This window comes from Shinella daejeonensis (assembly GCF_024281235.1).
Taxonomy (GTDB): Bacteria; Pseudomonadota; Alphaproteobacteria; order Rhizobiales; family Rhizobiaceae; genus Shinella; species Shinella daejeonensis.
This window is the reverse complement of the sequence record NZ_JAHWXY010000002.1, coordinates 56,509-112,811: the sequence shown is the minus strand read 5'-3', so window position 1 is coordinate 112,811 and position 56,303 is coordinate 56,509. Positions and strand designations below refer to the sequence as shown.

The following is a 56,303-nucleotide window of genomic DNA, read 5'->3' as shown; positions in this document are numbered from 1 at the left end:
CCGGCAAGTTGCCCGGCGCCGTTTTCAACCAGACGACCTTGGCACTGGACGCCGCCCTGGCGGGTCAAGGTGTCGCTCTGGCTTGCCGCGCGTTCGTCGCGGCCGATCTCGAAGCTGGGCGTCTGGTGCAAGTGACGGAGGCGACAATCTTCCGGGAGCCCGACTATTTTCTGGTCCGCAAGCGATCGCCGCCGCCGAGGAAGGCGGTTGAGGCCGTATGGACGTGGTGCGCAACGCGGCTGCCGCTTCCTGCAGATCATGCCGCCGCTACTCCTGCGGACGACGCCTGATACTCTCCATCTGCTGAATCACCTGGCGCTGCCCGTTGACGATCGCCTCGCAAAGCGTCTTCAGCTCGCTCCATGCCGGCTTCCGGCAGTCCTTTCACAAAGCCTTACATCGAAGCCAATAACCGCATGCATGCCGACATGGCGGTCGAATTCACGGGTGATGCCGACGTGGACTTCATGCGCGGCATGATCCCGCACCACCAGGGCGCCATCGATATGGCGAAGGTCGTGCTTGAATACGGCAAGGACGCGGAAGTCCGCAAACTCGCCGAAGAGGTGATCAAGGCCCAGGAAGGTGAGATCGCCATGATGAAGAAGTGGCTCGCCGAAGGGAGGCAGTAGACGATTCTATCATTTCATCGCCTCGGCGATCAGTGCAATCGAGCGCAGTCGGGCCTGATGGTCATAGACGTCGGAGACGATCATCACCTCGTCTATGCCGGTCTCGGCAATGAAGCCTTGCAATCCTGGTTTTCGCCAGCAGGCGCGAGAAACGCCTGAAGCTCCAACCGGCCTGCGGAAACTGGGTGCCGAACGTGTATCAGCGCCTGCGCCGGCTCCTGCCGCTCGTGATTGCACATTGGCTGATGGATGGCGCGTCAGTTTTCGTTGGCAGCATCCTGCCGCTGCTCACATAGCAGCTGCACCCGGAGGGCCTTTAACTATGCCGGTGAGCAACGATGCGACCTTGCCGCGGACGTCTTCGTTCCTCCCCGGGGGACCAGGTTTCACTCAAGGATGACCGGCAGGCCATTAATCGGCTCTTCCGGGAACACCCCCGTCAATCCGGCAGAACGGTATCCCTTGCTAGAAGCACATCACACGACGAAGCCGCAAGGACCCTGCGAGCGACGCTGCCCAGAACCATTTTGGAAACGGCGTTTCTGCCCTGGACACCGAGCGCCACGAGGTCCGTTTTCCTGGACCTCGCCAATCGAACGAGTGCCGTCGCGGCATTGCCGCGTACAACCCGGATATTTCCTTGCATCGAAAGTTTGGTGACTATTGAATTAAGGCCATCCTTGGCCGCCCGGGCTTTGGCCTGTCGATATCGATCGATCTCCAACTGAGGGGTTCCCGCTTTCAGCATGGCCTGCTCGAAGGTGAGCGGGATCTCGAGAGCGTGGACCAACTCGAGCACTGCCTGAGGGGCTAGTCCTGCGGCAGCCTGCGCAGCGGCAATTGAAATCGGCGAGAAATCGATTGCGGCAACCACGCTGCGATATGGTTCATTCGTCTCTCGCTTTACGACCAGGATCGGGCATGGGCTGGAACGCACTACGCGGTCTGCTGTCGAACCAAACAGTCGCTCGCGCAGGTTTTGCGGCTTTCCTGGGCCAATGATCAGCAGATCAGCGTTGGCGTCGCGTGCCAGCTGATCGATGATGTGATCGGGCTTGCCGCATTCCACCCGGACTTCTGCTTGAAGGTCTGCGGACGCGGCCAAGCGTTCAAGAGATGCCGCCGCATCCGCTGTAAGCACTTGGGCAATCGCTTCTACCGTCGCCGGAGTTGGTAGATCGGGATCGGATGCGGAGAGGCTTTCGATCGCATGAACCAGAATGAGCCTGGACTCATGCTCGGCGGCAAGCTGGATCGCACGCCGGACAACGGGCTCATCGCCGCTTTCAAGCGCGATCGCCGCAATGATTGTTTTGATCGTCATACCGCCTCTCCTGACATCCAAAGAGAAGCCGAAACTCGATCGGCTTCTCCCGCTGTTCCTAGATCGGATAGCGAAGGATTGCCGCCAGTTCCTTGCCGCCCGGGATATCCTCGCGCCGCACGCCCATGACGCGGGCGCCGCTCGCCAGCGCGCGCGCCGCGATCTCGTCGACGATGCCATAGGCCTTGGCGTCGTCCTTCTCGACGAAAGTGACGGCGCCGCTCTCGTCATCGACGAAGCCGGGAACGGTGGTGTCGATATCGATCAGCAAGGTATCGATACCGCCGAAGGTGGCCGCCCGCGCCGCATCCGCCATGTCGGTCGTCGTGCGACTGTCCCCCGCACGCTTGTCGAACAGCGCATGGATATCGGCGATCTTGGCAGCATAGGCCTTGTCGAGGATGGGTCTTGCCTTGCCGGCAAGCTCGGCCTCGCTGAACTGGTCGGGGCTATCGGCGATCGTCTCCTTCAGAAGATGCGGATAGGAGCAGGTCTGGGCGAAGAGCGACGCCAGCCTGCCGGTGGCGGCCAGCACCAGCGGGGTCTCGCGGCCGGACAGGATCTGGCGAAGCGCGGCGTCGACCTTGCGGACATATTGCTGCAAGCGAACGTTCTGCCCCTCGGAGCCATGGATGCGGCCGCTGAAGGAGCGATCGTTCAGGGTCGACTTGCCGGCCGCCGAGGCTGCATCCTTGGGCATGTCGGGCACCTTCACCACCTCCGGCGTAAGATCGGCGTGCATTTCGACCAGACGGACGGCGTTTTCCGAAAGGGCGAGGATGAAGGCCGAGTGCGGGAAGGTGACGGCGCGCAGAAGCGGCTTCAGATGGAAACGGTCGGAAACCTGCACCATCGAGGTCAGATCGTTGGCCAGCCGGTATGTGCGGATCGAATCCGCCGTTGCAAACACGGCCAGGCTGTTTGCCTGAAAGCGCCAGAACTCATCGTCGTCCAGCAGGTCGCTGAGACTGTCGATCAAAACCGCAAGCCTGCGCTTGTCGAAGCCGGCATCCTGAAGCTGCGACTGGGCTTCGCGCATGAGATTGCCGAACTCGATCCGGGACGCTCCTACCTCCTGCGTAACTGGCGTGGTCTTCACGTAGATCGAAACGCAGGCATCCGCGCGCGCAGCGGATAGTGTTGCGAATTCACTTCGCGTGGGAATGTCTACATAAAGCATGAAGTCTCCTTATTGATGTTGCCGGATAAGCTGATCTGCAATTATCCGCCTGGATACGCTTTCATTAAAGCATATGGCCCGGCCATGCCATGATCTCGTCGGTTGTCCTCCCCCAACATAGGTGCTACGCGCGTGGAAATCATCTTGTTGCGACGAATAGCCTCCAACTCTTTGCTCAGGGAAGCGACAGGATTACTTTCGCGATCGAAAAATAGATCAGGATGCCGGTGGCGTCGGCGATCGAGGTCACCAGCGGCGTGCTGGCGGTCGCCGGGCTCGTGTCTGTCCGGCTCCGCAAAAAGGGGCGACTTCATGATTGCTTTTGCGTGCGGGGGGAGGGGGCCGACTGGGCGGAAATTCCTCGCCTGTCGCGTCAGCGGCGTATCGCTTTCACGCAATCCACTGCATGGACGATTTGCATGCGTGGATGCGTCCCAAAAAATGTGCGGCTGTCCCGGGGAGAAGCACCAGCAACGAAGCTATTCCAGCCCGAGCTTCTTCTTCAACTCGGCGTTCTCCTTGCGAAGCCAGTCGGCGAGCATTTTCTTCAGACGCTCATTTTCAGCTTCCAGCGCCAGCAGGTCCTTCAGTCCGTCGCCGGTCGGCGCGGGCTTTTCGGCGGCGATGGCCGGCGTCTCGCCGCCAATCGCAGAGGCAAAATTTTCCACGGCACTATCGGGTGAATGAAGGAATATCCAATCATGCGTTCAATCGCCCATGACGAGCCCTTCACGCCGCTTGTCGGCGGCGCCGACGAGCCCGTTATCGGTGATCGCGATGACGTGAAGGCCGGAATTGAGATCCTCGATCACGACCTCGTGCCCCAGCGCTTCGAGCGCCGTCGCCAGTTCCTCGGCTCCCTCGCCTTGCTCGATATTGGTACGGCCATTCAGGTTCGTGACATGGGGAAGGTCGATCGCCTGCTGCGGATCCATCTCCCAGTCGAGGATCGAGATCAGCGACAGGGCGGTGTAATGGATGATCGCCGCGCCGCCGGGGCTTCCCGTCAGCAGGACCGGTTTGCCGTCCTTGAAGACGATGGTCGGCGACATCGACGATCGCGGCCGCTTTCCCGGTTCGACGCGATTGGCGACCGGCGCGCCGTCCGCTTCCGGCACGAAGGAGAAATCGGTCAGTTCGTTGTTGAGCAGGACCCCTCCCGTCATGATGCGGTTTCCGAATCCGCTTTCGATCGTGGTTGTCGCGGAGATCATGTCGCCAGCCCTGTCGACAATCACGAAATGCGACGTTCCCTTCCGCGGACGCTCGCCCTCCGGGGCCAGATCCCCGCCGTCGAGGCCGGGCGGCGTGCCCGCCGCCGCCACGCCCATCGAGGTCTCGGGGTCGACCAGCCGCGCCCTTTCGGCAAGATAGGAGGGGTCGAGCAGACCGCGCGGCACGTCGACGAAATCGCTGTCGGCCATGTAGAGCGCGCGATCGGCGAACGCCAGCCGCGAGGCTTCCGCGAACAGATGCCGGAAAGCGGGGCCGTCCTCCATCGAGCCGATATCGAACCGCTCCAGAACGCCCAGTATCTGGCCGATCGTCAACGCGCCGGAACTTGGCGGCCCCATGCCGCAGATTTCATAGTCTCGATAGTCCGAGCATACTGGCGCGCGCCTGACAACCTTGTAGGCTGCGAAATCCTTCATCGAGAGAATGCCGGGATTGATGTTGGTCCTCAGTGCAGTGACGATCCGCTCGGCGATCTCGCCGGTGTAGAAGGGCGTCGCGCCCTCCTCGGCGAAGAGCCGCAATGTCTGCGCATAGGCCGGGTTCTTCAGGTTTGAGCCTTCGGTGACCGGCTTGCCGCCGGGCAGGAAATATTCCGCCGTGGTGACGAAACTATCCAGCCCATCGGCGGCGGCCACCGCCTCGGCCATACGGTGCGTCACGGCAAAACCGCGTTCGGCGGTCTCGATGGCGGGCTGTATCAGGCTCGGCCAGGGAAGGACGCCATGGTCGCGATGCAGCGTCTCCAGCAGCAGGGGCGTGCCGGGGACGCCGGCCGAGCGCCCGCCGATGACGGCGTCGCGAAAGGCGCGCGGCTCGCCATTTTCGTCGAGCCAGTAGGTTTCGTCGGCCGCCAGCGGCGCGGTCTCGCGCGCGTCGTAAGCCGTGAGTTGCCCTGCATCCGCATCCCAGTAGAGCAGGAATGCGCCGCCGCCGAGGCCGGAACTTTGCGGCTCGACGAGGCCCAGCATCGTCTGGACCACCACCGCGGCGTCGGCGGCCGTTCCCCCGGCCGCCAGCACCGCATGTCCGGCCCGGGTGGCCAGCGGGTGGGCGGTCGCGATCATGAAGTTCTGCGCCTTGACCGATTGCCGCTCGGCGACAGCGACCGTCGCCTCCGGCTGCGATCTCTCCTGCGCCAGCGCGCAAGCCGCAAAGACAAGGCATCCGGCCATCGCGAGGCTGCAAAGATATCCAGCATGCACAAACCGCATTGCCAATGTCCCGTTTCTTCTGGCGGCGCGATGACCGCCCTGCGATCTTTCGCGGAGTCGGAAGGGAAGTAAAGACATGGAACCCCATGGCGGGAAATCGGTAGCGTTGCGGATGTCGTTCACAACAGCGCCGTCATTCGTCATCGCGTCGACGCCCAGACGAAAGATGTCTCGGATATTTGATCCTGCTGCGCGCATCTGGCGCTAATCGACGCTTCGTGCACGGCGGCTTGCGGTGCTTTCCCGGCGGCCGCGCCTAAGCTAGCCGCGCTCCTCGCCTTCTCGCCTGGCCTTTTCGAGATCTTCGTCGGAGAGGAGGCGAATGTCCGGGTCGGCGGCGCTCCGCTCGTCGGTTATCTCGTCTGGATCGCCGTACTGGTCGATGACCAATTGCGCGGCTTCCCGAGATTCCTCCGGCCAGTTTTCAGTATGTCGGGATTTCTGCTCAACAGGCATGATACAACTCCATCAGTATACCTTGGCGGAAAATCGATGGGCGGGCACGTGGCCAGCATGGCTGCCGATCAGCTCTTTGAAGCGGGCAGAATCGCGGGGCTGCTGTGTCTTGGCTATCCCTTCCACCCGCCCGAAAACCTGAACAGTTGCGCACGGCGCACCTCGCCGACCTGCGCTGCCCGACCCTGATCTGCCAAGGAACAAGGGATGAATTTGGCACGCGCGACGACGTGGAGGGGCATTCGCTTTCCGACGCCATCGAGATGTTCTGGCTTGAAGACGGCGACCATGACCTCAAAGTGCGCAAATCGGTTTCCGACTTTACGGCGGCCGACCATCAAAAGGCACTGTCCGCTTCGGTTGTCGAATGGACCGGACGCCTGCGTGGCTGAGGTGAAAGGCTCAGTCCGGGTCGCGATATCACCGCTGCGGAAAACCTGCTCCGCGAGCGTCCCGCTTGCGGATTATGGATGATGACTTACGTTGAGGCTGCGTTCGCGCCGCCTGCCTGCGCCACGCGCGTCCATGAGAAGAGAATATTCCTTGCTTGCAGGAGATCTGATGTCCAATCACTGCCCAATCGTGCTGACCGACGATCATGTCGCCCGCGTGAATTCGGCCGAGGGGCCGCTGCATGATCCGCGCTGGCGGATGCTCGACGACGCCGATCTCGACCTGCTGGCGGACAAACTCACACAAGGACGTTCGCAACCGATATCGGTCTTCGCCTATGGATCGCTGATCTGGAACCCCGGCTTCGCCGTCCAGTCGCGCCGCCGCGCCATCGCCGTTGGATGGCATCGCAGCTTTTCGATTTCGCTCGACCATTTTCGCGGTACGCCCGAACGGCCGGGCCTGATGCTCGCGCTCGCCTCGGGTGGGAGTTGCGAGGGGCTGGTGCTTGAAATCGCTGCGGGAACCGAGGCGGAATCGCTGCGCGCCATCCTGCGCCGCGAGCTTGTCGCCCATGAACTGGCCGCCAACGCCTGCTGGATCGAGGTCGACACCGAACGCGGCCGCGAGGAGGCGCTGACCTTCTACGCCGATCCGGTGGGAACCCCCGTCGCCGCGCTGACGATCGAGGAACAGGCGCGAAGGCTCGCCCGCGCCGCGGGCGCTGCCGGCTCGGGCGCGGAATATCTGCTGCGCACGGTCCGGGGGCTGGCGGAACACGATATTCATGACGACTATATCTGGCTGCTCCAGCAGCTCGTGGCACGGGAAATCGAGGACGGGGCGGCGGAGCCCCACGGCGCGGGCGCGCCGAAAATTTGACGAGAAGGAGCTACTGATGACGCTGAAGGTATACCTGTCCGGAGAAATCCATACCGATTGGCGCGATCGCATCATCGAAGGCGCAAGCGGGCTGGATGTCAGCTTCAGCGGCCCGGTGACCGATCATGATGCCAGCGACGATTGCGGCGCGGCGATCCTGGGTCGGGAGGAGAATAAATTCTGGCACGATCACAAGGGGGCAAGGCTGAATGCGATCCGCACCCGCCGGGGGATCGGCGAGGCTGATGTCGTGGTCGTCCGCTTCGGCGACAAATATAGGCAATGGAATGCGGCCTTCGACGCAGGTGTTGCATCGGCATTGGGAAAATCGCTGATCGTTCTGCATGGACCCGAGCATCAGCATGCGCTGAAGGAGATCGACGCCGCCGCCCTTGTCGTGGCGGAGCGGCCCGAACAGGTGGTCCAGATCCTGCGCTATGTCCTGACCGGCGCGCTGCCATGAAGTAGCGCGACGGATCGCTTTTCCACACGCGTCCGTCGATCGTCGCACATGCGACCGTCACGCCCGGCATGCCGAACGCGACCAGCAGCATTGCGCTCAGCCGCGGCCCATGTCGTAGAACTCCGGGTTCGGCCGCATGCTGGTGACGTTCGCCAGCCGGTTCGAGAGGCCGAAGAACGCCGCGATATCCGCGTCACCGACCAGATGCGCGGACTGGCTCACCTTCATGGCGAAGTCGAGCATCGCCTTCTGCCGGTCGGTGATGTCGGCCTTGAGGTAGTTGACCGCAACCTGGTCGCCACGACGATCATCTCGCGCTCGGCCTTGCTGAGATTACCTTGCTTGTCCATTAGCGCGTCGTGATAGGCGAAGAAGGCGCGGAACTCGTCCGGCCTGTGGGCCAGAACCAGAAACATGTTGGGGAGCCAGACTTTTCCTGCACGGCCTCAATGCGCTCGCGGATGTTGGCCGGCATGTCGGCGAGAATGGGAACGGGGAAGCGGCTGACGGGACGGTGGTCTGACTTGCGTACTCCTTGAAGCACGCGACCGGAGCTGCCCGGCGGCGCGACACGGGACTAAAAGACACTGTTATGCCGGCGTAGTCCGCTCATCCGCCGCCGTCCAGAGGAGCGATCACGCGGCCCGTGACTGTGCAAGCATGCGTCTGACGGTCGCAACATGGATCCGCACGCCATGGATCAAGGCGTCGTCGTTGAAGTCGTAGCCAGGATTGTGAAGGGGCGGGCAGTCTTCGCCATTTCCGATGAAGGCGAAGCAGCCGGGAACATGAAGCTGGAAGCGCGCGAAATCCTCCGAGGCCGTCATCGGCTCGGCGCGCAGCGCGACCGTACTGGATACCGGCTTCGCCGCGGCGATCATTTCCTCGGCAAGCATGGCGTCGTTGATCGTCGGCACGAACTCGCGCGTGTAGTTTACGTCAGCCTCGACGCCGTGCCCTTCGGCGATACCCCGCGCGATCCGGCGCATTTCTTCCTCGATCCGGGCCGAGACCTCGGGACGGAAACTGCGGCAGTCGCCCGATATCCGTGCATGGCCCGGCAAGGCGTTGCGTGTGCCATCGGTGATGAATTCCGTCACCGAGACCACAGCGATCTCGGCAGGATCGAGGCGGCGGGCGACGATGGTCTGCAATTCCAGAACCAGCGCGCAGGCCGGCACCATGACCTCGCGGCCCCAGTCCGGCCGTGAGGCGTGGCCGCCCTGACCGTTGATGGTGATCTCGAAGATGTCTTCAGCCGACATGATCGGGCCGGGCCGCGTCTCGAAATGCCCGACCGGCAGGCCGGGCATATTGTGAAGCCCGTAGACTTCATCGAAGGGAAACCGCTCCATCAGCCCGTCATCCAGCATGGCGAGCGCGCCCTTGCCCCATTCCTCAGCAGGCTGGAACAGGAAGCGCACGGTGCCGTCGAAGCCGCCTTCCTCCGCAAGAAGCTTCGCTGCGCCAAGCAGCATTGCGGTGTGGCCGTCATGGCCGCAGGCGTGCATCAGGCCCGGTCTGGTCGAAGCCCATTCGGCCCCGGTCGCTTCGGTGATGCGCAGCGCGTCCATGTCGGCACGCAGCGCAATCGCCCGGTTGGAGGTGCCGCGCTTCAGCGTACCGACGACGCCGGTGCCACCGACCCCTTCGACCACGTCGATACCGAAGCTGCGCAGGGTTTCGGCAACAAAAGCGGCGGTGCGGCTTTCTTCAAAGCCGAATTCCGGATGGCGATGCAGATCGCGGCGCCATTCGATCATCCGGGCCTGAAGGTTTTCGAGAGCGGTCATCGGCTGAGCTTCCTTGCAACATCAAGCAGCACATTCGCCCCGGCGATCAGATCGCTTTCGGCGGTGAACTCCGCCGGATTGTGGCTGATGCCGCCTTTCGAGGGCACGAAGATCATCGCCGCCGGCGCGATGCGTGCGATCATCTGCGCATCATGACCGGCGCCCGAGGTCATGCGGCGGCAGGAAAGCTGCCGCTCCGTTGCCGATGCCTCGATGGCGGCGACGATTTCGGGCGCGAAAGTCACCGGCTGGAAACGAGCCATAGGTTCAGCCGTCACCGCGAAGCCCTCGCCACGCAGCCGTTCAAGAAAGGCGTCGAGTGCGGCTTCCTGGCCTTGCAGCCGCTCCTCGTCGGGGTTGCGCAGATCGACGGTGAAGATGGCGGTCGAGGGGATGACGTTGATCGCGTTCGGCTCGAAGCGCATCGTGCCGACAGTGGCGACAGCGCCCGGTGTTTCGCGGGCAAGCTGGTCGAGGAAGGCAATGACCCGGCCCGCGGCGACGCCGGCGTCGTGGCGCATCGCCATCGGGGTGGTGCCGGCATGGTTTGCCGCGCCGCCGATCGTGATCTTCTGCCATGAAATGCCCTGAAGATTTTCGACCGCGCCGATCGCCTGCCCGTCGGCTTCGAGGATCGGCCCCTGCTCGACATGCAGTTCGACATAGACATGCGGTTTGAGAAAGCCCGGCTCGTGCGGGCCGGCATAGCCTATGCGTTCAAGCTCGGCCCCGAGCGTCGTGCCATCGGTCCCGATTGTCGCCAGCGCTGCGTCGGTGGCGAGGCCGCCAGCCGCCACCAGACTGCCCATCATGTCGGGCGCATAGCGCACGCCTTCCTCATTGGTATAGGCAACGACCGCCAACGGCCGCGACGGCTTTTCGCCCGCAAGCTGCATCGCCTCGATGACCGCAAGGCCGGCGAGCACGCCATAGCAGCCATCATAGACGCCGGCATCGATGACGGTGTCGATATGCGAGCCGATGATGACGGGATCGCCCGCGGCACCCGCCGGCTCCCAGACGCCGTGGATGTTGCCGATGCGGTCGATGGCGATCCGCAACCCGGCCTCGCTCAGCCAGTTGCACAGGAGATCGCGGCCGAGCCGGTCGGCGTCGGTCGCCGCAACGCGACACAGACGGCCGGCCTCGTCGCGCCCCGTCGCGCCCAGCTCCTTCAGCCGCGCCACAAGACGCGCGGAGTCGATGGCAAGGGTCATGCGGCCTCTCCCTTCAGGACGGCTTCGGGGCTGCGGCCGACGAGTTTTTCATAAAGGGCGGGGTCGGTCGCCCCTTCGGTGTTGATGACCAGCACGCGCGCGTCGGCGTCCAGCCCGATCTTAGCGGCAAGGTCAGGATCGCGCAGCACGGCCAGAACGCCGGCCAGACCGGCACAGCCGCTTTCGCCGGCGACGACCGCCGGATCGTCGGCAACGGGCGACGCCAGCCGGCGCATCGCCTCTGGGGCAGCTTCTTCCTCGACAGTCATGAAACCGTCGGCGACCCGTTCAAGGATGCGGAAGGCGACCAGCGACGGTTCGTAACATTCCAGCATCGCCATGACGGTCGGCCGGGTTTCGTCCACCTTGACCAGATGGCCGAGGCGCGCGCTCTCAAACAGGCAGGCGGCGTTCGCCGGATCGACGACCGTGACATGCGGGCGCTCGTCGCCCAGCGCAAGCGCCATATGCCCTGCAACCGCCGCTGCAAAGCCGCCGACGCCAGCCTGAAGGAAGACATGGGTCGGCGTCTGCGGCAATGCGTCGAGGATTTCGCGCACCATGATCGTGTAGCCCTGCGCCACCAGACCGGGAATATATTCGTAGCCGGGCCAGGACGTGTCGGACAGGATCGTCCAGCCCTTTTCGGTGGCGACGCGCGTCGCTTCCGCGACCGAGAAATCATAGCTGCCATCGACGCGCACCATTTCGGCGCCGAAACGGGCGATGGCGTCGATCCGCGTTTCGCTGACGCCGGAATGGACGAAGATCACCGCGCGCGCGCCCATCAGCTGCGCGCCCTGCGCGACGGATCTGCCATGGTTGCCATCGGTGGCGCAGGCGAAGGTCATGGTTGCGGCGATGGCGCGGATCTCGGCCGACATCAGTTCATCGATGGCGACGTCGCGGCCGAGGCGGCGGGACGCTTCCTCCTGCACCAGTATCATCAGCGCATAGGCCCCGCCCAGCGCCTTGAAGGAGCCAAGGCCGAGCCGGAAGCCCTCATCCTTTACATGCAGCGAGGCAAGTCCCAGTTCCTTCGCCAGGCCCGGAAGAGCGTGAAGGGGCGTTGCGGCGTTGTTCTCGCGCAGCGCCAGCACCCGCGCCACCCGGTCGACCATCGCAAGCCCGAGCATTTCGGCATCGCCTGTGTCGAGCGCCTCACCATAAGTCGGAAGGGTGTTCATCAGATAGGATTTGGCGGGCATTGCGGCCTCCGTGCATGCGCGATGGTTTAATGAAACACTATTTCAACGGAGGCGATAAAGGCGCTGCATTTCGAGGGGTGTGCTGCAATTTTGCTGCGCTGGATGCCTTGTTTTATCAATTTTGCTTCGCCGGCCGCGGGGCGGTCACTCCAGCGGCACCGTCATTCCCACCTTGACCCTCTCCATCGAAACGAAAGTGCGGAAGCGCTTGACGTTGTTGTTGGCGAAGAAGAGCTTGCGCGTCAGTGCTTCGTAGTCCGCCATTTCGCGCACGACGATAACCAGGATGAAGTCGGCCTCGCCGGTGACGTAGTAGCATTGCTGCACCTCGGGCGTGGCGGCGAAGGAACGCTTGGCGGCGTCGAACATCTCCGCCCGTTCGCTTTCCATCTCGACCTCGACGAAAAGCGTGATCGAGTGGTCGATCATGACCGGGTCGATCACCGCCACATTGGCCTGGATCACGCCGGTCTCTTCCATGCGCTTGATGCGCCGCTGCACGGCGGGCGCAGACAGGTTCACCATTTCGGCGATGGTTCGCTGCGGCGTCTTGTTGTCGCGCTGCAACACTTTGAGGATGGCGAGGTCGAGCCGGTCGAGATTGACTCCCGCGCGTTTTGGTTTCTCGCTCATTTTTCTCCTCGATAACGAAACAAACTTGCACGGTCGGCTTCTGAATAGAGCGCCTTTTTCGAGTAACAGTGAATATTATTGCATGGCCTGCATCAAGTCACTCGGGCAAACATGATTCAGAACGGGAGAGAGAATTCATGGCGATATCAATCAGAAAAATGCTCGGCGCGGCCTGTCTGGCGGCCGGGCTGCTTTCGGGCAGCGCCTATGCCGAAGACATCATCGTTGCGACAGGTTCCGGCTTCGTGCCCTTCCACTTCAAGGAAGGTGACGTGATGGCCGGGTTCGATATCGACGTCTGGGATGCGATCGCCAAGGATGCCGGCTTGACCTACACGCTGCAGGCGATGGATTTCAACGGCATCATTCCGGCCTTGCAGACCGGGCAGGTGCAGGCATCCATCGCGGCGATGACCATCAACGAGACGCGCGCCAAGGTCGTCGACTTCTCCGACGGCTATTATGAAAGCGACTTCCTGTTCATGGTGCCGGCCGACAGCGAGCTGACCGGCGGCGACGACATGGATGGCAAGGTGATCGCGGTCAAGACCGGCACCACCGGGCAGGCCTATGCGAAGGAGCATTTCCCGAACGCGGAACTGCGTCTTTTCCCGAATGGCGAAAACGCCTATCTCGAAGTGATGAGCGGCCGGGCCGACGCCTCGCTTCAGGACAAGCCGAACGTCCTCTACTTCATCAAGATGAACGGCGAAGGCCGCGTCAAGGGCGTCGGCGATGCGATGCAGGCCGAAGATTACGGCATCGCCTTCCCCAAGGGGAGCGACCTTCGCGAGCGCGTCAACGCTTCGCTGGCGAAAATCAAGGCCGATGGCAGCTACGCCGCGATCTACCGCAAATGGTTCGACGCCGACCCTCCCGCTAACTGACGGGTCGCTCGCGGGCTCCCGTGGAGCCCGCGAGCTGTGAACAAACAACAAACACAGCAGAAGACGGAGGAGGAACATGGAGTTCGACTGGTCCGTCATCGCCGATGCGATGCCGACTTTGCTTTCCGGCGCGCGCGTGACGATCCTTATCACGCTGGTGGGGCTTGCGGGCGGTATGATCCTCGGCGTCGTCGCGGGGACCATGCGCGCCTATGGCGGCGTGATTCTCAACGCGATCGCGCTTGCCTATATCGAGCTCATCCGCGGCACGCCGATGCTGGTCCAGGTGATGTTCATCTACTTCGCCCTGCCCATGCTGGCGAACATCCGGGTTGATCCGCTGTCGGCGGCAATCACTGCGATCATGATCAATGCCGGCGCCTATATCGCCGAGATCGTGCGTGGCGCACTGCTTTCGGTGAACAAGGGTCTGCGGGAAGCCGGCCTTGCGCTCGGTCTGCCCACATGGAAGGTCCTGTTCTATATCATCGGCCCGCTGGCTTTTCGGCGGATGATTCCGCCGCTCGGCAATCAGTTCATCATCAGTCTCAAGGATACGTCCCTCTTCATCGTCATCGGCGTCGCCGAACTGACGCGCCAGGGGCAGGACATCATGTCGACGACGTTCCGGGCAGTCGAAGTCTGGTCTGCGGTCGCGATCCTCTACCTGGTCATGACCGGCGTGATGACGTTGGTTTTGCGCGTTACCGAGAAAAGGATGCGGATCCTATGAGCATGGTCGAATTCAAATCCGTCACCAAGGCTTTCGGTTCGATCACCGTCCTCAAGGACGTGGACCTCAAGGTCGAGGCGGGCGAGGTGGTCGTCCTGATTGGCCCGTCCGGCTCCGGCAAATCCACGCTTCTTCGCTGCATCAACGCGCTGGAGACGATCGACGGAGGCGACCTGGTCGTCGATGGCATCAGCGTGAAGGAAGGCCGCTCCAGGGTGCGCATGATCCGGCAGGAAGCCGGCATGGTCTTCCAGCAGTTCAATCTGTTTCCGCAGATGACCGCGCTCGGCAACGTTTCGTTCGGCTCCCGGAAGGTGAGGGGCCTCGGCAGGAGGGAAGCGGAGGAACAGGCGCGCGAGCTGCTCGCCAAGGTGGGCCTCGCCGAACGCGGCCATCACTATCCGTCGGAACTTTCAGGCGGCCAGCAGCAGCGTGTCGCCATTGCTCGCGCCCTGGCGGTCAAGCCGAAGCTGATGCTGTTCGATGAACCGACGTCAGCGCTCGATCCGGAACTGCGCCATGAAGTCCTTCGCGTCATGCAGCAACTGGCGGAAGAGGGAATGACCATGATCGTGGTCACCCATGAAATGAGTTTCGCCCGCAAGGTCGGCACAAGGCTGATCTTCATGGAAGGCGGCAAGATCTCAGTGGACGGCGATCCGGCACAACTGCTTGATCATTCGGAAAATCCGCGGCTGCGCGACTTCCTCCAGCACGTGCATTAGCGCATTTCAAGCTGCGGCCACATTTGCTCGTCGCCGGGGCTTGGCCCAAGCGTTGGCTGGAGGTGTCAGAACTTCCATATGAAGAACGCGACCTGACCGACGCGAGGATCATGGGAGAAGCCAAAGCGAGAACGGGTGCCCGATCATCGAGGGGTTGGCCGAGTGATCGCGATGTATGCCTGCGGCATGAGTACGCGCGAGATCGTCGGTCATTTGCGCGAGCTTTTTGGCATCGAGGCTTCGCCGGACCTGATCTCGACGATGACGGATGCTGTTCTTGAAGAGGTCGCGGCCTGGCCGGGGCGACCGCTGGATGCCGTCTACCCCTCGGTGTTCTTCGATGCGCTGCGGGTCAAGGTCCGCGACGAGGGACTGGTGCGCAACAAGGCCGTGCACATCGCCCTGGGCGTTCGCGCTGGTGGCACCAAGGAAATCCTCGGCCTGTGGATCGAGCAGAACGAGGGCGCCAGGTTCTGGCTGCGGGTGATGAACGAACTGAAGAACCGCGGCGTCGAGGACGTTCTGCTGGCTGTCGTCGGCGGGTTGAAGGCCTTCCCTGAGGCCATCACGGCCGTCTTTCCCAAAGCCACGGTCCAGTCGTGCATCGTTCATCTGCTGCGCCACAGCCTCGACTTTGTCTCCTGGAAAGACCGAAAGGCGGTCGCCTCCGCGCTCAAAGGCATCTACCGGGCCGTCGATGCCGTTACTGCCGAAGAGGCTCTGGCCGCCTTCGAGGGCGAAGAAATATCCGGCGATCGGCTTTGCGGCTACAAGCAAAGATCGCGTAATATGCATTATGGAACTTTTTGGCTTGTTGAAAATTTCTCCGTTATGGCGGCGCCGACGACGGTTTCGGGGTTCCCGTCGTTCTTAAAAACCGGACTTGGTTTCAGGCGATGTAAGGATAACGCCCGGCCGCGTCATTCCGGGCGGAACCCTTGGCCGATCGATGGCTCTCTCAAGTGATCCTGAGGCCGCTGCCGGCGTCGAACAGATGCGCGGCAGCGGCAACCGGCGAAAACCGGACCCGATCGCCCGGCTTGATCTGTGTGCGCTCACGCGCCAGAGCGAGAATCTCGTGGCCTCCGACATTGGCGAAAATCTGCGTCTCCGCTCCCGTGGGTTCAACGATCGAGACTTCCGCCATCGTTTCACCCGCTGGGTCGAGAGCCAGGTGCTCGGGTCGGATGCCATAGACGACCGGGCGGCCGTCGCCGATGTCCTGCAACGCGCCGGCTGGCAGCGGAAGCTCCACTCCTTGCTTGCCGACAAACGTGGGCCTCGCGCCGATTTTGATGCGCCCTTCGAGAAAATTCATGCCCGGCGAGCCGATAAAGCCTGCCACGAAGCGGTTCGCCGGACGGTCGTATAACTCCAGCGGCGTTCCCACCTGTTCGATATTGCCACCGTTCATAACCACGATCCGATCAGCCATGGTCATGGCCTCGATCTGGTCATGCGTGACATAGATCATCGTGGTGCCGAGGCGTTGATGAAGCCGGCGGATCTCGGTGCGCATCGTCACACGAAGCTGCGCGTCAAGGTTGGACAGAGGCTCGTCGAAGAGGAACACAGCCGGATCGCGAACGATCGCGCGCCCCATCGCCACGCGCTGCCTCTGCCCCCCGGAAAGTTGCCTCGGATAGCGGTCGAGCAACGGGGTAATCCCCAAAATCCCCGCTGCATTGTCGACGCGCTCGGTGATTTCAGACTGGGGTGCTTTTTTCAGCGTGAGCGCGAAGCTCATGTTTTCCCGTACCGTCATATGCGGATAGAGGGCGTAATTCTGGAACACCATCGCGATATCGCGATCTTTCGCCGAAACGTCGACCATCGAACGGCCACGGATACGAATATCCCCGCCGGACAGTTCCTCCAGACCGGCGATGATGCGCAACAATGTCGACTTGCCGCAGCCCGAAGGACCAATTAGCACGACGAATTCTCCGTCTTCGATATTGAGGCAGATGTCGCGCAAGATGGTCATTTGACCAAACATCTTCTTGACGTTCTGGATCTCGACCAGATGCATTGTCCTGTTCCTTTTCACGATGATCCGCTCGACAGCCAGGGGCGGTCAGGCATGACGATGGCCGGGATTCCGGCTGTTGGGTCCGATGTTCCAGGATTCCATTTCCTGCATCTTGCGGATGCGGCGGAGATGGCGTTCCTCATTGCCGAAAGTGGCGCCGAGGAATGCGCGGATCACGTCGCGCGCGGCTTCCACGCCGATGATGCGCGCACCGAGGCAGACGACGTTCATATTGTCGTGCTGCACGCCCTGCCGCGCGCTGTAGGTGTCATGACAAAGACCCGCATAAAGGCCCGCCTGCTTGTTGCAGGCCATGACGGCGCCCACGCCGCTGCCGCAAATGATGATGGCGCGGTCTGCGGTTCCCGCCCGCAGGCCTTTCGCGACATCAATGGCAATGTCGGGATAATCGACTGTGTCCTCGGAGCTGGTGGCGCCGATGGTCGCGACGACCTCCGCCATATCAGCCACCATCGGGCGCAAAACATCCAAAAGCTGGTAACCGGCATGGTCGGCACCGAGAATAAGTCTCACTGTAAAGCTCCGTCTGAAATCGCGGGTTCGGAAGCACCTGAAAGCCGTGGCTTTCTCATGTGCCAAGGGGTCAGCCGCTCGTAAGCGCGGGCAGCGCGCAAAAGGGTCGCTTCCTGCCAGGGGCGGGCAATAAGCTGCGCGCCAATCGGCAGCCCTTCCGTCGAAAAGCCGCAGGGCAGCGAGAGCGCGGGAAAGCCCGTCACATTGCACAGCTGCAAGTAGAGAGAAATCGGTGCCCCGAGAGTAGTTTCCGACGCGCCCGCACGCGGCGCGACGACCGGGGTCGAAGGCGCGAGCAAGATCCGGCAATCGCCGAGGTGCCGGCCGAGCCGATGAATTATATCCGGCCGTCGCTCCAGCGCCGCCTGATAATCGGCGAAATCGATCGTTTCCGCCTCGGCCAGCCGCTGGCGAATGTCCGGGCCGAAACGATTCGTCCCGACCGCCATTCTCGGCCGCAGGATTTGCAGGGTCTCATAGGCGGCGATCGTCCGGTTCAGCGATCGCCCTTCCTCGAACAGGTCCATGTCGGTTTCGACCAACCGTGCGCCCGCTTGCTCAAAGACCCGGCCGGCGGCGGCAATCGCCGCACGCACCTCCGGCTCACAGCCCTCAAGCGCCGTGTCCGGCAGCACGCCGATCGTCCAGCCGGCAATATCCCGATTAATCCCGCCGACATAGTCATCCACCGGCTGGTCGGCCGAATGCGGATCGGCCGGATCGTGACCGGCGATAGCCGCGAGCATCAGCGCGACATCTGAAACGGTGCGCGCCATCGGTCCGAGCGTGTCGAGTGTCGGGCTGAGCGGGATCGCGCCCCGCAGGCTGATCCTGCCGGCCGTAGGTTTCAGCCCGACAATACCGCAGAATGATGCCGGAATGCGGATCGAGCCGCCCGTGTCGGAACCGATCGCCCCCATGCACAGATCCGCGGCCAGCGCTGCGCCCGATCCGCCCGACGATCCACCGGGAACCCGTTCGACGTCCCAGGGATTGCGACAGATGCCGAAAAAGGGATTGGCCGAGGTCGTCCCCCACTGCCATTCGTGCAGGTTCAGCTTTCCAAGAAGCACCGCTTCGCCAAGGCGTTCCACGACGGCGGCATCCTGAACGGGGAAATGGCCGGCCAGTTGTATAGAGCCCGCCGTGGTGCGGATGTTCCGGGTTTCGAGCGAATCCTTTACGGCGACGGGAATACCGGAAAGCCGGCAACCGGTCCCCTCCCCCAGGCGGTTGTCGGCGTCCCGCGCCTCTTTCAGGGCACGTTCCGCGGTCACCGTCACGAAGGCGTTGACCTGCGGGTCGACCGCATCGATCCGCGCCAAAAAGGCTGTGGCAAGATCGACCGCCGACAGGCTTCCGGACGCCAGGCGCGCGCTGGCTTCGACGATGCTCAGCGTCGTGAGGTCGCGTCCGGTCGTCGCCGGCTCCAGGGTCTCCGTCAATGCCCGTTCTCCCGGGCGGCAGCGAGAAACGCCAGCACCCGCTCAGGCGCGAGATGATCACCGGTCAGGCCCGGCTGGCTGACGGCAAGCGCACCGGTGGCGTTGGCATAGCGGGTCGCGGAAATCATGTCGTCACCGCGTGAAAGACGTGCCGCCAGTCCGCCGATGAAGGAATCTCCAGCACCCAGCGCATCGACAACCGCAACTGCGTGCCCCGGAATGTGTACGGGCGCAGCACGTTGTTGCAGCACGACGACACCGTTGCCGCCGAGCGTGACCAGCACGGTTGGAACCGAGTGTGAAAGCCTTTCGGCGGCAGCAACGGCCGTTGCGACATCCGTCACGTCCGCCAGACCGCTCATCATCGCCGCCTCGATTTCGTTAACGACGATAATATCGATATTGCCGTTCAGCGCCGGATCCAGCGGGCTGGCCGGCGCGGCATTGAGAATGACGCGGACGCCGTGGCGGCGCGCCATATGCGCAGCTGCGATATTGGCCTGCGGAGCGATCTCCTGTTGCAGCAAGAGACAGTGCGCGCCGGCAAAGATACTTTCCGCCCCGTCGATATCCGCAGAGCCGATCATGCCATTGACGCCGCCAACGGTAATGCCTTCGGGCACGCCGTCGGCGCCGATCATCGCGATGCCCATACCGCTGGAGTTTCCCGCATCGACGGTCAGATGGCCGGTATCGACACCGGCGGCCGCCAACCCGTCGGCAATGATCGTCCCGAACTGGTCGGCGCCGATCCTGCCGACCATCGCGACGCGTGCGCCTTGCGTGGAGGCCTGAAGCGCCTGATTGGCGCCCTTCCCGCCCACCTGCAACAGCCAGGAGCGCGCCGCGACCGTTTCACCGGACACGGGCCGCCGCGACATATGGACGATGACATCCATATGCGCGCTGCCAACGACCACGACATCGAATGGAGAGGTGTATTTCATCTGGGACTCGGCTGGTTGAGGCGGAACAGGTCGATGGACGACATGGTGCGGCTGAGAGAGGACATCGAGCGGGCATAGTCGCCCTGCACGACGCGCACGAACAGCGCGTCGATCAGGCAAAGCTGGGCGATACGTGCCGCGACGCTCTCATTGTTCAGCGCCGAACCCCGCGCCGTGGTGTGCAGCACGATGTCCGACGTGCGGGTAATGGCGGAGTTCGCGAAATTCGTCAGTGCGATGACGGTCGCACCGCTGTCACGGGCGCGCGACAGCGCATCGACCACGATGCGGGTTTCGCCGCTATAGGACACGCCGAGCGCGACATCGCCCTTCTTCAAAAGCCCGCTGGACATCGCCATCAGATGCGCGTCGATATAGGGTACGGCCACCAGGCCGATACGAAGGAATTTGTGGCTGGCGTCCTCGGCGACGATGCCGGAGCCGCCGGTGCCGTAAAAAGCACGCTGGCTGGCGTTCGCTATCGCCTTGGCTGCGGCTTCGAGTTGCTCGTAATCAAGCACGGAAAAGGTCTCCTGCAACGACTGGATCGCCGTGTTGAAGACTTTCGAGACGCTGAGTTTCGCGTCATCTGCCGGATTGATCTCGCGGTGAAGTCCGGCAACCGAAGAGCGCCCGTAATTGACGAGCGTCTGCTTCAATTCGCGATAGCCGCTGAAGCCGAGCTTTTGAGCCAGTTTCACGATCATCGCATCGGACGCACCCATCGTATCTGCGATGCGACGGATGGGAACGCCATTGATCGCCGCGCCGAGGTCGAGCATGTGATTGGCGATGGCCCGTTCCTTGTCGGTCAGGGACGGCAGCGCCATGCGGATGCGCAAGACGGCTGCAAGCTGGCTGTTGTCTGCGGTGGAAGTGCTCATTTGACCGATCCTACCAGAAGGCCGCGACGCATGAATTTCTCGAGAAGTATCATGACGGCGGCGGCCGGGATGATGTTCATGAGCGCCAGCGCCGAGAGAATCCAGAAGCGAATGCTGTCTCCGGTAACCTGCGACGCCAGCATGATCGGGAAGGTTCCGGCCTTCTGCGTCGTCAGGATAAGGGCGAACAGATATTCATTGAAGCTGAAGACCAGCGACAGCAAGAAGGCGGCGGCCAGACCGGGCATCGCCAGCGGTAGCGCGATCTTCCAGTAGATCAACCAGGGTGAGGCCCCGTCGAGCGCCGCGCTTTCCTCGATGTCCTTGGGGATCTGCGAAAAGAAATCGCGCATGATCCACACCACCAGAGGCAGGTTGAATCCGACATAGGCAAGCCCCAGCCCGAAGCGGGTGTCGAGCAGTCCGAGGTTCTGATAGAGAAGGAAATAGGCCAGCACCACCGCAACCGGCGGCAGCATGCGCTGCGATACGAACCAGAAGGCGATGTCGTCATTGTGCATCGGCCCGATCTTGTAGGTGAACCGGTTGAGTCCATAGCCGGCCATCGCACCGATAAAGGTCGTGATCAGCGCGCTGCCCACGCTCACCAGGATACTGTTGAGATAGGCACGAATGAGCGCAGTACTTTGAATGCCGGTGAACAGCGCCTTCCATGCTGCAAGCGTGGGCTGGAAATCGATCCATGGCAGCATCGTCCCCTGAGCGACCGCCACCGGCGCCTTGAACGAGGTGATGAGGACCCAGTAGAGCGGCAGGTAGACCACGGCCGTCCAGAATGCCAGGGCGCCATACAGCGCCACCCGCCCGGATCGACGCTTCAGGCCTCGCATCACCGAAGAACGTCGCGACAAAGTGGAAATGTTCACGGCGACACCTCCTTCGGCGTGTTATCCGAATATTTCCAGTTGCTGACGCGTCGCGCCAGCTTGAGAAACAGGACTGCATAGATTGTCATGGCAATGAGCAGCACATAGGCCATGGTCGTGGCGTAACCGATCTCGCCGTTCTTGATACCCATCGTATAGGCGTAGGTGGTGATCGATTCCGTCGAGGACCCCGGCCCGCCACCCGTTACGACGCGGATGATGTCGATGATCTTGAACGCCTCCAGACTGCGGATCAATATGATGACCGTACAGAGCGGCATGAGCAGCGGCAGGGTGACATAGCGGAAGGTCTGCCAGCGCGAAGCGCCGTCGACGCGGGCCGCTTCCTGGACCTCGCCGTCGATGCTTTGCAAACCCGCCAGCAGGATCACGATAAACAGCGGAACCCATTGCCATGTGTCGATGGCGATCAGCAGCATCGTGCTGCCGAGCGCGCTACGCGACCAGAGAAGCGGCCCCATGCCGAGCGCCTGCATCAGATGCGTGACGGGACCGACCCCTTCGGAAAACAGAAGCTTGCCGATGACGAAGCTGATCGCCACGGGGCTCATCATCATAGGCAGCAGGAAGCTGATGCGGAAGAACCGGCGGCCGCGGAATTCCTGATGCAGCAGCACGGCGAGAGCGAGCCCCAGCAGAAACTGCGCGGTAACGCCGACGACGACGAAAACGAAGGTGTTGATCAGGGTCGCGCCGAAACGGGCGTCACTGAACAGTCGTTTCCAGTTGTCCAGCCCGACGAAATGGACCTCCTGGGCGGCAATGCGCATATCCGAAAACGTAAGCGCCAGAGAGTAGAAAAGCGGGAAGATGCTGAGCACCAGCATCAGGCTGGCCGCAGGCGCCAGGAAAAGCGTTCCCGATTGCTTTTTACGAGCGTTCATGACGATCCTCGTCTACAGACGGCGATCCTTGCCGCCGTCTGTAGAAACATTGATGACGCGGGCTACTGGACGTCGGCCGAAAGACCGAGATCCGAACGATAGTAACGGAGCTGCTTTTCCCGACCCAGACGGTCGGTGATGGCGTTCCAGCTGGCGGCCGCGTCCTGAAGAGCCTGCTCCGGCGTCTTCTGGTCGGTCAATGCTTCGGAGATGGCCAGTTCGAGGGCTTCCTCATACTGGCTGTAGCCCGGAATGCGCAGCTGATAGACGAGGTTCTCGCTCAACAGGCTGTTGCGCATCGAATCGAGATAGTTGACCGCATGGGCTTCATCCGTGAACCCCGCGCCGTTCACCCAGCCCGCCGTATCGTCGAGGGTCGAGATACGCGCCGGGTTGACGCCGGAGTTTGGTGTCTGCGAAGCCCTGGTCATGATCGCTGCGCTGCCGAGATGGTCGGCAAGGCTGATCGCCGCCTCGGGGTTGCGGGAATTCTTCGGAATGAACACGATCCACCCGCCGAAGGCCGCGTAACCGGGCTGGTTCGGCGTCTCGAGCGTTTCCCACGAATTGGCTTTCGCGTCCCAGAGCGTGTCGCTGCCGGGCAGGATGGCGGCAGCGTTGGCGCCCGTGCCGGCGATTGTCGACAGCGTCGGGTCATTGCCCATCACGCCCGTGTCCGTCCAGTCGACGGCCATTGCGACCTGGCCTGTAATGAAGGCCATATGAGTCTCGAAAGCGCCGAGCGTGGTGACGGAGGGAATGGCCGCCGGCAGCGCCGCCTTCCAGTCTTCCAGCGCCTTGACGAAACCGGGATTGCCGATGCGGGCATCCATCGTTTCCGGATCGAAATAGAATGCCGGATCGGCCGCCGCCTTGGCATAGCCAACGGCGCGTGCGGAAAATGCATGGAAGCTTCCGGAGCCGCGGCCACCGACTTCCGCCCAGCCGAACTGGACGCCGCGATTGGTGCCCGAGAAGAAAGCGGCAATATCGGCATATTGCTTCCAGGTCGCCGGAACGTCGAGATCATAACCGTATTCCTTGGCGAAGGCGGCCTTGTACTCTTCGTTTTCAAACAGGTCCGACCTGTAGTTCAGCGTGAAGACGTCACCGTCCCACGGCCAGGCATAGGCGACGCCGTCCCAGCTGAGGTTCTTGCGATAGCCGGGGAACAGGTCATCATAATCCAGCTTCTCGATCGAAGCCTCGGGTACCGGCATGACGTAGCCCCCGGCGATCAGATCCCCGGCCAACCCGGACGGCACCACCAGCAGATCCGCGATGAACGTGTCCGCTCCGAGCGCTGTCAGGATCTTTTCCTTGATGTCCGCAAAGGGGATGGGTTCAACCGAGACGGATCCGCCGGTCGCCTCCTCCCAGCCGGCCACGGCGGTCGGCATGTAATCCGAGTTGCCGCCGGCATTATTGGCAACGATGACATTCACGCCCGCGAACGGCAGATCCTGCGCCCATGACGACGAACACAGCAGCGCCGACGAAAGGGCCATGAGCCCCACACCGTATTTCAACATGATCTTCGCTCCTCCTGCGACGCCGACCTGCCTCAAGATACAGTGTCGACGCGATCGTTAATTTCCAAAAGATAACACATGAGTGAACATGATCCGACTACATCGACCGTTATATGTTGTCAATGCGCATGAAATGCATTCATAAATTCACAAAATCCTATAACGTAGTGAATTATCGGGAAATGGCGTCACCCTTGCGCAACGCAAGTCTCCGACTGCCGGATGCAGCATCGGCGCTCCATCGGAAAGGAGAGTGGCGAAAGCCAAAATCGAGATCGCAACAGGCCAAATGCAAGGAGGCCGCCTAACAGCGCGCTTGCCGGCCGCTTCCGCGCCTCGCGATTTCAACCGCGCCAAAACGCACAAAAGCCCCGGCGAACCGAGGCTTGGAAACCTTTGGAAAGAATGGAGCGGGTGAAGCGATTCGAACGCTCGACCCCAACCTTGGCAAGGTTGTGCTCTACCCCTGAGCTACACCCGCTCATCGTCGACGGCCAGGGGTAGTCAGTGGCCGAAGGTCGCTGCGTTGCGGCGACGGGCGCTATATGGCCCAAGCATTTTACAAATGCAACAGGGAAAATCGGGTTCCGGCGGAAAAAAATCCATGCCGCCTGTCCCCCTCGTCTCGCGACGGTTGCGCATGGTGGGGGGACGTCCTATCAGCGGGAGCCCCATCACGCCGGAAGGAAGACATGAACGAGACGCACCCGAAGACCGACAAGGACCTTTTCCAGTTTCTCGACGGGCTCGCCATAGCCCATGACACCAAGGCGCATGCGCCCGTCTTCACCGTCGCTGAATCGGTGTCGCTGCGCGACGAAATCCCCGGCGGGCATACGAAGAACCTCTTCGTGAAGGACAAGAAGGATAATTATTTCCTGCTCACCGTCGAGGAAAACGCTGCCGTCGATCTCAAGACCGTGCACACGGTGATCGGCGCAGCGAGCCGGGTCTCCTTCGGCAAGCCGGAAAAACTGATGGAGTATCTGGGCGTCATTCCCGGCGCCGTCACTGCCTTCGGCGTCATCAACGACGTGGACGGCCGGGTGAAAATCATCGTCGACGCCGACCTCATGGCCTTCGACACGATCAACTGCCATCCGCTGCGCAACGACGCCACCACCTCGATCGCCACCCGGGATCTCCTGCGCTTCATCGAAGCGACGGGCCATGAACCGCTTGTCTTGAAAGTCACGGCCTGACATACGATCTTGATGGAGACGATCCAGCGCGACCAGCCCGGACAAGGCAGGCCGACGCCGGCGAATGGAAGGCGGGCCAGGCCCGCGGGAGCAGGACATGAATACAGGCGACAATCCCTACGCACCGCCCTACGGCGGCCAGATGAACGCTTCGGCGAGCTACGAGAGCGCTCCAGCCGAAGAACTCGTCGCCGACACCACCACCGCGAACTTTGCCCGCGATGTGCTGGAAGCCTCCCGCAGGCAGCCGGTTCTCGTCGACTTCTGGGCACCCTGGTGCGGCCCCTGCAAGCAATTGCAGCCGATCATCGAGAAAGTGGTGCGGGAAGCCGCCGGCCGCGTGAAGCTCGTCAAGCTCAACATCGACGACCACCCGTCCATTCCAGGCCAGCTCGGCATCCAGTCCATTCCCGCCGTCGTCGCCTTCGCCAACGGCCGCCCGGTCGATGGCTTCATGGGCGCCGTGCCGGAAAGCGAGGTCCGGCAATTCATCGACAAGGTCGCCGGCCCCGCCGATGCCGACGACAAGGCCATGATCGAAACGATGCTCGGCGAGGCGAAGACACGCCTCGACGCCGGGGATGTCGCCGGCGCGGCCGATCTCTACGCATCCCTGCTACAGGCCGATCCGGAAAATCCCGCCGCCTTCGCCGGCATGGCCGACTGCATGATCGCCGCCGGCCGGATGCAGGAGGCGCGGCAGTTGCTCGCCAGCGCATCGGAAGCCGTGGCGGCCGATCCGGCCGTATCGGCCGTCCTGAAGAAGCTCGACCAGATCGAGGAAGCCCGCAAGCTCGGAGATCCGGCGGAACTGGAACGAGCGCTCGCCGCCGACCCGGGCGATCACGCCAGCCGGATGAAACTCGCCAAGATCCGCAATGTCGAAGGCGACCGCCAGGCCGCCGCAGAGCACCTGCTGACGATCATGAAGCAGGATCGCACCTTCGAAGACGACGGTGCGCGGCGTGAACTGGTGCAGTTCTTCGAAGTCTGGGGGGCGGCGGATCCGGCGACGCTCGCCGCCCGGCGCAAGCTTTCGGCCATCCTTTTTTCCTGAGGAGAAGCCGCTCGTCCCTTGAGAAACGGGACGCAAGCACCACATTGGCAGGAGGCGCGCGACGGAAGCGGCTCATGTGCGTCCCCGCACGCACGGGAAGCGGAGAGACGCCCGGCAATTTGGGAAGACAAGACCATGCATGTCGGTAATGCACGTTATCTGAAGCCCGGGGACCTGCCCGAGATCGCCCCGGTCTTTCCGCTGACGGGGGCCTTGCTTTTGCCGGGCGGGCAACTGCCGCTCAATATCTTCGAACCGCGCTATCTGTCGATGGTCGACGATGTGCTCGCCTCGCACCGGCTGATCGGCATGGTCCAGCCCGTTTTCGGCGAGCATCGCGTCGACGCGAAGGAGACCGATCGGGCAGCGCTCTGCCAGGTCGGCTGCATCGGCCGGATTACCTCCTTCGCCGAGACCGGGGACGGACGCTATCTCATTTCGCTCACCGGCGTCTGCCGTTATCGGCTGCTTGAGGAGCGCGCTTCCGGCACGTCCTATCGCACCTTCCGCATCGCTCCCTTCATCACCGATCTCTCGGCTGCCGACGACGAGCAGGCGGTCGATCGCGAGGCGCTGCTTGCCGCCTTCCGCGCCTATCTCGACGCCAACAAGCTGGAGGCCGACTGGGAGAGCGTTGAACGGGCGAGCAATGCCACGCTGGTCAATTCGATGGCGATGATGTCGCCCTATGGGCCGGCGGAAAAGCAGGCGCTGCTGGAAGCGCCCGATCTGCGCACCCGCGCCGAAACGCTGATCGCCATCACCGAAATCGTGCTTGCCCGCAGCTATGGCGACGTCGACACCATGCTGCAATGACGGAATGAACGAAGATGGCCGACGATACGAGCCGGGTCGATCCGAAGATGCTGGAGCTTCTGGTCTGCCCCCTGACCAAGGGGCGGCTCTCCCATGACGCCGCCACCAACGAACTGGTTTCGGAAAAGGCCAAGCTCGCCTATCCGATCCGCGACGGCGTGCCGATCATGCTCGTGTCGGAAGCCCGGGAAATCCCCGATTAGAATCCTGAGCGCCCGGACGGCCGGATTCGCCCAACGCCTCAGATCGGCTGGCCGACCAGAAGGCGCGGATGTCCTTTGCCCGCCGTGCCCTCGGCCTGGCGGATGAAATAGGATTTCATCCCCGGAAGCCGGTCGACGAGGCCGAGCCCGACATCGCGCAGGACGCGCAAGGGCGTGATATCGTTCGAGAAGAGGCGATTGAGGACATCGGTGGTGACACCCATCCGGAAGGTATCGAAGCGCCGCCAGCCCTCGTAGCGCTCCAGCACCGACAGCGCGCCGATATCGAGGCCCAGGCGATCGGCCTCGACCACGGTCTCGGCAAGGGCGGCCACGTCCTTGAAGCCGAGATTGAGGCCCTGGCCGGAAATGGGATGAATGCCATGCGCGGCGTCGCCGGCCAGCGCAAAGCGCGGCGCGACGAATGCCCGCGCTAGCGTCAGCCCCAGCGGAAAGGCCCGGCGGCTGCCGGTCACCTTCAGCGCCCCGAGCTTGTGGCCGAAACGGCGCTCCAGTTCCTCTTCGAACAGGAATTCATCACCCTCGACAAGGCGGCGCGCATCATCGGTGCGTTCGGTCCAGACCAGAGAGGAACGGTTTCCCTTCAACGGCAGCGTGGCGAAGGGGCCGCCCGGCAGGAAATGTTCCTCCGCGGTGCCCTCGTGCGGCCGTTCGTGCTCCACCGTCGTGACGATGCCCGACTGGCCGTAATCGAAGCTTGCGGTCTTGATGCCGGCCATATCGCGCAACCGGGAGCGGATTCCGTCACAGGCCACGAGCAATCGGGCGCTGCGAACCGAACCGTCCGAAAGGCGTACCGCCGTCGCATGCGCGCCACTGTCGAAACCCTCCACCGCAGTCGCCCAGCGGACGGAAACGCCGAGCCGCTCGGCCTGCCGCAACAGGCTGCCGGTGATCGCGCTGTTCGGGATCATATGGGCGAAGGGTTCGCCATCGTCACCAGAGCCGGTGCCTTCGAAGGTGAGGAAGACCGGACGGACCGGATCGGCGGTGCGCGAATCAGTGATGACCATGCGGCGGATCGGCTCGGCCTCCGGCGCGATATCCTCCCAGGCTCCGATCATCTCCAGCAGGTTGCGGGCGGCCGCGACGATCGCGAAGGCGCGATCTCCGCCCTTCCATGAGCCCTCAGGTGCGCCATCGACCACTTCGACCGCCATGTGCGGTGCGGCCTTCTTGATGGCGACGGCCAGCGAAAGGCCGACATAGCCGCCTCCAGCGACAAGGATGTCGAGCATGGGCGCGTCGTCGGACATGGGCGTTCTCCTGCCGCTTGAGGTCTCCATGCGCTCTATATAGAGGAGGACGCAATCCATTCCTACCTCCGGAGCCCTGCCCGATGTCGCGTCAGCCGAAAAACCCAGCGATGGATATCCTTCTCGAAACCCTCGATCTGGAACGGCTGGAGGCGCGGCTCTTTCGCGGCCGTAGCCCGCAGGTGGGCTGGCAACGGGTCTTCGGCGGTCAGGTGATCGGCCAGGCGCTGCTGGCGGCCGCGCGCACGGTTCCCGAGGATCGCTTCATTCATTCGCTCCATGCCTATTTCGTGCTGCCCGGCGATCCGTCCGTTCCGATCATCTACGATGTGGAGTCTATTCGCGACGGCGGCAGCTTCACCACCCGCCGCGTCATCGCCATCCAGCACGATCGGCCGATCTTCTTCATGTCCGCCTCCTTCCAGACGGACGAAGACGGGTTCGAACACCAGTTGCCGATGCCGGACGTGCCGCCGCCGGAGCAACTGCTGGGCGAAAACGATATTCGCGCGAAAATCACGGCGGAAGCGGACGCGCATATTCGCGCCTATTGGCAACGGCCCCGGCCGATCGAGTTGCGGCCCGTATCCCTCACCCATTACTTTTCCGATGAGAAACTGGATCCCTGTCAGGACATCTGGGTGCGCACCACCGGCCCGGTGCCCGCCGACCGGCATCTGCAAGCCGCCGTTCTCGCCTATCTTTCCGACATGACGCTGCTGGACACCGCGCTCTTTGCGCATGGAACGTCGATACTGGACCGCTCGCTTCAGGCGGCAAGTCTCGACCATGCCATGTGGTTTCACCGCCCGCCCGTCTTCGACGACTGGCTGCTCTATAGCCAGGAAAGCCCCTCGGCTTCCGGCGGACGCGGCCTGAGCCGCGGTGCGATCTTCACCCGCTCGGGTTCCCTCGTCGCTTCCGTGGCGCAGGAGGGGCTGATCCGAAAACGTCCATGATGAAATAATCGCCATCTCCTAATCAATGCCTGTTTTTTAGTCTTCCTTTGCCCGTCTATGCTGTGCATAGGCAGGCGCGCTTCATCCGAATTCAATAAAATCAGTCAGTTCCGGGAAACCCTTGAACTGGCATGCACCTTGAATGGTGAAAAGGGATCGCGGCGGGGTCCGTACCCGCGGCGCGGCGTAACAGCCCACCGGGCCATGAATGAAGGATGGAAACCAGATGAACATCGCGAGGGCCGGCATCGCGCCGGCCAAACTTCCCCCGATCCGCCCACGTCCCGCTCCGGCCGGCCGCCGGCAGATGAATGCGGCGAGAACGACCGGAGCCGTTTCGGCCCGGCATGAGACGGCAGGCTTTATCCCGGGACGCTCCGCCGGCTGGCTGGCGATTGCGGCATCCGTTGTCTTTTCACCTTGCTTCGCTCTCGCACAGGAAGGCGCGACGGTCGCTGCGCCGACGCCGGACAAGGCCGACACCGTCTTCCTGTTCCTGGCCACGCTTCTCGTCTTCTTCATGCTGATTCCAGGCCTCGCCCTGTTCTATGGCGGCCTGGTGCGCGCCAGGAACATGCTGTCCGTGCTCATGCAATGCACGACGATCGGCGCGATGATGATGATCGTCTGGGTCGTCTACGGCTATTCCTTCGCCTTTGGCGGTTCCACGAACCCGTTTTTCGGCGGCTTCGGCAAGCTGTTCCTGTCGGGCGTCGGCCTCGACAGCACGGCCGCCACCTTCACCGACGGCGTCGTCATTCCCGAATATAGTTTCATGCTGTTCCAGATGACCTTCGCCGCGCTCACCCCTGCCCTGATCATCGGCGCTTTCGCCGAGCGAATCCGGTTTTCCGCCGTGCTCGTCTTCACCCTGCTTTGGGCGACACTCGTCTACTTCCCGATCGCCCACATGGTCTGGGACTCAAGCGGCCTGATCTTCAACATGGGCGCGCTCGATTTTGCCGGCGGCACGGTGGTTCACATCAATGCGGGTGTCGCCGGCCTCATCGGGGCGATCATGGTCGGAAAGCGCATCGGCTACGGGCGGGACATGATGGCTCCCCACTCCATGACGCTCACCCTCGTCGGCGCCGCCATGCTGTGGTTCGGCTGGTTCGGCTTCAACGCCGGCTCGAATCTCGAAGCCTCGGGCGGCGCGGTCCTTGCCACGGCCAACACTTTCGTCGCCACGGCCGCCGCGATCCTCGCCTGGTCGCTGGTCGAGGTCTTCGCCCGCGGCAAGGCTTCGCTGCTCGGCGCGGCTTCCGGCATGATAGCCGGCCTCGTCGCCGTTACCCCCGCCGCCGGCTCCGTCGGCCCCTTCGGCGCCATCATGCTCGGCCTCGTGGCCTCGCCGGTCTGCTACGTCTTCGTCACCACGGTGAAAAATCGCTTCGGCTATGACGACACGGCCGACGTCTTCGGCATTCATGGCGTCGGCGGCTTTGTCGGCGCGCTCGGCACCGGCATTCTCGCCGCACCGGCTTTCGGCGGCACAGGAGGCGACGATTTTTCGATCGCCAGCCAATTCATGACCCAGCTTGCCGCCGTCGCCATCACCATTGTGTGGTGCGGCGTCGTTTCGGCCCTTCTATACAAGCTGGTCGACGCAACCATCGGCCTGCGCGTCGCGAAGGAGGCCGAGCGCGAAGGCCTCGACCTGTCTTCCCACGGGGAAGCGGCCTATCACGCCTGACGACCATCGATCCCGTGCGGGTAAGCGAGACCCGCACGGGCCGGAAAGACGGTCAGAAAGTGGCGGTCAGCGGATCGGGACCGATCCGCCCGCCACCGGCCTCCAGACCGGCGAAGGCCGCCATATCGGCCTCATCCAGCCTGAAGTCGAACACGCGGAAATTCTCCTCGATGCGGGCGGGCGTCACCGATTTCGGGATGACCACCAGCCCGTTATCGATATGCCAGCGGATAATGACCTGCGCTGGCGTGCGCCTATGCTTTTCGGCGATCTTCGCCACGCCCGGATCGGCCAGCAGGGTGCCTTGCCCGAGCGGGCTCCAGGATTGCGTGAGGATGCGATGCTTTTCATGGAAGGCGCGAAGGTCCTTGCGGGGGAAGTCCGGATGCAGTTCGATCTGGTTGATGACCGGCGTCACGCCGGTTTCGCCGATCAGTCGCTCGATATGCTCCGGATTGAAATTGGACACGCCGATGGAGCGGGCGCGCCCTTCCTTCTGCAACCGGACGAAGGCCTTCCAGGTATCCACATAGCGATCCTGCTGCGGCGCCGGCCAATGGATGAGATAGAGATCGACATAGTCGGTCCCGAGGCGCTTCAGGCTGGCGTCGAAGGCTTCCAGCGTCGAATCGTAACCCTGCCGGTCGTTCCACAGTTTGGTGGTGAGGAAAATATCCGACCGGTTAAGATCGGAGGCGCGCATTCCTTCTCCCACGCCCTCCTCGTTTTCATAGGCCGCGGCGGTATCGATGTGGCGATAGCCAGCGGCAAGTGCGGCCCCGACGGCCGTCACCGCGACATCGTTCGGCGTCTGCCACACGCCGAGACCGATCTGCGGAATATGGTGTCCGTCATGAAAACCAAGGGATGGCTGAATGCTCATGGAAATATCTCCCTCAAAGGATGCTGCGATCCGACCGTCCGCTTACGCGGCGGCAATCGTCCTTTCCGATATAGACCGCATCCGGGCCGATTACACGGGCGCTCCTTGGAAATTCGCCTTCTTTCCGCGTGTCCTCAGAGGACCCGCACGACCGTGCCGCGCCGCAGATGCGGCAGAATGCGCAACATGTCCCGGCGCGACACGGCGATACAACCCTCCGTTGGCTCGTATCCCGGGCGGATGAGATGGAAAAAGATGGCCGAACCGCGATTGCGCCGACGCGACAGGACGTTCCAGTCGAGAACGAGGCAGATGTCGTAGAGCCCATCGTTGCGAAACATTTCTTCGCAGCTTTGGGGAAAAGGCGCGCGCACCGGCCGGTTATAGCTTGGATGGGCGGGCGCATCGCACCAGAGCATGGATTTTGTAATCGGCCGCAGCGGCAACGGGGTTTTCGGCCGCGACAGGCGGTCACCACGCAGATATCCGGAGAGGATCGCCATGGCGGCGACCGGTGTCGCGCCGTCGCCCTCCCGCTTGCCGGCGGAGCGGCCGCTACGGCCGATGGCGGCCGGGATCCGCAGCGGTCCGACCTGAACGATCGCCCGGCTCTTGCGTCCCGGCGCCGGACGGACGACAATCGTCTTCACGCAATGTTCAAAAGATTTGATGCGGTTCATTCCTATCTGCCCTATTGCTGCCATGGCGCAACCGTCTTGCCGAGGCAGAGGGCTTGCCGAAAGCGCCGGTCCGCATAATTCTCAGAGGAATGCCCAGAGGTAAAGCATGACATCCCGCACCATTCTTCTCGTCGACGATGATGACGATCTCCGCGAGACGCTGATCGAACAGCTCTCGCTCTATGACGAGTTCAACACGCTGGAAGCCACGACAGCCGCGAAAGGCATGCAGACGGCACGCGAAAACCAGGTGGACCTGCTCATCATGGACGTCGGCCTGCCCGACATGGACGGGCGCGAGGCGGTGAAACTGCTGCGCAAGGGCGGCTTCAAGGCGCCGATCGTCATGCTGACCGGACATGATACCGATTCCGACACCATTCTCGGCCTGGAGGCCGGCGCAAACGACTATGTGACGAAACCGTTCCGCTTCGCCGTGCTGCTCGCCCGCATCCGCGCCCAGCTGCGCCAGCACGAAAGCAGCGAGGACGCCACGTTCACCGTCGGCCCCTATATGTTCAAGCCGGGCCAGAAGCTGCTGACGCTGGACAACGGCCAGAAGATCCGCCTTACCGAAAAGGAAGCGGCGATCATCCGCTATCTCTATCGGGCCGGCCAGAAGGTCGTGACGCGCGATGTGCTTCTGGAAGAGGTCTGGGGTTACAATTCCGGCGTGACCACCCACACGCTGGAGACCCATGTCTACCGCCTGCGGCAGAAGATCGAGCGGGACCCTTCCAATGCGGAGATTCTCGTGACAGAGAACGGCGGCTACAAGATCGTGCCATGATGCGATTCCGGCGGAAACGCTTCATCGCGGTCTTGCCGTCGCCATTTGCGTAAACAAGGAGCGCCGCCGTGGCTCTCGCCGACGACATTGCCCTGTTTTCCCGGGCGCCGCTTTTCGCGGGCCTTGCCGACGACAAGCTGCGTCTTCTCGCCTTCGGAGCGGAACGCCGGCAACTGGTGGAAGGTCAGACATTGTTTCGCGAAGGCACGTCGGCCGATTGCGGCTTCATCGTCGCAAGCGGGCTCTTCCGCCTTACCGGGACATTGCGCGACGGTTCGTTACGCGAGGAAGGCACCGCTGGCGAAGGAACGCTTCTCTCCGAACTGGCGATGATCTCGGCGGTCGAGCGCAAATATACGGCGACGGCGCTGGAGGACAGCGAAGTGATCCGCATCAACCGGCCGCTCTTCCGCCGCATGATGGAGGAATATCCGGAAGTGGCGGTGCTGGTCGATGCGCGTATACGCCAGAACATCGCCGCGATGGTCGCCGGCATGCGCGGCCTTTCCGGCCGCTTCGCCTGACGTCCACCCGGCGGCGGACTTCCTAAAGATCGAATTCGGCGATCACCGGAACATGGTCCGACGGGCGTTCCCAGCCACGCGCCTCGCGCAGCACCGATATCGATGAAAGGTGGGAAGAAAGGTCGGCAGACGACCAGATATGGTCGAGGCGGCGTCCCTTGTCGGCCGCCGACCAGTCGGCCGCGCGATAGCTCCACCATGTATAAAGCTTCTCTTCCGGCGGCACCTTGAGGCGCATCAGGTCCATCCAGGCGCCTTTCGTCATCACTTCCGTGAGGCCTTCCGTCTCGATCGGCGTGTGGCTGACGATCTTCAGCAGACGCTTGTGCGACCAGACGTCGTGTTCGAGCGGCGCGATATTGAGGTCGCCGACGAGGATCGAGGAAATGCCGGCCTCCGCCTCGGCATGCAGGAGCTTCATTTCCTCGAGGAAATCCAGCTTGTGACCGAATTTCGGGTTGATCGTGCGATCCGGCTCGTCTCCGCCCGCCGGCACATAGAAATTATGCAGCCGGATCGACTTGCCGCCATGATGGAAGAGCACGGACACATGACGCGCATCGCCCACGCCGCAATAATCGCGGCGCTCGACCAGTTCGGTCAGCGGCAGCCGCGAGATCGTGGCGACGCCGTGATACCCTTTCTGGCCGTGAATAACGATATGCTCGTAACCGAGCGCCCTCAGCGGCTTCAGCGGAAAGGCGTCGTTCGGACACTTGGTTTCCTGCAAACACAGGATATCCGGCGATTGGGACTTCAGGAAATGCTCGACCAGCGGCATCCGCAGCCGCACGGAGTTGATGTTCCACGTTGCAATCGATAGTGCCATGTCGCCCCCAGAAGCCCGACTCACGCTGCCGGTCGGGGCCTCTTAGCGCATGGGGGGACGACAGGCAAAGGCAGCGCTTCGGCGATACATCATTTCAAGCCGCGATTGCGCACTTCCGCATAGGGAATGGCGAAAACCTTGTCGTCGAGGTGGACGCCCGTCTGGACATTGAAGATCATGACGGAGGTATCCTTGCCCTGCGCGTCGGTGATGGTCCACTGGCGCAGGTCGTAGGTCTTCGGATCGAACATCATCGTAATGGTGGAATCGCCAAATATGCTCCTGTCGCCAAGCACGATGGTGGTGAGGTCCGCCTCTTCCCGGACGTCGCGCACCATGCGGGTCGAAAGGTCGATGCGCTCGCTGAGCAGCAGGTTGAGAGGCGTCTTGGACAGCGGATAGATGTCCCATGTCTTGAGCTTGCGATTGCCGATCACCACGGACTTGCCATCGGCGATGACGCGCATCGGCGAAGGCTCCTCGTAGTTGAAACGGATTTTTCCCGGACGGCTGATATAGAACTTGCCGCCGGTCTGCTCGCCACGCGGCCCGAACTGCACGAATTCGCCCATCATGGTCTTCACCGAGGCGAAATGGTCCGCGATCTTCTGCGCCGCAGCACCCGCCTGTGCGGCGGCCGCGCCCGGCATCGCTCCCGTCACGCCCGTCGCAAGCACGAGGGCGATCAGGCCCGTAAAGCCGCGGCGCGTGATCCGGACGTCCGGCCGGGCTGTTTCGGTTGGCATCATGTCGGTCTCCTTCATCGTCCTTTCATGTCGGCCAAAGGCGGCGCGATCATGGCGCGCACGGCCGTCAACGCCCGCGAAGTCCCGTAAGGGTGACCCGGCTCATCGGGCGGAAATCTCGTCTTCCGTCGGCACGAGGATCTCGCGTTTGCCGGCATGGTTGGCGGGACTGATGATCCCCTCCTGCTCCATCCGCTCGATCAGCGAGGCGGCGCGGTTGTAGCCGATGCCGAGACGGCGCTGGATATAGGACGTGGAGGCCTTGCCGTCACGCAAGACGACCGCCACCGCCTGATCGTAAGGATCGTCGGAATCCTCTAGGTTGCCGGTCCCGGCCGGTCCGCCGCCGTCCTCGTCCTCGTCGTCGTCCTCCGTGATCGCCTCCAGATACTGCGGCGCGCCCTGCGTCTTGAGATGGGCGACGACCGCCTCGACCTCGCCATCGGAAACAAAGGGGCCATGGACACGCTGGATGCGGCCGCCGCCGGCCATGTAGAGCATGTCGCCCATGCCGAGAAGCTGCTCGGCCCCCTGCTCGCCGAGGATGGTGCGGCTGTCGATCTTCGAGGTCACCTGGAAGGAGATGCGCGTCGGGAAGTTCGCCTTGATCGTACCGGTGATGACGTCGACCGAAGGACGCTGCGTCGCCATGATGACGTGGATCCCCGCCGCCCGCGCCATCTGGGCGAGCCGCTGCACCGCCCCTTCGATGTCCTTGCCGGCGACCATCATCAGGTCGGCCATCTCGTCGATGATGACGACGATATAGGGCATGGGCTGCAAGTCGAACTCTTCCGTCTCATAGATCGCTTCGCCGGTCTGGCGATCGAAGCCGGTCTGAACGGTGCGGGCGATCGTCTCGCCCTTGGCAAGCGCCTGCTCGACGCGGCTGTTGAAGCCGTCGATATTGCGCACGCCGATCTTCGACATCTTCTTGTAGCGCTCCTCCATCTCCCGCACCGTCCACTTCAGCGCGACGACGGCCTTCTTCGGATCGGTGACGACGGGGGAAAGCAGATGCGGAATGCCGTCATAGACGGAAAGCTCCAGCATCTTCGGATCGATCATGATGAGGCGGCACTGTTCCGGCGTCATGCGGTAGAGCAGCGACAGGATCATCGTGTTGATGGCGACGGACTTGCCCGAGCCGGTGGTGCCGGCGACAAGCAGGTGCGGCATCTTGGCGATATCTGTGATGACCGGATCGCCGCCGATCGTCTTGCCGAGCGCCATGGCGAGACGCGCCTTGCTCGCCTCGAAATCGCGGCTGGCGATCAGCTCGCGCAGGTAGACCGTTTCGCGCCCCTGGTTGGGCAATTCGATACCGATCGCGTTGCGTCCGGGCACGACCGCCACGCGCGCGGCGATCGCGCTCATCGATCGGGCGATGTCCTCGGCAAGGCCGATGACGCGGGAGGATTTGATTCCCGGGGCGGGCTCCAGTTCGTAAAGTGTCACCACCGGCCCCGGACGGACATGGATGATCTCGCCGCGCACGCCGAAGTCTTCCAGAACCCCTTCCAGCATGCGGGCGTTCTGTTCCAGCGCATCGGCCGAAAGCGTCGCATCGCGCACCTGTCCCTTCGGCTCCGCCAGAAAGTGGATGGAGGGCAGTTGAAAACCTTCCTTGCCGAGGAAGGAGGCCTGCGCCTCGCGCTCGCTGCGCTTGCCGGGGCGAGTGCGACCACTGGCGGCGACACGGGGACCGTCGCGCGCCGGAGCGCGGCGCGGCGCCCAGTCGGCGGCGGGGTCGTCGTCGTCATCCGGCAGGATACCGTCCGGCCGGGAGCGGAATTCATCGTCGAGATCGAAAGGCAGGTCGTCATCCGCCGCCATCGGCGGCGGCGTCACGACGCGGCGATCCCCGTCGAGCGAGGGCTCGACGCGCGCGCGGACGGGTTCGTTCAGCGTTCCGAACTCATCCTCGTTGAAATCGTAAGGCTGCTCGATATCGCGCGCCCTGCGACGCGACCTGCCAAGGCCGAACAGGCGACGCACACGGGCCTGTCCCGTAAACCACGCGTGGGTGGCCGCACCGGCCAGAAGCGTGAGCGGGCCTTCCCGGTCGTCCTCGTCCTCGCTCTCCTCCGCCGGCCCATTGCTGGCGGGAGACGGGCGAGACGCAGGTGTTTCGTCATCATCGAGCGTTGTACCGCCGATCAGACCGGCACTGAACAGCAGCAGGCTGGCGGCCGGAAGCGCTGCGAGCGTGCCGAGAATGGCGGCGAGCGTCCCGGTCGGATAAGCGCCGGTGAAAAGCGCTGGAAAACGCAGGATCATGTCGCCGAAGACGCCCCCGAGACCGGTCGGCAGCGGCCAGGTGACGGGTGCCGGCGCGCAGCTCAGCGCCGCGGAGGCGAAGATGGCGCCGCCGAACCACGCGGCGGCGCGCTGCGGTACACGGCTGAAGCGCCGGCCCGCAACCAGCGCCAGCCCCCAGGCGATGATCGGCAGAAACGCCACGACGCTTGCAAGACCGAAGAACTGCATGAAGAGATCGGCGAAGATCGAACCGGGATAGCCGAGCAGATTGGCCGGCACGCCGCCGGTCGCATAGGAGAGGCTGGGATCGTTGACGTTCCAGGTGGAAAGCGCGACCACCGCGAGGCCAAGGGCAAGAAAGACCGCCAGCCCGAGCAGGATCTGCAATTGCCGCCACATGAACGCCGAAAGGACAAAGCGGTCCTGGCGATTGTCCAGTCCTGCCGACATGCTTCTGCTCATGGTTCCAGCCTGTATCCGATACGGTCGCAATTCCGCACCGTCCGCGATTCGCGGGCGATGTCCCGTTCCTCCAAACCTACGAGGCAAGCCTTAAAGCCGTGTTAACCATGAGAAGCCCCCTGCCCTGAAACGCCAAAGGCCGGGGAAAACCCCGGCCCAGGCATGTGGACGAACCCGTCTGCATCCTGTCGATCCCGCCTATCTGACAAGAGACAGGCGGCCCGATCGCAAGAAATCGCTTATTCCGCGGCGGCTTCCTGAGTCTTTGCAGCTTCTGCGGCTTCCGCAGCCTCGGCGGCGGCCTTTTCGGCGGCCAGTGCCTGGGCGGCGGCAATCTTTTCCGCTTCGATGCGGGCCTTTTCCTCGGCGATCGCCGCGCGTTCGGCGTCGTTCAGCTTGCGGGCGCGCGTACCGGTGTTTTCGGTGATGCGGGCAGCCTTGCCGCGCAGGTTGCGCAGGTAGTAGAGCTTGGCGCGGCGGACCTTGCCGCGGCGGACGATCTCGACGCTTTCAACGAGCGGCGAATAGACCGGGAAGACGCGCTCGACGCCTTCGCCATAGGAAATCTTGCGAACCGTGAAGTTCTCGTTGATGCCGCCGCCCGAACGGGCGATGCAGACGCCTTCATAAGCCTGGATACGGGTCCGGCTACCTTCCGTGACGCGCACGTTGACGCGAAGCGTATCGCCGGCGGAAAATTCCGGAAGCGTGCGCTTGGCGGCGATCTTGGCGGCCTGTTCGGCCTCGAGCTGCTGGATGATGTTCATCGGTTTAACCTTCTCGTTCTTCTGAAACGACCAGAGCGCTCGACAAACACCTTTCGGCCTCGGCCTCTAAGGTTTCGCCCTGTCCGGGCGGGAGCGGTTTCGCCATTCTTTGATTACAGGTCGGCGGGATAATCCCAATCCGTGCGGGCGTTTACACCAAACGCGCCGCCTTGTCATCCCTTCTCGGTGAAATTCAGCCTGCACGACACGATTTTCACCCATCCGTCCGTCACGTCTTTCCGGACGGCTCGACGAGATCGGGCCGGCGTTCACGGGTCAGCCGCTCGGCCTCCGCCTGCCGCCATTTCCCGATTTCCCCATGATGGCCCGACGTGAGCACGGCGGGAATTTCACGACCCTCCCAGAGCTGCGGCCGGGTATAGTGCGGATGCTCCAGAAGCCCGTTTTCGAAGCTTTCATGCGCTCCGGACAACACATTGCCCATGACGCCCGGCAGGATGCGTACAATAGCGTCGAGAAGCACCATCGCCGCCGGCTCGCCGCCGGATAGAATGTAGTCGCCGATGGAGACCTCCTCCAGCGCCCGTCCGTCGATCACCCGCTGGTCCACGCCTTCGAAACGGCCGCAGACCACCAGGATGCCTTCACCGGCGGCAAGCTCCCGCACGCGCGCCTGCGTCAGCGGCTTGCCCCGCGGGCTCATCAGCAGGCGCGGACGCCGGTCTTCCTTACCGGAGGAACCGGTCCCGGCGTAATCGATCGCCCGCGCCAGCACGTCGGGCTTCAGCACCATCCCCGCCCCGCCCCCGGCGGGCGTATCGTCAACGGTACGATGCCGGTCGGTGGCGAAATCGCGAATCTGTACGCAGTCGAGTGTCCAGTCGCCCCGGGCCAGCGCCTTGCCGGACAGCGACTGGCCGAGAAAGCCCGGAAACATCTCCGGGTAAAGCGTGAGGACGGTGGCGCGAAAAGCCACGTCATTTCTCCCCTTCGGGAGGATGGCGGCGACGGCTGCCGGGGCCATCGTCCTCCGTCTCGTCGAGACCGGCGGCAATCGGGTCGATCAGGAGACGTCCCGCCTCCAGATCGATCTCCAGGACGGCGGCTTCCGAAAACGGGATGAGGACGGGACGCCGGCCCGGTCCCTTCAATTCCAGAAGATCGCCTGCGCCGAAGTCGAAGACGCCCGATACCGCCCCGTAGCTGCGGCCCGCCGCGTCGAAGACTTCCAGCCCTTCCAGGTCCGTATAATAGAACTCGTCGTCGTCCAGTTCCTCGTCGGGCAGATTGTCCCTTTCGATGAAGAGGTCGAGGCCGTTCAGCGCCTCGGCGGCCGTGCGGTCGTTGACGCCGCGGAAGCGGACGACGACCACATTCTTCGCTTCACGGATTTCCAGCACCTCGAAGACCCGGCCATCGGCGGAATGGAGATTGCCGTAATCGCCGAGCCAGGTCGGATCGACGGTATAGGATTTCACCCGCACCTCGCCACGCAGACCCTGCGCGGCGCCGATCGTTCCCAACAGCACAGGATTTTCCAGTTTTTCCATGGTCGCTGCGTTCCCTGCCTCGATCAAACGAAAGCGGGCGGCATGAGACACGCCGCCCGCCCCGAATTCGGTTGCGACGTCCGATTATTCGGCAGCGGCGGCAGCAGCGGCGTCTTCGGCCTTCTGCTTCTTCTCGGCGGCGCGCTCCAGAGCCTTCTTGCCGGGCTTGGCCTTGTCCGGATTGCTGCGGACATCACGCTTCAGGACACCGGCGGCATCCAGGAAACGGGCGACACGATCGGTCGGCTGCGCGCCCTTGGCCAGCCATTCCTTGGCGCGCTCGGCGTCGAGCTGCACGCGGTTTGCGTCATCCTTGGCCAGCATCGGGTTCCAGGAACCGAGGCGATCGAGGAAGCGGCCGTCGCGCGGGCTGCGGACGTCGGCGACGACGATCTGGTAATAGGGACGCTTCTTGGAGCCGCCGCGGGCGAGACGAATTTTCAGTGCCATGATTTTTTCTCCTTGGATGTGATGGTCCCGCCCTTCTCAGGCGGGCGTGTGGTTTGCACCGCTGAAATCGGCGGCTATGGCTTCATGATGCCGGATCACCTCGCGGATGATGAAGTTCAGGAACTTCTCCGCGAAATCCGGATCCAGATTGGCGTCCTTCGCAAGCGTGCGAAGCCGTTCGATCTGGTATTCCTCGCGCGCCGGATCGGCCGGCGGCAATTCATGCGTCGCCTTAAGAACGCCCACCGCCTTGGTGCAGCGGAAGCGCTCGGCGAGCATATGGACGAGAGCGGCGTCGATATTGTCGATCGACTGCCGGTACTGGACGAGTTGCTGTCGGACTTGCGGGTCGACCGTCACGCGTGTTCCCTCACTTCTTCCTGGGCAGGCCGGGCAGCCCCGGCAGGCGTCCGCCGCCGAGCCCGGGAAGACCGCTGCCGCCGAGGCCCGGAAGGCCGCCCGGCTTGATGCCGGCTGCTTCCGCCTGCCTTGCCAGCGCCTCGAGTTCCCCCGGGTCCATCTTGCCGAGATCCGGCATGCCGCCCATGCCGCCGCCAAGACCCATCTTGCCGGCAAGGCCGCCCATCATCTGCTTCATCATCCCGCCGCCCTTCTTGCCGCCCATCGCCTTCATCATGTCCGCCATCTGACGGTGCATCTTCAGAAGCTTGTTGATGTCGGAGGCATCCGTACCGGAGCCGGCGGCGATGCGCTTCTTGCGGGAATGCTTCAGGATATCCGGATTGGCGCGCTCGGCCCTGGTCATCGAGGAGATGATGGCAAGCTGCCGCCTGAAGATCCTGTCGTCGAGACCGGCGGCAGCCATCTTGTCCTTCATGCCCGCCATGCCGGGTATCAGCCCCATGATTCCGCCCATGCCGCCCATCTTCTGCATCTGGCGCAACTGGTCGGCAAGATCGTTGAGGTCGAATTTGCCCTTGGCCATCCTGGCGGCCATGGCGGCTGCCTTTTCGGCGTCGATATTCTCCGCCGCCTTCTCGACGAGCGAGACGATGTCGCCCATGCCGAGGATGCGATCGGCGACGCGGCGGGGATGGAACTCCTCCAGCTCGCTCATCTTCTCGCCGACGCCGATCAGCTTGATCGGCTTGCCGGTGACGGCGCGCATCGAAAGGGCCGCGCCCCCGCGCCCGTCGCCGTCCATGCGGGTGAGCACGAGGCCGGTGATGCCGACGCGGTCGTCGAAGTTGCGGGCAAGGTTGACGGCATCCTGACCGGTCAGCGCATCGGCGACGAGCAGGATCTCATGCGGATTGGACTTCCGCTTGATCTCCGCCATCTCGATCATCAGCGGCTCATCGATATGGGTGCGGCCGGCGGTGTCGAGGATGACGACGTCATGGCCGCCGAGTTTCGCGGCCTGCACGGCGCGCGCGGCGATATCCGTCGGAGACTGGCCGGCGATGATCGGCAGCGTATCGATGCCGGTCTGCTGCCCGAGCTGGCGAAGCTGCTCCTGGGCGGCCGGGCGGCGCGTGTCGAGCGAGGCCATCAGGACCTTCTTCTTGTCACGCGTCGAAAGGCGGTTGGCGATCTTGCCGGAGGTGGTCGTCTTGCCGGACCCCTGGAGGCCGACCATCATGACGACGACGGGAGCCGGCGCGTTGAGATCGATCGACACGCCCTCGGAGCCGAGCATGGCGACAAGTTCGTCATGCACGATCTTCACGACCATCTGGCCGGGCTTGATCGACTTCAGGATCTCCGCGCCGACGGCCTTCTCGCGCACCGCATCGGTGAAGGAACGCACGACTTCCAGCGCCACGTCCGCTTCGAGCAACGCACGGCGGACCTCGCGCAGCGCCGCCGAGACATCCGCCTCGGAAAGCGCGCCGCGGCCTGTCAGCCCATTCAGAATGGAGCCAAGGCGGTCCTGGAGCGTTTCAAACATCACATCTTCCTTCTTGTTTCCGTGCCTGACGGAAACGTCGGTGCAACCGGCGACAAATACAAGACGCAAAGCCAAAAAGCACCCGAGGGCGCATCGCGCTGTCGGGTGTTGACCTCCGGGATCTGTTTATACCATTCGGGTCCCGGTCGGCGGCTTCAAGCATCGTTACTTGTCGCAGATGCGCGGCTTAAACAGGAAAGGAAGCGGAAAGTCAAGGAACGGAGTCTTTCGCGCCTCTCTTGTCTGGTAATTCCGGCCCATTTGCGCCATATACGCGCAGGAACACTTGCGCCGGATACGCGCAGGAACGCAAGGCTCCCGCAGGGGGTCTCGAACGGAACATCCGACATGGCAGCAGACGCACAGTTCGCCCGCATGAACGGGCTGGGAAACATGATCCTCGTCGTGGACATGCGCGGCCGCGACGATGCCGTGACGCCGGCCGCCGCCGTGGCGCTGAACGGCGATCCAGCCACCCGCTTCGACCAGATCATGGCGGTCCACGATCCCAGGATCGACGGTACCGACGCCTTTATCGACATTCTCAATTGCGACGGCTCCAGGGCGCAGGCCTGCGGCAACGGCACCCGCTGCGTGGTACAGGCACTGGCCGCCGAGACCGACAAGCAGGCCTTCACCTTCCAGACCGTCGCCGGCATTCTCAATGCCGTGGAGCATTCGGACGGCACGATTTCCGTCGATATGGGCAAGCCGGTCTTCGAATGGAACCGCATCCCGCTTGCCGAGGAATTCTTCGACACGAGCCGCATCGAATTGCAGATCGGACCGATCGATGCGCCGGTGCTGCATTCGCCGGCCGTCTTGTCCATGGGCAATCCGCATGCGATCTTCTGGGTCGACCGGGATCCCATGGGGCTTGACCTCGACCGCTTCGGGCCGCTGCTCGAAAACCATCCGATATTCCCCGAAAAGGCGAATATAACGCTGGCGCAGGTCACGTCGAACACGTCGATGACCACGCGGACCTGGGAACGCGGCGCGGGGCTGACGCTCGCCTGCGGTTCCGCCGCCTGCGCCGCCGCCGTCAGCGGCGCCCGCACGGGACGCACCGGGCGCGAGGTGACGGTCACCGTCGCCAGCAGCCCGGGACGCGGCACGCTGCGGATCGAATGGCGCGACGACGACCATGTCATCATGACCGGTCCTGCCGAATGGGAATGGTCCGGCACGCTCGATCCCGCGACCGGGGTCTTCCGTCGCGATGACGGCGGAGCCTCCGCCCTTTGAGCGGCGTTACGGTCATAACCTTCGGCTGCCGGCTCAACACCTACGAATCGGAAGTGATGCGCGCCGAGGCCGAAAAGGCGGGGCTCAACAACGCCGTGCTGGTGAACACCTGTGCCGTGACGGGCGAGGCCGTCCGGCAGGCGCGTCAGGCGATCCGCCGCGCACGCCGCAACAATCCGCACGCCCGCATCATCGTCACCGGCTGCGCCGCGCAGACGGAAAGCGCCACCTTCGCCGGCATGCCCGAAGTCGACGCCGTCCTCGGCAACGAGGAGAAGCTGAAGAGCACCTCCTATCGCGCGCTGCCGGATTTCGGCGTGTCGGCGGAAGAGAAGCTGCGCGTCAACGACATCATGAGCGTACGCGAGACCGCGCCGCAGATGGTGCGGCTGATCGATGGCCATGTCCGCGCCTTCGTGCAGGTCCAAAACGGCTGCGATCATCGCTGCACCTTCTGCATCATCCCCTACGGCCGCGGCAATTCCCGCTCCGTGCCGATGGGCGCGGTGGTGGATCAGGCCCGGAAGCTGACCGAAAGCGGCTATTGCGAGATCGTGCTGACCGGCGTCGACGCCACCAGCTACGGCGCGGATCTGCCGGGCAGGCCGAGCCTCGGCTATCTTGCCAGGACCCTGCTGAGGCAGGTGCCTGAAATCCGGCGGCTCCGCCTGTCCTCGATCGACAGCATCGAGGCCGACGACCATCTCTGGGACCTGATCGCCGACGAGCCGCGCTTCATGCCGCATCTGCATCTCTCGCTCCAGCACGGCGACGACCTGATCCTCAAGCGGATGAAGCGGCGGCATTCGAGCGCCGATGCGCGCGCCTTCTGCCAGCGCGTGCGGCGCTTGCGCCCGGAGGTGAGCTTCGGGGCGGACATGATCGCCGGTTTCCCGACGGAAACGGAGGAGATGTTCGCCAATGCGACGCGGCACGCGGAGGATTGCGGCATCGCCCATCTGCACGTCTTTCCCTACAGCCCACGACCCGGCACGCCGGCCGCGCGCATGCCGCAACTCGACCGGACCCTTGTCAAGGAACGCGCCGCCCGGCTGCGTGACACGGGCAACCGGCTGCACACGATCCACCTCGACCGGATGGTCGGGAACCAGGAAACGATCCTCGTCGAGAACAACGGTCTGGCGCATACGGAAAACTTCACGCTCGTCGATGCGGCGGGCCTCAGACCCCGCGAGCTTGTGCCGGTGACCATCACCGGCCACAATGGCCGTCACCTGACGATGCGGCCTGACGCCGCCCTCCCGAGCAACTAGCGGACAGCATCTCATGGCCCTTGGCTTCATCAAGAAGATCTTCACCTTCGGAAAAGACACCGCCCCCGAGCAGAAACCGGAGGTACAGCCGGAAACGCCGGCCATCGAGCCGCAGGTGGCCGAAGAGGCTCCTGAGCAGGCCATGGAAACAGCCGGGCCGGTCAACGACGGCGAACGCGATACGCTGCTCGACGAGGCGGAGGCTGCCAATCCGGAAGCCGGCCACCACGTGCCACCGGAAGTCGAACCGGATATCTATCCGCTGCCGCATGCCCCGGAACCGCCGGTCGAAACAGAGACGGCCGGCAGCCCCGAAGATGATGCGGAGGCTCCCGCACCGGTCGTGGAAGTTACCGAGGCGGAGACAGCGACAACTGCGACGACGGAAGAGATCGCCGAGCCGGAAGACGAGGTCATGCCGGTCGAAGAGGCCCTGCCTGCCGAAGCGGACGACCCCGTTCTGCACGAGACGATCCGCCGCGAAGCGGACACGCCCGCCCCCGTCCTGCCGAAAGGCTTTGCGGCGGTCGAGGCGGAAGCCGTCACCGATGCTCCCCTGCCCCAGCAGAAAACCACCTGGTTCCAGCGTTTGCGCCAGGGGCTTTCACGCACCTCCTCACAGCTCACCGGCCAGATCGCCAGCCTCTTCACCAAGCGCAAGCTCGATGACGAGACGCTTCAGGACCTGGAGGATCTGCTGATTCAGGCCGACCTCGGCGTCGAGACCGCATTGCGCATCACCGACACGCTGGCCGCCGAACGCTATGGCAAGGACGTCACCGGCTCCGACGTCTCGCGCATCATGGCGAACGAGATCACCAGGGTCCTCGCTCCCGTCGCCAGACCGCTCGAACTCGACCTTGCGCACAAGCCGCACGTCATTCTGGTCGTCGGCGTCAACGGCACGGGCAAGACGACGACGATCGGCAAGCTCGCGGCGAAACTTTCAGGCGCAGGGCTGAAGGTCATGCTTGCCGCCGGCGACACTTTCCGCGCCGCCGCCATCGAACAGTTGAAGATCTGGGCGGAGCGCACCGGTTCCGATATCGTTGCCTCGAAGCTCGGCGCGGATGCGGCCGGCCTTGCCTATGAGGCCTACGAGCAGGCGAAGCTGAAGAAGAGCGATGTGCTGATCGTCGACACCGCCGGCCGACTGCAAAACAAGACGGAGTTGATGGCCGAACTGGAAAAGATCGTCCGCGTGCTCGGCAAGCTCGATCCGGACGCGCCGCATACCGTCCTCCAGACGCTCGACGCCACGACCGGCCAGAACGCGATGAACCAGGTCGAGATTTTCCGCAATGTGGCGGGTGTCTCGGGCCTGATCATGACAAAATTGGACGGTACGGCCCGTGGCGGCATCCTTGTGGCCATCGCGGCGAAGCACAAGCTGCCCGTCTATTTCATCGGCGTCGGCGAAGGGATCGACGATCTCGAACCCTTCGAGGCCCAGGATTTCGCGGAAGCGATCGCAGGAGTCGCACAATGAGCAATGCAGCGCCGGCCGAAGGCGGCGAGAAGATCAGTCCCCTTTTGAAGATGACGCTGGAGCTTGGCCCCCTCGTCGTCTTCTTCTTCGCCAATTCGCGCGGCGAATGGCTGGCGTCGCACTTTCCGGTCCTGGCCGGAATGGGCGGGCCGATCTTCATCGCGACCGGTCTCTTCATGGCGGCGACCGCCATTGCGCTTGTCGTCTCCTGGACGCTGACGCGCACCTTGCCGATGATGCCGCTGATCTCCGGCATCGTCGTCTTCGTCTTCGGCGCACTGACGCTCTGGCTACAGAACGACACCTTCATCAAGATGAAACCGACCATCGTCAACACGCTGTTCGGCGCAATCCTGCTTGGCGGCCTGCTGTTCGGCAAGTCGCTGCTCGGCTACGTGTTCCACGCCGCCTTCAAGCTGACGGACGAGGGCTGGCGCAAGCTGACGCTGCGCTGGGGCCTGTTCTTCCTCTTCCTCGCGGTGCTGAACGAAGTGATCTGGCGCATGTTCTCGACGGACTTCTGGGTCGCCTTCAAGGTCTGGGGCACCATGCCCATCACGATCCTCTTCACCCTTTCGCAAATGCCGCTGATCATGCGCCATTCCATCGAACCCGTCGAAGAGGGCGAGGCGTCCTGAAAAGATCCGGGCAGCGTCTTCGCGCTGCACCGGATCTTTTCGAGCCGCAGGAATACGGCCGGACGTCAGCTTTGAACATGCTGACTTTCCGGAGACGCCTTCGGCTTTGACAGGAGGCGCGTGATCAGGACGAAAAATACCGGGACGAAAAAGATCGCCAGTACCGTGCCCGTGATCGTGCCGAACAGCGTCGCATAGCCGATCGCCGTGCGCGCGCCTGCGCCCGCGCCCGTCGAAAGGACGAGGGGCGTGACGCCAAGGCCGAAGGCCAGCGACGTCATCAGGATGGGTCGAAAACGCTGCCTGGCGGATTGCCGCACCGCCTCCAGCGCCGTTTCGCCCAATGTCGTCATGCGCTCGCGGGCAAATTCGACGATCATGATGCCGTTCTTGCCGGTCAGGCCGACCACGGCGAGCATCCCCACCTGGAAATAGACGCCGTTCGACTGGCCGCCGACCCACGCGCCGATCAACGCTCCGAGGATGCCCACCGGCATGGCCAGAATGACGGCGATCGGGATCGACCAGCTTTCATAAAGCGCGGCAAGGCAGAGGAAAACCGTCGCGAAAGCCAGTCCGTAGAGCAGCAACGCTCCAGCTCCCGCTTCCTTTTCCTCAAGCGACATGCCGGTCCATTGCAACGTGAAGCCCGGCGGCAGCTTCTGCGACAGTTCTTCCATGACGGCGATCGCATCGCCCGACGTGTATCCGTCGGCGGCCGAACCTTCGATCTTCATCGCCGGCAAGGCGTTGTAGCGGCTGACCTGTTGCGGCCCGTAGACCCACTCCTGGGTTGCGAAGGTCGAGAAATCGACGAAGGCGCCATTCGCATTCTGGATTCGCCAGAGGTTCAGGTCTTCCGGCGTCGTCCGCGCCCAGGGCTCGCCCTGGACATAGACCCGCTTGATGCGGCCCTCATAGAGGAAGTCGTTCACGTAGGAACTGGACCAGACCGTCCTGAGGAAGGCGCCGACATCCGCTGCCGTTACGCCGACCGCCCCGGCTTTCGCCCAGTCGATATTGATGCGGAACTGCGACGCGTCCTCGACGCCGCTCGGGCGCACGCCGGTCAGGCGGGAGTCCTGTGCGGCAAGCCCCAGAAGCATATTACGGGCCGCAAGCAGTTCTTCATGGCTCTGGCCGGTATTTGCCTGAAGATAGGCCGTAAAGCCGTTCGAGGTGCCAAGCTCCATGACGGCGGGCGGCACGATGGGCACGACGATGGCCTCCTTGATGCCCCCCATCAGCGGCCCGAAGGCGCGTTCGGCAATGGCTTCGGCGGAATCCTCCGGCGCGGTCCGCAATCCCCAATCCTTCAGCTTGACGAACATCATCGCCATGTTCTGGCCCTGCCCGGAAAACGAGAAGCCCAGGACGGAGAAGACGGATTCGACATTGCGGGCTTCGGCCGTGGTGTAATAGGCCTCGACCTGTTTCAGCACCTCGCGCGTTTGTTCCGCCGTCGCGCCGGAAGGCAACTGTACGATCGTCAGCAGCGCCCCCTGGTCTTCGTCCGGCAGGAACGACGTCGGCGTGCTCTGATAAAGCGCCAGCATGCCCGCAACGATCAGGCCGTAAACGACAAGCATCCGCAGCGGCCCTGCCGTCACGCGCCGGACCAATCCGCCATAGCTCTCGACGATACGACCGAAGCGCGATTCGAAGCCGGCGCTGAACGCGCCGCCCAGCCGCGCCAGCATGCCCTTGCGCGGCGCGTGAGAATGCGGCTTCAACATGGTTGCGCAAAGCGCCGGGGTGAAGATCAGCGCGACAAGAACGGAAAGCCCCATGGCCGAGACGATGGTGACGGCGAACTGCTTGTACATTTCGCCGGTCGAGCCGCCGAAGAAGGCCATGGGTACGAAAACCGCCGAAACCACGATGCCGATGCCCACCAGCGCGCCGGAGATCTCGTCCATCGACTTGCGCGTCGCCTCGACCGGACTGAGATGCTCCTCCTGCATGATCCGCTCGACATTCTCGACGACGACGATCGCGTCATCGACCAAGAGGCCGATCGCCAGCACCATGGCGAGCATCGTCAGCGTATTGATCGAGAAACCAAGCGCCGCCATGATCCCGAACGTGCCCAGAAGGACGACGGGAACCGCAAGCGTGGGAATAAGCGTCGCCCGGAAATTATGCAGAAAGACCAGCATGACGAGGAACACCAGGACGATGGCCTCGATCAGCGTATAGATAACAGCCTCGATCGACAGCAGCACGAAGGGCGTCGTATCATAGGGAACGACGTAGCTGATACCGGCAGGAAAGCTTGCGGACAGGTCTTCGATCTTCGCCTTGACGAGATTGGCGGTTTCGAGCGCATTCGCGCCCGATGCGAGCTGAATGGCCATGCCTGAGGCAGGCTTGCCGTTGAAGAAGGACGAGATTTCGTAGTTTTCCGTGCCGAGTTCGGCCCGTGCCACATCGCGCAGAAGAACCATTCCGCCATCGGTATCGGCGCGCAGCACGATGCTTTCGAAATCCTCCGGCGTCTTGAGCAGGGATTGGGCGGTGATCGTCGCGTTCAGAAGCTGGCCGGGAGGCGCGGGCATAGCGCCGAAGGAGCCGGCCGAAATCTGGGCGTTCTGCGCGGAGATCGCGTTGACGACGACACTGGGAGAAAGGTCGTAATATTTCAGTTTCAGCGGGTCGAGCCAGATCCGCATGGAGTATTCGGATCCGAACACCTCGACCTTACCGACGCCGGTAAGCCGCGAAACCGGCTCGACCATGTACGAACTCAGATAATCGGCCAGATCGATATTGCTGCGCGCGCCGTCGTCGGAGACGAGGCCGATGACCATGAGAAAGCCGGTCGCGGATTTCTCGACCGTCACACCCTGCCGGGTCACATCCGCGGGAAGGCTTGCTTCGGCCTGCGCCAGCTTGTTCTGCACTTGCACCTGCGCGATGTCGGGATCGGTGCCGATGGCGAAGGTCAGCGTCACGGTCGCGCGTCCGGTCGACGTCGTCGACGAGTCGATGTAGCGCAGCCCGTCGAGGCCGGTCATCTCCTTCTCGACGATCTGGACGACCGTGTCCGCAACGGTTTCCGCCGATGCGCCGGGATAGGTCGCCCCGATGACGATCGAGGGACCGGCGATGGAGGGATATTGCGAGACCGGCAGGCGGGTGATCGACAGAACACCCAGCCCCATGATGATGATCGCGATAACCCATGCGAAGATGGGGCGGTCGATAAAAAAGCGGGCCATGATTCAATTACCCTCGCCCGGCGCGGCTTGCAAGTTCTCCCCGGTGGCCTGGACCTGGACCTCGGCCCCGGGCGCAGCCTTCTGGAAACCGGATACCACGATGGATTCACCGCCCTTCAGGCCGCCCGTCGTGACCCAGCGGTTGCCCTCGGAGGTGACGATGGTCAGTTCCCGGACGGCGATCTTGCCGTCCTCGACGATCCACACGCTGGCGGCGCCGCTTGCATCGCGCATCACCGCGTTCTGCGGCACCAGAACCGCGCCCTCCGTCACGCTCGTCGGCAATTCGACCTCGACGTAAAGACCGGGAAGCAATCGGTGGTCGGCGTTCGGGAAACTGATGCGCAGGGTCACCATGCCGGTGGTCGGCTCGACCTGCGGCTCCGCCGCCTTGATCTCGCCTTTCGCCTCGAAGACCTGCCGGTTGGGCAGGAACATGGTCGCGCTGGAATGTTTCATGGCCTCGCGCTGCTCCTGCGACGCGCTCCAGTCGAGAAGGTCGTTTGCCGACAGCGTTACGTCGACATAAATCGGATCCAGCGTGCGGATCGTCGTCAGCGCGGTGGCCTGCAAGGCGCTGACCAGGGCCCCCGTCGTCGTCTGGGACAGACCGATCACCCCGGCGATGGGCGCACGAACGGTCGTGCGGTCAAGCTCGATTTCGGCGCTGCTCAATTGGGCTTTGGCCATTTGCAACGCCGCCTCGGCCGCGCTTTGCGTCGCGACGGCCTTGTCCCGATTGGCGGCCGTGCCGGTGTTGGAGGAGAAAAGGCTCTGTGCGCGCTCCGCCTCGATGACCGCCAGATCATAGTTGGCCTGCGCCTGCGAGACCGCCGCCACGGCTGCCGCGACCGCAGCGCGATAGGTGACGCTTTCGATCTGGTAGAGCACGGCGCCGGCTTCGACGGTGGCGCCCTCCTCGAAAAGACGCGTCTCCAGAATGCCGGAAACCTGAGGCCGCACCTCGGCGATGGTCGATGCCTTGACGCGACCCGGAAGGCGGGCCGTCGACGTGAAATCCGTCGGCGTCGCCGTCATGACGGAGACCGTCGGCAGAGGCTGCTGGGCGACGGACACGACCGGCAGGAGGCCGACCGTTGCAAAAATGGCCGAGGCGAAAATCGCCCCTTTTCTGAAGCTTCTTGGCATGGGATCCCTCATAGGGCGTTTGAAAAAATACGAAAAAGCGGCAGCATCCGAGTGCCGCACAAATGGCTGCGCCGGTCAATGTTGAAAACAAAGCGGGACCGGTTCGGGTCGGAGATCCCGATCGGCGAAGCGCGATGAACCCGGAGACAAGCAGTATCCGACGGTCCACAGTGGAACTGGCAGCATTTCACGGGGGACACCGAACCTCGAAGAATTCGACCTAGGCGCATGCCCGGGAGGGATGATAAAGACAACGCTGAGATTGACCGCATCGCGGTACACTGTATCATAATATGAGAATGGGAGCGGAAATGTCAATGCACACCGAACATCCAAGCGTGCGAGGACTGTATGATGGCCGTTGAAAGTGACAGAACCATCGGGATCCAGGTCATTGCGCGCGCCGCCGCGATCCTGCGCCAACTCGGCGACCATCCCGACGGATTAAGCCTGGCTTCGATTGCCAAAAGGGTCGGACTGGCGCGCTCGACGGTGCAGCGAATCATGCAATCGCTGGAGGCTGAAGGCTTTGTCGAGCTTTCGGCACAGGGGCATGGCTTCCGTCTTGGCCCCATGCTTTCGGAACTCGTCTATCGCCGGCAAGCCGACATCGTGTCCGAGGTGCGCCCTCTGCTCGAGCAACTATGCGGTGAACTGGGAGAGACCGTAGCGCTTTGCGCGTTGGCCGGCCGTAATCTCGCGGCGATCGATCGCTGTATTGCTGAACAGCCGCTACGCGTCGTCTTCCCTTTAGGCACGGCTCCGGTCCCGGCTCATCAACTCGCGGCCGGCCGCTCGATTATAGCTGAATTGCCGCCCGAACGGGCCAAACAGATACTTTCGGAATATATGTCGGAAACCGACGTCTCGCATGAATTGGAAGCCATCTACCGCGAAAAGGACATTGCCCGGGATACATCGAACTTCTTCGCCGGCGTCTGTAGCTTCGCCGTGCCCTTGTGTACTCATCTGGGCCTTTATTCCCTGGCGGTCGTTCTGCCGACGATTCGGGTCGAAAGACGAGAAGACGCCATTTTCGCAGGCTTGCGAAACTGCCGTGACAGGATAGAAGACAAAATCGGAGCTGTCGCGTCTGCGTCCGGCACCCACGGGCAAGCAACCTCTCTTGCTGATGTTCCGCTCCGCTGATCAGTCATAGTCCAGCCTGAAAGGCTGCTGCCGCTTGCTGATCGCCTCCATGCACGCCGTCAAACGGCCCCGAAACCGGGCCACATCCTCATCATCAAGCCGGGTGTCACCCGTTCAATCTGCCAAAGGAATGTTGATATCCCATGGAAACAGCGACCAAAGACCCGGATGCGAGTGAGGTGGCGGCCAAGTCGCCGAGCCTGCGCTTCGCCTGGCGCGGTTCGGAAAGCTGGCGCGGGCTGAAGGCGGCGCTGCCGATGATGCTCGGCTTCATTCCCTTCGCGCTGGTTCTCGGTTCGCAAGCGGCGCAGAAGGGGTTCAGTGTCGCCGAGGTTCCGCTGATGACGGGCCTCAATTTCGGCGGCGGTTCGGAATTTGCCGCAGTCCAGCTCTGGACATCGCCGCCGCATCTGCTGCTCATCGTCGCGATCACCTTCCTCGTCAACAGCCGGCACCTGCTGATGGGTGCGGCTTTCGCGCCCCTGATCCGGCACCTGCCGAGGCGCCAGGCCTTCACGGCGCTGTTCGTCATGTGCGACGAGAGCTGGGCTCTCGGCCTTGCCGATGCGCGCCGGACCGGCCGGCTGTCGATGCCCTATTATTTCGCAATGGCTTTCGGCTTCTATATCTGCTGGGTGGTCTTCACGACGGTGGGAGCGCTGGCAGGTCCCATTCTCGGCGATGTCACCCGGTTCGGTTTCGACATGGCTTTTCCGGCGGTCTTCCTCGTCATGCTCGCCGGCATGTGGAAGGGGCCGGCAGCCGCACGGCCCTGGCTGGTGAGCCTCGTCGTGGCCGCACTGACCTATGTCTTCATTCCCGGCGCCTGGTATGTGCCGGCGGGCGCCCTCTCCGGCGTGCTCGCCGCCTTTGTGCTCGCGAGACCGGCATGATAGACCCTCTCAACCTTGCGACCATCCTCGCGATGGCGATCGTCACCTATCTGACGCGCGTCGGCGGCTATCTGTTCCTGCGCAACCGCACCCTCAGCCCGCGGCTGACGACAGTGCTGGAAAGCGCGCCGGGCTGCGTTCTGATCACCATCATCGCGCCGCAGTTCGTCAGTGGTCATCCGGCAGACCTGATCGCGCTTGTCATCACCACCATCGCCGCCACCCGCCTGTCCCTGCTGCCGACCGTCCTCGTGGCAATCGTCTCCGCCGGCATCCTGCGCAATCTCGGCTGACGACGGCCCGTCGTTGCGGCCAGCGCCAATCCACAGGCGTGGCTTGACTGGCAAATGCTTTGCTGCATAGTGAGCGCACTTCCGAGGGGCGCACCGAACGGTGCTGAGATGGCGACGAGCCGAACCCTTGAACCTGATCCGGGTCATACCGGCGTAGGAACGGAACAAGGGTCCAAGGACCAGAATTCCCTCTACCGCGCTTACCGGATCTCCTTGCCAGTCGTTTGGAGATCGCCATGTTTATCTTTCCTGCCGCCATGAAGCCCTCGTCCGGATCGCGCATCTAGGCGAACGTCCCATGCCGTTTTTCCGCGCCGCGCTGCGGACGGTCGCAATCCTGCTTGTCGTCTGGCAGGGGCTGATCCTGACGCTCGAACCGCCACGCTACATCCTGCCGGCGCCGCTTGAGGTGTTTGCCGCACTCATCCGCCAGTGGCGCTTCCTCGCCGGCAATGCGTTGGTGACGCTCGGGGAGATTGCCGTCGGCTTTACCATCGGCAGCCTGCTCGGCATCGCCACGGCGATCGCCACCGTCGCATTGCCCCGCTTCGGCCGGGCGATCTGGCCGCTGGTGCTGGTGATGCAGGCCTTCCCGGTCTTCGTCCTGGCGCCTTTGCTCGTGGTCTGGTTCGGTTTCGGCATGGCCTCCAAGGTGGCGATGACGACGCTCATCATCTTCTTTCCCGTGGCCTCCGCCTTTTCGGACGGATTGCGGCGCATCGAACCCGACCTGCTCGACGCCACCGCCATGACCACCGCGACACACTGGCAGACGCTGCGGCATGTCCGCCTGCCGCTTGCCCTGCCCGGACTGGTTTCCGGCCTGCGCGTCGCCGCCCCCCTTGCGCCGCTCGGCGCGGTGGTCGGCGAATGGGTCGGAGCTTCGGCCGGGCTCGGCTTCGTGATGGTCCAGGCCAATGCCCGCATGCAGACCGACACCGTCTTCGCCGCGATGACGGTGCTTGCAGCCCTCACGCTTGTTCTTCGCCACGCGATAGATGCGCTCGCCCCCCTCCTCACGCCCTGGATGCAGGAACGATGACTTTTCTCAAACCCCTCAAAGAAATGGGAATCCTGATGATACGCCTCCTCCTTGTCGCCCTTCTGACGGGCTTTTCGCTCGTCACACCCGCCCGCGCCGAGACGCCGGAACGGGAAAAGCTCACCGTCATGCTCGAATGGTTCGTGAACCCGGACCACGCCCCGCTGGTCGTCGCCGACAAGCTCGGGTTCTTCGCACAGCAGGGTCTCGACGTCGAACTGCTGCCCCCGGCCGACCCGTCCATGGTGCCGCGCGCGGTAGCCGCGGGCCAGGTGGATATCGGCATCCACTACCAGCCGAACCTCTATCTCGATCACGCCGCCGGCGTACCGCTCAAACGCTTCGGCACATTGGTCGAGACGCCGCTCAATACCCTGATGGTCCTTGCGGACGGCCCCGTGAAATCGATCGCGGATCTCGCCGGAAAGCGCATCGGCTTCTCGGTCTCCGGCTTCGAGGACGCCATGCTCGGCAGGATGCTGGCCGAAGCCGGCGTGCCGCGGGAGAGCGTCGAACTCGTCAATGTCAACTTCGCCCTCTCCCCCTCCTTGATCGCCGGCAAGGTCGACGCCACCATCGGCGGCTTCCGCAATTTCGAACTGACGCAAATGCGCCTGGAGGGTCACGAAGGCCATGCCTTTTTCCCGGAGGAAAACGGCGTCCCGGTCTATGACGAACTGATCTTCATCGCCAGACCCGACCTCCTGCCGGACGACCGTCTGAAGCGCTTTCTTGCCGCCGT

The 56,303-nt window shown here is 63.2% G+C and carries 54 protein-coding genes, 1 tRNA gene, 5 pseudogenes and 1 riboswitch (2 of these 61 only partly in view); of the genes and pseudogenes, 26 read left to right on the top strand and 34 right to left on the bottom strand.

What is annotated here, in order from left to right; translation table 11 throughout:
* Together KYK29_RS07135 and copM are read left to right on the top strand one after the other, a co-directional pair.
* Positions 1–290, top strand: partial view of a LysR substrate-binding domain-containing protein gene (locus tag KYK29_RS07135; RefSeq protein ID WP_254690200.1) — the end only. The gene continues 622 nt to the left of window position 1, outside the view; only the last 290 of its 912 coding nucleotides appear in the window; its start codon lies off the left edge, out of view; it ends in the stop codon at positions 288–290.
* 96 nt (positions 291–386) lie between these two features.
* Positions 387–632, top strand: a pseudogene (copM, locus tag KYK29_RS07130) (CopM family metallochaperone); the annotation flags it as partial.
* 439 nt (positions 633–1,071) lie between these two features.
* On the opposite strand, the gene KYK29_RS07120 reads toward copM, so the two are convergent.
* From KYK29_RS07120 to KYK29_RS07100, 6 genes and pseudogenes are all read right to left on the bottom strand, one after another.
* Positions 1,072–1,956, bottom strand: a complete 885-nt coding sequence (locus KYK29_RS07120) for a universal stress protein (RefSeq protein ID WP_254690199.1) — start codon at positions 1,954–1,956, stop codon at positions 1,072–1,074.
* 58 nt (positions 1,957–2,014) lie between these two features.
* Entirely contained in the window at positions 2,015–3,136 is a 1,122-nt protein-coding gene (locus tag KYK29_RS07115) for a baeRF11 domain-containing protein (protein ID WP_254690198.1), read from the bottom strand.
* A gap of 175 nt (positions 3,137–3,311) precedes the next feature.
* Positions 3,312–3,434 carry a hypothetical protein gene (locus KYK29_RS22470; RefSeq protein WP_302795440.1) on the bottom strand — a complete coding sequence of 41 codons (123 nt, stop codon included), beginning with the start codon at positions 3,432–3,434 and terminating at the stop codon, positions 3,312–3,314.
* 181 nt (positions 3,435–3,615) lie between these two features.
* Positions 3,616–3,750 (bottom strand): annotated as a pseudogene (locus tag KYK29_RS07110) (transposase); the annotation flags it as partial.
* A gap of 93 nt (positions 3,751–3,843) precedes the next feature.
* A complete protein-coding gene (ggt, locus tag KYK29_RS07105) occupies positions 3,844–5,583 on the bottom strand; it encodes a gamma-glutamyltransferase (RefSeq protein WP_254690197.1) in 1,740 nt (579 codons plus the stop codon).
* A gap of 261 nt (positions 5,584–5,844) precedes the next feature.
* On the bottom strand, positions 5,845–6,039 hold the full coding sequence (locus KYK29_RS07100; RefSeq protein ID WP_254690196.1) for a hypothetical protein: 195 nt from the start codon (positions 6,037–6,039) through the stop codon (positions 5,845–5,847).
* Between the two features lie 12 nt (positions 6,040–6,051).
* On the opposite strand from KYK29_RS07100, the pseudogene KYK29_RS07095 reads away from it, so the two are divergent.
* The 3 genes and pseudogenes from KYK29_RS07095 to KYK29_RS07085 form a co-directional block, all read left to right on the top strand.
* Positions 6,052–6,431 (top strand): annotated as a pseudogene (locus KYK29_RS07095) (alpha/beta hydrolase family protein); the annotation flags it as partial.
* A gap of 169 nt (positions 6,432–6,600) precedes the next feature.
* Entirely contained in the window at positions 6,601–7,314 is a 714-nt protein-coding gene (locus KYK29_RS07090) for a gamma-glutamylcyclotransferase (protein ID WP_254690195.1), read from the top strand.
* Positions 7,315–7,327: 13 nt separating this feature from the next.
* Positions 7,328–7,777 (top strand): YtoQ family protein, encoded by a 450-nt coding sequence (locus KYK29_RS07085; protein WP_437437243.1) that lies wholly within the window; start codon positions 7,328–7,330, stop codon positions 7,775–7,777.
* 96 nt (positions 7,778–7,873) lie between these two features.
* Here KYK29_RS07085 and KYK29_RS07080 read toward each other — a convergent pair.
* From KYK29_RS07080 to KYK29_RS07060, 5 genes and pseudogenes are all read right to left on the bottom strand, one after another.
* Positions 7,874–8,252, bottom strand: a pseudogene (locus KYK29_RS07080) (carboxymuconolactone decarboxylase family protein).
* Positions 8,253–8,412: 160 nt separating this feature from the next.
* Positions 8,413–9,570, bottom strand: coding sequence for a M20 aminoacylase family protein (locus KYK29_RS07075; RefSeq protein ID WP_254690193.1), 1,158 nt, complete (start codon positions 9,568–9,570; stop codon positions 8,413–8,415).
* Positions 9,567–10,787 (bottom strand): Zn-dependent hydrolase, encoded by a 1,221-nt coding sequence (locus KYK29_RS07070; protein ID WP_254690192.1) that lies wholly within the window; start codon positions 10,785–10,787, stop codon positions 9,567–9,569. Before KYK29_RS07070 ends, KYK29_RS07075 begins: the two co-directional genes overlap by 4 nt.
* Positions 10,784–11,995 (bottom strand): diaminopropionate ammonia-lyase, encoded by a 1,212-nt coding sequence (locus tag KYK29_RS07065; RefSeq protein WP_254690191.1) that lies wholly within the window; start codon positions 11,993–11,995, stop codon positions 10,784–10,786. The genes KYK29_RS07070 and KYK29_RS07065 overlap by 4 nt, the downstream gene beginning before the upstream one ends.
* 144 nt (positions 11,996–12,139) lie before the next feature.
* On the bottom strand, positions 12,140–12,628 hold the full coding sequence (locus KYK29_RS07060) for an Lrp/AsnC family transcriptional regulator (RefSeq protein ID WP_254690190.1): 489 nt from the start codon (positions 12,626–12,628) through the stop codon (positions 12,140–12,142).
* A 137-nt stretch (positions 12,629–12,765) separates the two neighbouring features.
* Between KYK29_RS07060 and glnH the strand changes: the two genes are divergently transcribed.
* The 4 genes and pseudogenes from glnH to KYK29_RS07040 form a co-directional block, all read left to right on the top strand.
* Positions 12,766–13,515, top strand: a complete 750-nt coding sequence (glnH, locus tag KYK29_RS07055; protein ID WP_254690189.1) for a glutamine ABC transporter substrate-binding protein GlnH — start codon at positions 12,766–12,768, stop codon at positions 13,513–13,515.
* Between the two features lie 76 nt (positions 13,516–13,591).
* Complete coding sequence (glnP, locus tag KYK29_RS07050) at positions 13,592–14,248, top strand: glutamine ABC transporter permease GlnP (RefSeq protein WP_254690188.1); 657 nt, start codon at positions 13,592–13,594, stop codon at positions 14,246–14,248.
* Positions 14,245–14,973: a glutamine ABC transporter ATP-binding protein GlnQ gene (glnQ, locus tag KYK29_RS07045; RefSeq protein WP_254690187.1), complete on the top strand. Its 729-nt coding sequence runs from the start codon at positions 14,245–14,247 to the stop codon at positions 14,971–14,973. The genes glnP and glnQ overlap by 4 nt, the downstream gene beginning before the upstream one ends.
* 159 nt (positions 14,974–15,132) lie before the next feature.
* Positions 15,133–15,708, top strand: a pseudogene (locus tag KYK29_RS07040) (IS256 family transposase); the annotation flags it as partial.
* A 223-nt stretch (positions 15,709–15,931) separates the two neighbouring features.
* Here the strand turns inward: KYK29_RS07040 and KYK29_RS07035 are convergent.
* The 9 genes from KYK29_RS07035 to KYK29_RS06995 form a co-directional block, all read right to left on the bottom strand.
* Positions 15,932–17,005 carry an ABC transporter ATP-binding protein gene (locus KYK29_RS07035; RefSeq protein ID WP_254690186.1) on the bottom strand — a complete coding sequence of 358 codons (1,074 nt, stop codon included), beginning with the start codon at positions 17,003–17,005 and terminating at the stop codon, positions 15,932–15,934.
* 45 nt (positions 17,006–17,050) lie between these two features.
* A complete protein-coding gene (locus tag KYK29_RS07030; RefSeq protein ID WP_254690185.1) occupies positions 17,051–17,539 on the bottom strand; it encodes an RpiB/LacA/LacB family sugar-phosphate isomerase in 489 nt (162 codons plus the stop codon).
* Positions 17,536–18,984 carry an amidase gene (locus tag KYK29_RS07025; protein WP_254690184.1) on the bottom strand — a complete coding sequence of 483 codons (1,449 nt, stop codon included), beginning with the start codon at positions 18,982–18,984 and terminating at the stop codon, positions 17,536–17,538. The genes KYK29_RS07030 and KYK29_RS07025 overlap by 4 nt, the downstream gene beginning before the upstream one ends.
* Positions 18,981–19,931 (bottom strand): ribokinase, encoded by a 951-nt coding sequence (locus tag KYK29_RS07020; protein ID WP_254690183.1) that lies wholly within the window; start codon positions 19,929–19,931, stop codon positions 18,981–18,983. Before KYK29_RS07020 ends, KYK29_RS07025 begins: the two co-directional genes overlap by 4 nt.
* Complete coding sequence (locus KYK29_RS07015) at positions 19,928–20,815, bottom strand: SIS domain-containing protein (RefSeq protein WP_254690182.1); 888 nt, start codon at positions 20,813–20,815, stop codon at positions 19,928–19,930. The genes KYK29_RS07020 and KYK29_RS07015 overlap by 4 nt, the downstream gene beginning before the upstream one ends.
* Positions 20,812–21,702, bottom strand: a complete 891-nt coding sequence (locus KYK29_RS22545; RefSeq protein ID WP_254690181.1) for a carbohydrate ABC transporter permease — start codon at positions 21,700–21,702, stop codon at positions 20,812–20,814. The genes KYK29_RS07015 and KYK29_RS22545 overlap by 4 nt, the downstream gene beginning before the upstream one ends.
* Entirely contained in the window at positions 21,699–22,607 is a 909-nt protein-coding gene (locus KYK29_RS07005) for a carbohydrate ABC transporter permease (RefSeq protein ID WP_254690180.1), read from the bottom strand. The genes KYK29_RS22545 and KYK29_RS07005 overlap by 4 nt, the downstream gene beginning before the upstream one ends.
* 62 nt (positions 22,608–22,669) lie before the next feature.
* Positions 22,670–24,139, bottom strand: coding sequence for an ABC transporter substrate-binding protein (locus KYK29_RS07000; protein WP_254690179.1), 1,470 nt, complete (start codon positions 24,137–24,139; stop codon positions 22,670–22,672).
* Between the two features lie 406 nt (positions 24,140–24,545).
* Positions 24,546–24,620, bottom strand: a tRNA-Gly gene (locus KYK29_RS06995).
* Positions 24,621–24,831: 211 nt separating this feature from the next.
* Here KYK29_RS06995 and KYK29_RS06990 point away from each other — a divergent pair.
* From KYK29_RS06990 to KYK29_RS06975, 4 genes are all read left to right on the top strand, one after another.
* Positions 24,832–25,341: a prolyl-tRNA synthetase associated domain-containing protein gene (locus KYK29_RS06990; protein WP_254690178.1), complete on the top strand. Its 510-nt coding sequence runs from the start codon at positions 24,832–24,834 to the stop codon at positions 25,339–25,341.
* A gap of 97 nt (positions 25,342–25,438) precedes the next feature.
* Positions 25,439–26,398, top strand: coding sequence for a thioredoxin (trxA, locus tag KYK29_RS06985; RefSeq protein ID WP_254690177.1), 960 nt, complete (start codon positions 25,439–25,441; stop codon positions 26,396–26,398).
* A gap of 135 nt (positions 26,399–26,533) precedes the next feature.
* On the top strand, positions 26,534–27,214 hold the full coding sequence (locus KYK29_RS06980; protein WP_254690176.1) for an LON peptidase substrate-binding domain-containing protein: 681 nt from the start codon (positions 26,534–26,536) through the stop codon (positions 27,212–27,214).
* Between the two features lie 14 nt (positions 27,215–27,228).
* Positions 27,229–27,417 (top strand): Trm112 family protein, encoded by a 189-nt coding sequence (locus tag KYK29_RS06975; RefSeq protein ID WP_254690175.1) that lies wholly within the window; start codon positions 27,229–27,231, stop codon positions 27,415–27,417.
* Between the two features lie 38 nt (positions 27,418–27,455).
* Here KYK29_RS06975 and KYK29_RS06970 read toward each other — a convergent pair whose 3' ends face one another.
* Positions 27,456–28,676 (bottom strand): ubiquinone biosynthesis hydroxylase, encoded by a 1,221-nt coding sequence (locus tag KYK29_RS06970; protein WP_254690850.1) that lies wholly within the window; start codon positions 28,674–28,676, stop codon positions 27,456–27,458.
* Between the two features lie 101 nt (positions 28,677–28,777).
* Between KYK29_RS06970 and tesB the strand changes: the two genes are divergently transcribed.
* Both tesB and KYK29_RS06960 read left to right on the top strand, forming a co-directional pair.
* Complete coding sequence (gene tesB, locus KYK29_RS06965; protein ID WP_254690174.1) at positions 28,778–29,653, top strand: acyl-CoA thioesterase II; 876 nt, start codon at positions 28,778–28,780, stop codon at positions 29,651–29,653.
* Between the two features lie 226 nt (positions 29,654–29,879).
* Entirely contained in the window at positions 29,880–31,349 is a 1,470-nt protein-coding gene (locus tag KYK29_RS06960) for an ammonium transporter (RefSeq protein ID WP_302795438.1), read from the top strand.
* 52 nt (positions 31,350–31,401) lie between these two features.
* On the opposite strand, the gene KYK29_RS06955 is transcribed toward KYK29_RS06960, so the two are convergent.
* Positions 31,402–32,232 carry an aldo/keto reductase gene (locus tag KYK29_RS06955; RefSeq protein WP_254690173.1) on the bottom strand — a complete coding sequence of 277 codons (831 nt, stop codon included), beginning with the start codon at positions 32,230–32,232 and terminating at the stop codon, positions 31,402–31,404.
* 134 nt (positions 32,233–32,366) lie between these two features.
* Positions 32,367–32,912 (bottom strand): L,D-transpeptidase family protein, encoded by a 546-nt coding sequence (locus KYK29_RS06950; RefSeq protein WP_254690172.1) that lies wholly within the window; start codon positions 32,910–32,912, stop codon positions 32,367–32,369.
* Between the two features lie 106 nt (positions 32,913–33,018).
* Here KYK29_RS06950 and KYK29_RS06945 point away from each other — a divergent pair, with 106 nt between their 5' ends.
* On the top strand, positions 33,019–33,702 hold the full coding sequence (locus KYK29_RS06945) for a response regulator transcription factor (protein ID WP_254690171.1): 684 nt from the start codon (positions 33,019–33,021) through the stop codon (positions 33,700–33,702).
* Between the two features lie 68 nt (positions 33,703–33,770).
* Complete coding sequence (locus KYK29_RS06940) at positions 33,771–34,226, top strand: cyclic nucleotide-binding domain-containing protein (protein ID WP_254690170.1); 456 nt, start codon at positions 33,771–33,773, stop codon at positions 34,224–34,226.
* 22 nt (positions 34,227–34,248) lie between these two features.
* Here the strand turns inward: KYK29_RS06940 and KYK29_RS06935 are convergent, their stop codons facing one another.
* From KYK29_RS06935 to ffh, 9 genes are all read right to left on the bottom strand, one after another.
* The gene (locus KYK29_RS06935; RefSeq protein ID WP_254690169.1) at positions 34,249–35,055 is read right to left on the bottom strand and encodes an exodeoxyribonuclease III; all 807 of its coding nucleotides are present in this window, start codon (positions 35,053–35,055) and stop codon (positions 34,249–34,251) included.
* A gap of 89 nt (positions 35,056–35,144) precedes the next feature.
* Positions 35,145–35,804, bottom strand: a complete 660-nt coding sequence (locus tag KYK29_RS06930) for an outer membrane lipoprotein carrier protein LolA (protein WP_254690168.1) — start codon at positions 35,802–35,804, stop codon at positions 35,145–35,147.
* Positions 35,805–35,903: 99 nt separating this feature from the next.
* Positions 35,904–38,525 (bottom strand): FtsK/SpoIIIE family DNA translocase, encoded by a 2,622-nt coding sequence (locus tag KYK29_RS06925; protein ID WP_254690167.1) that lies wholly within the window; start codon positions 38,523–38,525, stop codon positions 35,904–35,906.
* Positions 38,526–38,764: 239 nt separating this feature from the next.
* Positions 38,765–39,292, bottom strand: coding sequence for a 50S ribosomal protein L19 (gene rplS, locus KYK29_RS06920; protein ID WP_254690166.1), 528 nt, complete (start codon positions 39,290–39,292; stop codon positions 38,765–38,767).
* Between the two features lie 229 nt (positions 39,293–39,521).
* Positions 39,522–40,229 carry a tRNA (guanosine(37)-N1)-methyltransferase TrmD gene (gene trmD / locus KYK29_RS06915; RefSeq protein ID WP_254690165.1) on the bottom strand — a complete coding sequence of 236 codons (708 nt, stop codon included), beginning with the start codon at positions 40,227–40,229 and terminating at the stop codon, positions 39,522–39,524.
* 1 nt (position 40,230) lies between these two features.
* Positions 40,231–40,803 carry a ribosome maturation factor RimM gene (rimM, locus tag KYK29_RS06910; RefSeq protein ID WP_254690164.1) on the bottom strand — a complete coding sequence of 191 codons (573 nt, stop codon included), beginning with the start codon at positions 40,801–40,803 and terminating at the stop codon, positions 40,231–40,233.
* An 84-nt stretch (positions 40,804–40,887) separates the two neighbouring features.
* Positions 40,888–41,253 (bottom strand): 30S ribosomal protein S16, encoded by a 366-nt coding sequence (rpsP, locus tag KYK29_RS06905; protein WP_254690163.1) that lies wholly within the window; start codon positions 41,251–41,253, stop codon positions 40,888–40,890.
* A 36-nt stretch (positions 41,254–41,289) separates the two neighbouring features.
* The gene (locus tag KYK29_RS06900) at positions 41,290–41,613 is read right to left on the bottom strand and encodes a chorismate mutase (RefSeq protein WP_254690162.1); all 324 of its coding nucleotides are present in this window, start codon (positions 41,611–41,613) and stop codon (positions 41,290–41,292) included.
* A 10-nt stretch (positions 41,614–41,623) separates the two neighbouring features.
* Positions 41,624–43,165, bottom strand: a complete 1,542-nt coding sequence (ffh, locus tag KYK29_RS06895) for a signal recognition particle protein (RefSeq protein WP_254690161.1) — start codon at positions 43,163–43,165, stop codon at positions 41,624–41,626.
* A 348-nt stretch (positions 43,166–43,513) separates the two neighbouring features.
* Here ffh and dapF point away from each other — a divergent pair, with 348 nt between their 5' ends.
* The 4 genes from dapF to KYK29_RS06875 are packed head-to-tail and all read left to right on the top strand — an operon-like array spanning position 43,514 to position 47,814.
* Complete coding sequence (dapF, locus tag KYK29_RS06890; RefSeq protein WP_254690160.1) at positions 43,514–44,413, top strand: diaminopimelate epimerase; 900 nt, start codon at positions 43,514–43,516, stop codon at positions 44,411–44,413.
* Positions 44,410–45,687 (top strand): tRNA (N(6)-L-threonylcarbamoyladenosine(37)-C(2))-methylthiotransferase MtaB, encoded by a 1,278-nt coding sequence (mtaB, locus tag KYK29_RS06885; RefSeq protein ID WP_254690159.1) that lies wholly within the window; start codon positions 44,410–44,412, stop codon positions 45,685–45,687. Before dapF ends, mtaB begins: the two co-directional genes overlap by 4 nt.
* A 13-nt stretch (positions 45,688–45,700) precedes the next feature.
* Positions 45,701–47,176 carry a signal recognition particle-docking protein FtsY gene (gene ftsY / locus KYK29_RS06880; protein WP_254690158.1) on the top strand — a complete coding sequence of 492 codons (1,476 nt, stop codon included), beginning with the start codon at positions 45,701–45,703 and terminating at the stop codon, positions 47,174–47,176.
* Positions 47,173–47,814 carry a septation protein A gene (locus KYK29_RS06875; protein ID WP_254690157.1) on the top strand — a complete coding sequence of 214 codons (642 nt, stop codon included), beginning with the start codon at positions 47,173–47,175 and terminating at the stop codon, positions 47,812–47,814. Before ftsY ends, KYK29_RS06875 begins: the two co-directional genes overlap by 4 nt.
* A gap of 65 nt (positions 47,815–47,879) precedes the next feature.
* Here KYK29_RS06875 and KYK29_RS06870 read toward each other — a convergent pair whose 3' ends face one another.
* Positions 47,880–51,035, bottom strand: coding sequence for an efflux RND transporter permease subunit (locus KYK29_RS06870; protein WP_254690156.1), 3,156 nt, complete (start codon positions 51,033–51,035; stop codon positions 47,880–47,882).
* Positions 51,036–51,038: 3 nt separating this feature from the next.
* A complete protein-coding gene (locus KYK29_RS06865; RefSeq protein WP_254690155.1) occupies positions 51,039–52,184 on the bottom strand; it encodes an efflux RND transporter periplasmic adaptor subunit in 1,146 nt (381 codons plus the stop codon).
* A 351-nt stretch (positions 52,185–52,535) separates the two neighbouring features.
* Here KYK29_RS06865 and KYK29_RS06860 point away from each other — a divergent pair, with 351 nt between their 5' ends.
* The 5 genes from KYK29_RS06860 to KYK29_RS06840 all read left to right on the top strand — a co-directional run.
* Positions 52,536–53,333 carry an IclR family transcriptional regulator gene (locus KYK29_RS06860; RefSeq protein WP_254690154.1) on the top strand — a complete coding sequence of 266 codons (798 nt, stop codon included), beginning with the start codon at positions 52,536–52,538 and terminating at the stop codon, positions 53,331–53,333.
* 257 nt (positions 53,334–53,590) lie between these two features.
* On the top strand, positions 53,591–54,226 hold the full coding sequence (locus KYK29_RS06855) for an AzlC family ABC transporter permease (protein WP_437437242.1): 636 nt from the start codon (positions 53,591–53,593) through the stop codon (positions 54,224–54,226).
* Positions 54,223–54,519 carry an AzlD family protein gene (locus KYK29_RS06850; protein WP_254690152.1) on the top strand — a complete coding sequence of 99 codons (297 nt, stop codon included), beginning with the start codon at positions 54,223–54,225 and terminating at the stop codon, positions 54,517–54,519. Before KYK29_RS06855 ends, KYK29_RS06850 begins: the two co-directional genes overlap by 4 nt.
* A 74-nt stretch (positions 54,520–54,593) precedes the next feature.
* Positions 54,594–54,696, top strand: a riboswitch (TPP riboswitch).
* Between the two features lie 121 nt (positions 54,697–54,817).
* Positions 54,818–55,561 carry an ABC transporter permease gene (locus KYK29_RS06845; protein WP_254690151.1) on the top strand — a complete coding sequence of 248 codons (744 nt, stop codon included), beginning with the start codon at positions 54,818–54,820 and terminating at the stop codon, positions 55,559–55,561.
* 35 nt (positions 55,562–55,596) lie between these two features.
* Positions 55,597–56,303 carry the 5' portion of an ABC transporter substrate-binding protein gene (locus tag KYK29_RS06840; protein ID WP_254690150.1) on the top strand. It continues 244 nt past the right edge of the window, so only the first 707 of its 951 coding nucleotides appear in the window; its start codon is at positions 55,597–55,599; its stop codon lies beyond the right edge, outside the window.

Excerpts from the sequence above, each read along its gene's own strand:
- KYK29_RS06865 (WP_254690155.1), bottom strand. The coding sequence starts at position 52,184 with ATGCCAAGAAGCTTCAGAAAAGGGGCGATTTTCGCCTCGGCCATTTTT.
- KYK29_RS06975 (WP_254690175.1), top strand. The coding sequence starts at position 27,229 with ATGGCCGACGATACGAGCCGGGTCGATCCGAAGATGCTGGAGCTTCTG.
- trxA (WP_254690177.1), top strand. The coding sequence starts at position 25,439 with ATGAATACAGGCGACAATCCCTACGCACCGCCCTACGGCGGCCAGATG.
- KYK29_RS06960 (WP_302795438.1), top strand. The coding sequence starts at position 29,880 with ATGAACATCGCGAGGGCCGGCATCGCGCCGGCCAAACTTCCCCCGATC.
- KYK29_RS06855 (WP_437437242.1), top strand. The coding sequence starts at position 53,591 with ATGATGCTCGGCTTCATTCCCTTCGCGCTGGTTCTCGGTTCGCAAGCG.
- KYK29_RS07060 (WP_254690190.1), bottom strand. The coding sequence starts at position 12,628 with ATGAGCGAGAAACCAAAACGCGCGGGAGTCAATCTCGACCGGCTCGAC.
- KYK29_RS06850 (WP_254690152.1), top strand. The coding sequence starts at position 54,223 with ATGATAGACCCTCTCAACCTTGCGACCATCCTCGCGATGGCGATCGTC.
- KYK29_RS07070 (WP_254690192.1), bottom strand. The coding sequence starts at position 10,787 with ATGACCCTTGCCATCGACTCCGCGCGTCTTGTGGCGCGGCTGAAGGAG.
- KYK29_RS07015 (WP_254690182.1), bottom strand. The coding sequence starts at position 20,815 with ATGAGCACTTCCACCGCAGACAACAGCCAGCTTGCAGCCGTCTTGCGC.
- KYK29_RS06990 (WP_254690178.1), top strand. The coding sequence starts at position 24,832 with ATGAACGAGACGCACCCGAAGACCGACAAGGACCTTTTCCAGTTTCTC.
- KYK29_RS06980 (WP_254690176.1), top strand. The coding sequence starts at position 26,534 with ATGCATGTCGGTAATGCACGTTATCTGAAGCCCGGGGACCTGCCCGAG.
- KYK29_RS07115 (WP_254690198.1), bottom strand. The coding sequence starts at position 3,136 with ATGCTTTATGTAGACATTCCCACGCGAAGTGAATTCGCAACACTATCC.
- KYK29_RS07120 (WP_254690199.1), bottom strand. The coding sequence starts at position 1,956 with ATGACGATCAAAACAATCATTGCGGCGATCGCGCTTGAAAGCGGCGAT.
- rimM (WP_254690164.1), bottom strand. The coding sequence starts at position 40,803 with ATGGAAAAACTGGAAAATCCTGTGCTGTTGGGAACGATCGGCGCCGCG.
- tesB (WP_254690174.1), top strand. The coding sequence starts at position 28,778 with ATGTCGCGTCAGCCGAAAAACCCAGCGATGGATATCCTTCTCGAAACC.
- glnP (WP_254690188.1), top strand. The coding sequence starts at position 13,592 with ATGGAGTTCGACTGGTCCGTCATCGCCGATGCGATGCCGACTTTGCTT.
- rplS (WP_254690166.1), bottom strand. The coding sequence starts at position 39,292 with ATGAACATCATCCAGCAGCTCGAGGCCGAACAGGCCGCCAAGATCGCC.
- KYK29_RS07065 (WP_254690191.1), bottom strand. The coding sequence starts at position 11,995 with ATGCCCGCCAAATCCTATCTGATGAACACCCTTCCGACTTATGGTGAG.
- KYK29_RS07000 (WP_254690179.1), bottom strand. The coding sequence starts at position 24,139 with ATGTTGAAATACGGTGTGGGGCTCATGGCCCTTTCGTCGGCGCTGCTG.
- KYK29_RS06970 (WP_254690850.1), bottom strand. The coding sequence starts at position 28,676 with ATGCTCGACATCCTTGTCGCTGGAGGCGGCTATGTCGGCCTTTCGCTG.
- ffh (WP_254690161.1), bottom strand. The coding sequence starts at position 43,165 with ATGTTTGAAACGCTCCAGGACCGCCTTGGCTCCATTCTGAATGGGCTG.
- ftsY (WP_254690158.1), top strand. The coding sequence starts at position 45,701 with ATGGCCCTTGGCTTCATCAAGAAGATCTTCACCTTCGGAAAAGACACC.
- KYK29_RS07075 (WP_254690193.1), bottom strand. The coding sequence starts at position 9,570 with ATGACCGCTCTCGAAAACCTTCAGGCCCGGATGATCGAATGGCGCCGC.
- KYK29_RS06860 (WP_254690154.1), top strand. The coding sequence starts at position 52,536 with ATGATGGCCGTTGAAAGTGACAGAACCATCGGGATCCAGGTCATTGCG.
- KYK29_RS06930 (WP_254690168.1), bottom strand. The coding sequence starts at position 35,804 with ATGATGCCAACCGAAACAGCCCGGCCGGACGTCCGGATCACGCGCCGC.
- KYK29_RS06925 (WP_254690167.1), bottom strand. The coding sequence starts at position 38,525 with ATGAGCAGAAGCATGTCGGCAGGACTGGACAATCGCCAGGACCGCTTT.
- KYK29_RS07035 (WP_254690186.1), bottom strand. The coding sequence starts at position 17,005 with ATGCATCTGGTCGAGATCCAGAACGTCAAGAAGATGTTTGGTCAAATG.
- KYK29_RS07090 (WP_254690195.1), top strand. The coding sequence starts at position 6,601 with ATGTCCAATCACTGCCCAATCGTGCTGACCGACGATCATGTCGCCCGC.
- KYK29_RS06870 (WP_254690156.1), bottom strand. The coding sequence starts at position 51,035 with ATGGCCCGCTTTTTTATCGACCGCCCCATCTTCGCATGGGTTATCGCG.
- KYK29_RS06945 (WP_254690171.1), top strand. The coding sequence starts at position 33,019 with ATGACATCCCGCACCATTCTTCTCGTCGACGATGATGACGATCTCCGC.
- KYK29_RS06935 (WP_254690169.1), bottom strand. The coding sequence starts at position 35,055 with ATGGCACTATCGATTGCAACGTGGAACATCAACTCCGTGCGGCTGCGG.
- KYK29_RS07100 (WP_254690196.1), bottom strand. The coding sequence starts at position 6,039 with ATGCCTGTTGAGCAGAAATCCCGACATACTGAAAACTGGCCGGAGGAA.
- glnQ (WP_254690187.1), top strand. The coding sequence starts at position 14,245 with ATGAGCATGGTCGAATTCAAATCCGTCACCAAGGCTTTCGGTTCGATC.
- KYK29_RS06875 (WP_254690157.1), top strand. The coding sequence starts at position 47,173 with ATGAGCAATGCAGCGCCGGCCGAAGGCGGCGAGAAGATCAGTCCCCTT.
- KYK29_RS06950 (WP_254690172.1), bottom strand. The coding sequence starts at position 32,912 with ATGAACCGCATCAAATCTTTTGAACATTGCGTGAAGACGATTGTCGTC.
- KYK29_RS07005 (WP_254690180.1), bottom strand. The coding sequence starts at position 22,607 with ATGAACGCTCGTAAAAAGCAATCGGGAACGCTTTTCCTGGCGCCTGCG.
- KYK29_RS06955 (WP_254690173.1), bottom strand. The coding sequence starts at position 32,232 with ATGAGCATTCAGCCATCCCTTGGTTTTCATGACGGACACCATATTCCG.
- KYK29_RS06845 (WP_254690151.1), top strand. The coding sequence starts at position 54,818 with ATGCCGTTTTTCCGCGCCGCGCTGCGGACGGTCGCAATCCTGCTTGTC.
- rpsP (WP_254690163.1), bottom strand. The coding sequence starts at position 41,253 with ATGGCACTGAAAATTCGTCTCGCCCGCGGCGGCTCCAAGAAGCGTCCC.
- KYK29_RS07020 (WP_254690183.1), bottom strand. The coding sequence starts at position 19,931 with ATGAAATACACCTCTCCATTCGATGTCGTGGTCGTTGGCAGCGCGCAT.
- dapF (WP_254690160.1), top strand. The coding sequence starts at position 43,514 with ATGGCAGCAGACGCACAGTTCGCCCGCATGAACGGGCTGGGAAACATG.
- glnH (WP_254690189.1), top strand. The coding sequence starts at position 12,766 with ATGGCGATATCAATCAGAAAAATGCTCGGCGCGGCCTGTCTGGCGGCC.
- ggt (WP_254690197.1), bottom strand. The coding sequence starts at position 5,583 with ATGCGGTTTGTGCATGCTGGATATCTTTGCAGCCTCGCGATGGCCGGA.